The sequence below is a fragment of the Moraxella sp. CTOTU48268 genome (assembly GCF_032069585.1).
GTDB classification, from domain to species: Bacteria; Pseudomonadota; Gammaproteobacteria; order Pseudomonadales; family Moraxellaceae; genus Faucicola; species Faucicola cinerea.
This window is the reverse complement of the sequence record NZ_DAMALV010000001.1, coordinates 57,672-115,342: the sequence shown is the minus strand read 5'-3', so window position 1 is coordinate 115,342 and position 57,671 is coordinate 57,672. Positions and strand designations below refer to the sequence as shown.

The following is a 57,671-nucleotide window of genomic DNA, read 5'->3' as shown; positions in this document are numbered from 1 at the left end:
CAAAATTTACAGCAATTGTTGCAAGAATGTGATGTCAGCATCGACCAAATGCTATTTGATGCTGTATCTACCGCCGAATATGGTTTATTACCCGAAGAAAAATACCATGGTGTATGTCTGATTGATATTGGGGCATCGACGACCAGTATCTGCGTTTACCGTGAAGATAAGCTGATTTATACCCATTGTTTTGCCGAAGGCGGACATCACGCAACACTGGATATCTCTATGCTGCTAGACGTCACCATTGCTGAAGCAGAGAATATGAAAAAATCCCAAGCCAATGTTGATCGTCATGGGATTGACTCAAGCCAATTTTTTACCATTAAGCGTTCACAGCATGACGATGAAAAAACCATTAATATGCTTGAGCTCCTTGAAGTCACGGAAGCCCGCTATATCAGTATTTTAGGTCATATTAAAAAAGAGCTGGATAAAGAAGGACTAAGTGAGTTTTTACAACAAGGCTATGTGATCACTGGCGGTGGGGCTGAAATGCGTGGATTATTGCCATTAGCCAAAAAAATCTTTGCCAATAAAGTAAACAAGGTCAATCAACACTCAGCGATTTCTGCCTATACCCAATATGGTGATGATGACAAGCTTCGCACCATTGCGGCAATGATTGGTGAGCGTAAATACCAAACCGCGTTTGGCACACTGTTATATAGTCAAAGCGAGGCGTTTCATCATAGCGAGAAAAGCTCACCTGACTCTTTGCAAGTTAAGCCCATGCGAGAAAAACTCAAAACTGTGAATAAATTTTTTGGTAAATTTTTCTAAAAAAGAGATGTTTAGTATTTTAAGAGTGCTCATGTTATGATTGACTCTAAAATCCACTAATTGTGTAATGATTTAATTGATATTTAATTTAATATGTTTGCTATTTATGCTGCTTAAGCCTACTTGACAGCATACGGAGATTTTCAATTATGGAAGCGAAGTTTAGTATTGTACAAGATCACACTGATACATTTGCCGATTCAGCCCGTTTAACCGTCATCGGTGTCGGCGGTGGCGGTGGGAATGCCGTTGAAACCATGGTGCAAAATGGTGTAAAAGGCATTACCTTCGTCTGTGCCAATACCGATAGACAAGCGCTTGACCGCCTGTCAGCGCCCAATAAAATCCAGCTCGGTATCAAAAATAACAACCGCGGCTTGGGGGCAGGTGCCAACCCAGAAGTAGGGCGTGAAGCAGCTGAGAGCGATGAAGAACAAATTCGCCAATTGTTAGAAAATTCTGACATGGTATTTATTACCGCGGGTATGGGCGGTGGTACAGGTACAGGCGCTGCGCCAGTCATCGCTAGACTAGCCAAAGAGCTGGGGGTCTTGACCGTTGCCGTGGTGACCATGCCATTTACCTTTGAAGGTGGCAGACGTAATAAAGTGGCTAGAGAAGGTATTGAGCAGCTTTCTAACTTTGTCGACTCCATCATCACTATCCCCAACGATAAACTGATGACAGTGTATGGCAAAATCTCTATGAAAGATGCCTTCAAAAAAGCCGATGAAGTGTTACTTCAAGCGGTGCAAGGTATCTCCAATATGATTTCAAAAGATGGTTTTATTAACATCGACTTTAACGATATTCGCACGGCAATGACCTCACGGGGTCATGCGATGATGGGTATCGGTAAAGGCAGTGGTGAAGACCGCGCTGAGATCGCTGCTGAAAAAGCCATCAAAAGCCCATTACTTGACAATTTATTACTTAAAAATGCCAAAGGTCTACTGGTCAACGTGGTGGCAAGTTCAGATTTCAATTTTGAAGAGCAAGAACGCATCACCCAAAAAGTGCATAGCTTGGTGGATATTGACGAAGCCAACATCTTCTACGGCGTGGTATTTGATGAAGACATGGGCGACGAAATCCAAGTAACCGTGGTGGCAACGGGTCTTACGCTAGATAATACCCCAAAGCACCCAACTAGAGATTTTGTCTCAGATGCCTCTAGCACCCACAAAGTAGAAGCAGGCACGCATGAACCTGCGTATGCGGCACGCCCGCAGCCCATCCCTGCACCTCAGCCACCTGTACAGCAAGCTATCGAGCCTGCGCCAGTACAACCGCAATCCTCGCAGCCACAACGCACAGGCAACAGTATTCAAGACTATCTACGTCGCCAGCAAAATCGCTAAAATACCGTATGACTTTTAACAGCCTCACAGCTTAATCGTTGTGGGGTTTTTTTATCACTGTAGCCAATCATAAAGGTCGGTAAAATCAATCAAGCATCACTATGATGTGGAAAGGGACAATGGTAGAATAGCCAAATGTAACAAATTATATCAACCTAGCTTTCGCTAAGGATGAATGCAATCTACTAGGGGGCATTATGCAGCAGCGTACTATTCAACAACCCATCAATCTTGAAGGCATCGGCTTACATAGCGGTAACCCTGTACACCTGCGATTTTCTCCTGCACCCATTGACTATGGGATTCAATTTTTACGTAGTGATGTGGCAGATGCACAGCCCATACCCGCTATCTATCATGCGGTAACCGATACCATGATGTCCTCAAATCTCACCAATGACTTAGGTCAGCGCATTGGGACAGTCGAGCATTTGATGAGTGCAATCGCTGCGCTTCAAATTGATAATCTACAAATCGAAGTGTCCGCCCCTGAAATTCCAATCATGGATGGTAGTGCCATCGAATTTGTGCAAATATTACAACAAGCGGGTATTGCCGAGCAAACCTCTGCCAAACGCTATATTCAGGTGTTGCAACCGATTGAAGTTCGCGTGGAGGATAAAGTTGCAGGATTTCGTCCCTACGATGGATTTATGTTAGATTTCCAAATTGACTTTAATCACCCTGCTTTTAATGCCTCACATCAAAAGTTTAAATTGGATTTTAATGAAGGCAGTTTTATCGAGCATATTGCCAAAGCGCGCACATTCGGCTTTTTAAAAGATATTGAATACCTAAAAAGCAATAACTTAGGGCTGGGGGGGAGTATGCAGAATGCTATTGTTTTAGATGATAGCGGCGTACTTAATCCTGAAGGGTTACGTTTTGACGATGAATTTGTACGCCATAAAGTACTAGATGCGATTGGTGACTTATACCTTGCAGGGCACCAAATTTTGGGCGAGTTTTATGCTTATAAGTCAGGTCATGCGCTCAATAATAAATTGTTACGAGCCTTATTTAGTGATGAAAATAACTATAAATTTGTAACAAAATATAACAATGTTAACTAGATTTATTTAATCTTATTAATTTTATTGTGTATTTTTACTAATCAGGAAATTTTACATATGGCTTGATTAGTAACATTTTTTTATCACAAATCTATTATTTTATTACACTAAATAAACGTAACCAATCCCTTTTAATATTTCAAATTTGGATATCTTTTTTCAGCCATTGGCTACTATAAGCGAACTAAAAATAAAAAAAAAGATATCTTTATCTACGCGGTTGATTGTAAATTTCTTCCTATCTGTTTACTTTTACTTGCACAAGCCATTAATCTATTGATAAATATTGCTATATTAGTAACATAATTTACATAAAGTTACATTGTAAATCAGCTACTTTAGTCTTTTATCAGTTTTTGTAACGCCGTTCTAAGCGGCTCGTTATCCGTGACAAGGTCACATAGCTGTGTTATATTTCGCTTCGTAGATTCGCTTAGCTCACAATTATTTACATTGCTAACATTCTGGTTACACTGTAAATTTGCCATTTGCGAGCCATGAATAGGTTTGACAATCACCACGCGAAAACGTAACTGATTAAATTGATGAAAATTATTATCGAACGCTTGCAGGGTTGACAGTAGCTGCTGCTGGTTGTAATTGAGATGATTGGCAAGGGTATGACTATTTGTACTCACCACAAGCCTAAACGACTCACAAGCAATCACTTGTAAGCTTGCTAAGACTTCCTGAGGCAACAGGTTTTGCCAAGCGCTGCGAATATCATCCGTCAACTGCTGTAACTGCTGCAGCTTTTTTTGAAACGGTAATTGATAGTTGGCAAGACGCTCAGTGCGAGAGGCAAGATGGTTGGTTGGTTTTTTCATAGTCAATGAGCAGTGTGGTGGGTAGTTAAGCGACAAAAAATTTGATTTAGTCTTAGCATTAGTGTAGATGATTTTAAGACCAAATTATAGTGAATTAAATCTTGCCAATGCGCTGTAGTAGCGCTTATATAATATTGGCACAGGGTTTAATAGCATAAGGTTTAACAAAGGATAAAAGATGAAGTTAGCTCTAATCGCATTACCAGTTGTTGCTTTAACCACAATGAGTCTTGCACAAGCTCAAATTCTATCGATTACCAATGCCGGTAAAACCAGTCAAGTTATTGTCCGTGAAGATGATGGTGAAGATTATTATCTGCCCTCAGATGCCGTCAATGCGGCTATCAAAAATCTAAGCCAACAAACCCAGCAAAAAGAAGACCGCCTCGCAAGTTTAGCACAAAAGTTATCGACTCAGCCAACCACCATTATCAACATGCCTGCAATGGGCAGCTATGCGGGTAATGGCATGTTGGCGTTGCGCCCAATTACGTCATCTGCGCGCATGAGTTCAGGTTTTGGCTATCGTATCCACCCGGTTACTGGTAAATCACAGTTTCATAAAGGGATGGATTTTGCTGCACCCATTGGCACCCCTATTTATGCCACAGGTAATGGTGTGGTGACTTTCTCAGGTTGGGGTACCGGGTATGGTCGTTATGTCGAAGTGGATCATGGCAACGGTACAGTCACCCGTTACGCACATACCTCTGCAAACTATGTTAACGTTGGCGATACGGTATATGCCAACCAGCAAATCGCTGCGGTAGGCAACACGGGTCGTTCAACAGGCGCCCACTTACATTATGAAGTCCGCCAAAATGGTCAAGCCGTCAACCCACAAACTTATTTAGCGTTAGCACCAGCGCGTTAATCGTGACACTATCTCGGTATATAAAAAAACTGGCTGATAAGCCAGTTTTTTATTTTTCGCTGTGCTATGCTTTAAAACCATCATAATTTAGGTATTTATCCAGTGTGCCTTGTTATGAAAGTCCGCTGGGTGTGCATGCTGTATAGCCCAATAACTCATTTTATCGACGGTTGGAGCTGAGTTATCTGCTAAGCTATTGTCTGGCGGTTGCTGAATCACACGCGTTGGATTTAGCGCATAATTACCATTTGCACCAACCAACTTGTCCAATGCTGATTTGGCAAATGTCATACCGACACGAAAAGTACCAACGCTAAACGCATATTGCTGCTCTACCGCTCGTACATGGGTGAGGAGCATTGGACTTGCAGAACACCAAAAAACAAGCGGAAGCTCGCTATCTTGTGTAATAGCTTGGCTAAAAAAATTGATATCCTCACCATAAGTCAGCGCTGTGATAGGCAAGCGCCGAGGGGGTAATTCATTCGGTATCCGATAGCTGTCAAAATAATAAATATTAAACTCACCATTGGTCGCCAAATTGACCTCAAGATACGGGCTATCTGCTTGGCTGTCTTTGGCAATAAAACACTCAAAACAATCTGCTTGCCATAAATAATCTTGGCGCATTACACGTTGAAGTGCCAATGGGCTAAATGTCGGAAAATTTGCCCATAGACCAGCTTGTAGAGCGGTTTGACTATCATCAATCTTGGGATGTGTAGCATCAAATAAGATAGTTAAAAATTTACTATCAGCGACCACATGTACTGAGAGCTGGTAGTCCAGTGTTGCCGATACGGTAAGTGGTTCAACCGCGCTCGTCAGTGCGAATGTCATACCCTGTAACGTGTCCATTGTAGCTTTAGCCAAAACGTGCCAAGTTTGATAACTTAGGATTGGCTTCTGGATTGCGGCGTAATAATAACACCATACGACCGATACTGGTGACCAAAATCGCATCAGTGGCTGCAGCAATCGCATTTGCCACAGCGTCACGATCTGCTTTACTACCGGCTGGGATTTTTACTTTAATCAGCTCATGATCGGTCAGTGCGCGCCCAATTTCTTCAATAACGGTTGGGGTAACGCCTTGACCCCCAATCATTACCACCGGGTTCAGCTGGTGACCGATGCCTTTTAAATGTTTGATATCAGCATTTGATAAGCTTGAATTTGCCATAACTGTCAATTGACCTATAAAAAAATTAGCCAGCATTATACCATATTAATCATTTTGCCTAATAAATTATGGGCAATACATAGGCAAAAACACATAGGCAAAAACGCTGCCATGACTTATCAATCTGCAAAAATCACTGGATTAAAAAAATCAATAGCCAATCCATGAGTTAACACAAGCTAACTAGGTGAAATATGCTAAAATAACAGCCTTAACCCTTGAGATTGTCAAAATTTACCAATGGTCATTCTAGGATGGCTTTGGGTTTTTTAGCCAAATCCCAAGTGAAGAATTTTTAAACTATATATAAAGGGTAGTTTGTAGAAAATTATGGCAACGCGTATTACCAACAAAAAATTGTCCAAAAGTAGCCGTGCGTGGATGAAAGAGCACATTGACGACCACTATGTCAAACTTGCCCAGCGCGATGGCTATCGGGCAAGAGCGGCTTACAAATTGCTAGAAATCAACGAAAAACTGCAGCTGATTAAAAAAGGCATGACGGTGGTCGATTTGGGTTCTGCCCCAGGCAGCTGGTCGCAAGTTGCTGGCAAACTAGTCGGTGACAATGGCAAACTCATTGCCTCAGACATCTTGCCCATGGACACGCTAGAGAATGTGACCTTTATCCAAGGGGATTTTCGTGAGCAAGAAGTCTTTGACAACATTATGGCAGAAGTCGCCGATAAAAAAGTGGAAGTGGTGCTATCTGATATGGCGCCCAATACCTCTGGTTTTACCGCAGTCGATCAGCCACGCATGATTTATTTGTGTGAGCTTGCCATGGACTTTGCCGAGCAAGTGCTCCCGGAAGGTGGCACTTTAGTGATTAAGGTATTCCAGGGCGAAGGCTCTGATGCTTTACGAAAAAATATGCAGCAGCGTTTTAGTAAAGTGCGTAGTATCAAGCCTGCAGCGTCACGCGCACGCTCAAAAGAAATGTATTGGATTGCTACCAAATAAGGTAATTTGCTTTAGTCTATCCGTGAAGTTAACTGGATAAAAATTGGTAATATGTTTTTACTAGAAAATAACAGAGAATTCGCTTGATAATGTTAAGGTAAATCCATATATCATGCTATATTGAAAGATTAATGTAACGTCTATTTTTGGTGAAACATCTACCTATCTTTGGTAAACATTTTGATTTAATCCCACTTTTTAATCAACCCCCTAACGCGAAGGATGAAAAACAACGTGAGCGACATGGTAAAAAATACCTTATTGTGGTTAGTTGTGATAGGGGTATTAGTGCTAGTCTTTAGCAATTTTGATACCCGCAATGAACCTGATAAGCTCAATTACTCCCAATTTGTCACTGCGGTGGCAACTGACCAGGTCAAAAGTGTCAAAATTGATGGTGAGCAAATTTCTGGCGAAAAGAAAAACGGCTCAACTTTTGAGACAGTGCGTCCTGCGGTCACTGACACTGAGCTAATGCCAAAACTTATCAAGCATAATGTTGAAGTTCAAGGCGCCACCCCTGAACGTCAAGGCGTAATGATGCAATTACTGATTGCAAGTTTCCCTGTGCTATTAATTATTGGTTTGTTCTTGTTCATCATGCGTAATATGAGCGGTGGTGGTGCAGGCGGTGGTCGCGGCATGGGTCCGATGAGTTTTGGTAAATCTAAAGCCAAAATGTTATCAGAAGACCAAATCAAAGTGACATTTGCGGATGTGGCAGGGTGTGATGAAGCCAAGCAAGAAGTAACAGAAATTGTTGACTTCCTACGTGACCCAGAAAAATTTACCAAACTTGGCGCGACTATTCCGCGTGGTGTGTTGATGGTAGGTCCGCCCGGTACTGGTAAAACCTTGCTTGCCAAAGCGATTGCAGGCGAAGCCAAAGTACCATTTTTCTCAATTTCAGGTTCTGACTTTGTTGAGATGTTTGTAGGTGTCGGTGCAAGCCGTGTTCGTGATATGTTTGAACAAGCCAAGAAAAACGCCCCTTGTATCATCTTTATTGACGAGATTGATGCTGTTGGTCGTCATCGCGGCGCAGGTATGGGCGGCGGTCATGACGAACGTGAACAGACTTTAAACCAGTTATTGGTTGAGATGGATGGTTTTGAAGGCAATGATGGGGTAATCGTGATTGCTGCAACCAACCGTGTTGATGTACTCGATAAAGCATTGTTGCGCCCAGGTCGTTTCGATCGTCAAGTACAAGTTGGCTTGCCTGATATCAAAGGCCGTGAGCAAATTCTTCGTGTACACATGAAAAAGTTACCCTCAACAATTGGCGTTGATATTCGTTCATTGGCACGTGGCACCCCAGGCTTTAGTGGTGCGCAATTAGCGAATTTGGTGAATGAGGCGGCACTATTTGCTGCACGTAACAACAAAGCGTCAGTTGATATGAATGACTTTGAAGAAGCCAAAGACAAGCTTTATATGGGTCCAGAACGTAAATCGATGGTACTGCGTGAGGAAGAGCGTCGTGCAACGGCTTACCATGAAGCAGGGCATGCCTTAGTAGCTGAAATGCTACCGGGTACTGACCCTGTGCATAAGGTTACTATTATGCCGCGTGGCTGGGCGTTAGGTGTCACTTGGCAATTGCCAGAGCATGACCAGACCAGCGTTTATAAGTCAAAAATGCTAAATGACATTGCGATTTTGTTTGGTGGTCGTATCGCTGAAGAAGTCTTTATCAATCAGCAATCGACTGGCGCGTCAAATGACTTTGAACGTGCTACTAAAATGGCACGCGCGATGGTTACCAAATACGGTATGTCAGATGCCATGGGTGTGATGGTATATGAAGAAGATGAAAACCAAGGTTACTTTGGTGCCTCATCTCGTACTATCTCAGAAGCGACTCAGCAAAAAGTAGATGATGAAGTTCGTCGTATCCTAGAAGCGCAGTATGATATCGCACGTGCATTAATTGAAGGTAATGCGGACAAAATGCATGCGATGGTGGATGCATTAATGAAATGGGAAACTATTGACCGTGACCAATTGCAAGACATTATGGCAGGTATTCCACCACGCGAGCCTAAAGTTTATCAAGAGCCTGTTAGAGTAAATTTTGATAAACCAAGCAATCCACCGACAAGTGGGTCGGGCTTAACGCCGCCGCCGTTACCTGCAATGTAAATTATCCATGATATGAGTTATCCAAAAACCGCTACCAACTTGATAGCGGTTTTTTTGTTTTTCACTTAAAATAGTAGAAAATTTTAGCCATCATTGTGGACGTCATGCAGTTACAGCCCATTCCCAACTTTGCCATTCATTATCATAATCAGACGCTCGATTTGTCTTATCCCCATATCATGGGCATTCTAAATGTTACCCCAGACTCATTTTCTGATGGCGGTCGATATAATCATATCGACCAAGGTTTGCGTCATACCGAGCAGATGATCAAAGACGGGGCGACGATTATCGATGTGGGTGGTGAATCTACTCGCCCAAACGCCAGTCCTGTGAGTGAACAAGAAGAAATTGACCGCGTTATTAAAATCGTTGAAGCGATTAATCATCACTTTGGTGAGCAAGTGTGGGTGTCGGTTGATACCAGTAGCCCGACCGTGATAACACTCGCCAGTCAAGTCGGCGCCAAAATTTGGAATGATGTACGAGCCTTGACGCGCCCCGATGCCATTGCTACCGCTGCCAAACTAGATATCCCTGTCATGCTCATGCATATGCGCGGTGAGCCAACGACCATGAATCAGCTCGATGATTATCAAGATTTATATACCGATGTTATTACCGAGTTACAGCAGCGCATTGATGAGGTTATGGCGGGTGGGGTCAGACGTGACAATCTTATCATTGACCCAGGGTTTGGCTTTGCCAAAAACGCCCAGCAAAATCTAGCATGGCTGAATGAATTTTATCACTTGCATAGGTTTAACTTACCTGTCATGGTGGCATTGTCCCGTAAACGCTTTGTTGGGGAAGTTCTCAAGTCAGCCAATCTACCCCATGACCCTACCGATAGAGATGTTGCTAGTATGGTCGCAGCTTTATTTGCTGTGCAGCAAGGGGCGTGTATATTGCGCACCCATAATGTAGCAGCGACTAAAGCAGGGCTTGCGATGTGGCAAGCGACGCAACAGGCAAAAGCTTCATAAAAATTTAAAAACTACATGAATTTAACGCGCAACGACAAGGATTTATCATGAGTGACAACCAGCCAGAACCTACATTAGAGCAGCGCAAAGTTATCTATCGTGCTAGACGCGGTCTAAAAGAACTTGATTATTATTTTGATCCGTATGTGAGAGCGCACTATCTAAAAGCCGACTCACAAGAGCAGCAAATTTTTGCAGAATTGGTGAAAGAAGAAGATCCTGATTTGCTAGACTGGTTTTTACACAATCAGCCGACCAAGCCAGAATTTGCTGATTTGATAGCCAAGCTCAAATCATTAAAAGCTTCTTCTTAATTGACTTAGATGAACGAGCGTTACTTATCGCGTCATAATACCTCATTTATTGACATTGATGCCACGCTCAAACCCAGTGTGGATAAAAAACTGCTTTGGGGGGCTTGTTTATGGGTGGTTGTTGGCATTTTAACACTTGTACCTTTAGCGCTTATTTATAAACTATTGCTAGGTATGGTCGCTATAGCCAGTCTTTGGTTAGGGCAAATCTCTAGTTGTCACTTATTGGCTATTTCATCGTTACACGCCAAACCGCAAAGTAACAATCAAACCTTACCTTATGACAACTTTGATTTTTTAACCTGGCAAATCCAGTGGGTACGTGGGGTTATCAAAGTACCTAGACAGAGTAAACAAGCGGTGTGGCAGGCAAATTTGCTGGGCATCGCTGATATGGGGTGCTTGGTGATTTTAACGTTTGAGTTGATAGAATCAGTACCAGCTAAAATCAGTGTAACCATTTGGCAAGACCAAGTGGATCGCGATACATGGCGGCAATTTAAGGTGTTAGCGAACACAGTAGGGCGATAACAAAAATGGTATATAAGTTATATTCAATATTGCTACAATTAAATCAACCAACTGTCGAGACGACTGCGCATTTTAGTTTGAACTTAAGTCTTTAACTTAAGCGCAGTTGGCAATGGGCGTGCGTCGGGCGTGCGTCAGCGCGGTATCATTGGTGATATACAATAATCATTGAAAAAGATAAATAAAAGGGAACGACCATGGGTCTATTAACAAGTCTAGTAACACAAGTGGCGCAAAGTGCCATTCAAAGCAAAATGGGCCAAAGCAGAATGGGCGGTCAAAGCCAAGCGGATATGGGCGGCCTAGGGAATATTTTTGGTAATGTTTTAGGCGGCGGGATGCAGCAGCCACAAATGCAATCAAACGGTTTTGGGTTGGATGATATCATCGGTATGGCGATGAACCAAAATCAAGGTATGTCCCAAGGTGGCGTGCTAGGACAAGTGCTGGGTAGCGTGCTAGGGGGTGGCTTGGGCGGCGGCCTAAGCGGTGGTATGGGCAATAACGTGGGTATGAACCAATTTCCACAAAGCCAAAGTGGCTTTGGTGGTAAAGGTATGTTAATGGCGGCTTTGTTGCCAATCGCGCTGATGTTTATTCAGCGTAATGGGGGTCTATCAGGGGCTTTTAATAAAATCCAAAACATGGGATTTGGTCATCAAGCCAATTCTTGGATGAGTGCTGACCAATCCAATCAACCACTGGATGCTAATGATATCAATCAGCTATTTGATAATAATGAGTTGGCGCAAGTTGCGGCACAAACTGGTGTCGACCAAAGCGAAGTCCGTCAAAGTATGGCGGAGCTTTTACCACAGTTATTTGACAACTTGACACCAAATGGCGACACCCAAACTGAGAGCCAGGCCAACAAAGAAATCAGTGATATTTTGGCGCAATTAGGCAATGCGAATCGCTAAATTAGCCTGACTAAAAAAAAGCCAGTGACAAAACTGGCTTTTTTTATTGGGTGTTCTTGCGATGTCTTGGGCAAATTTTGGTTCTGTCTATTTTATCTAAGACGTAGGCGAGGGCTGACCGCTTTTTTATAAAACAGCTAAAAGTGAAAATTCGTCAAATCGACTTGTTTACCCGTCCAAAGCGCAAAACTTAATGCCCCTTGATTGACCAGCATTCCCAAGCCATCCGAGGTTTTGGCATGTTTCGCCTTGAAAAAGTCCAAAAACGCCGAGGGTTTACCATACATCATGTCATAGGCAAAATCGACCGTCATATCCTTGGCGAACGGCAAGGTGTCTCCGCTCAGACCTATCGATGTTGCATTGATAATCACCTCAATATCGTTGGGCAAATCCGTCAAATTTGAAAAGGTGAGCTTGTCGGTATCAAATAATCGGGTTAAATTCTCTGCTTTTTCTACTGTGCGATTGGCAATATGCAGCGATTTTACTTGCGCATCTAGCAACGGCAAAATCGCGCCACGAGTCGCCCCACCTGCTCCCAAAATAGCAACATTTGCGTCCTTTAATGTGATGCCTTGCGACAATAAATCCGCCACCAAACCGCGACCATCGGTATTGTCGCCATACAGTTTGCCCGCTTTGATAGCAAGGGTATTGACTGCACCCGCCAAGCGCGCGTATTCAGATAGCTGACCGCACTGCTGGCACAGCGCAAATGCCATCTCTTTAAAAGGTACGGTCACATTTGCCCCTGTGCCACCGCCTGCAAAAAATGCTTCGATGACAGCAGTAAAGCTGTCGACATCGTTGGGACAATATTGGCGTTGGTAAGACAAAGTGATGCCAGTTTGTTGGGCAAACGCTTGGTGCAAATCAGGCGATTTGCTATGGGCAATCGGATTGCCGATTACCATGCAATGATAACGGACGTTTGAATCAGGAATTGATGACATGGGAAAACCTATAATACGATGAGTAAAATTACCAATTGCCACCACTTTACAATAACTATGGCTGCGACATCAATGCTGGGTTTTGATTGGCTAGGTTATGATTGGGTGGGTGTAAAGCGTAGCTATTCATCGATTCGGCTAAAAATAACAACAAAAGCGTACTGTTAACCGCTATCAATGCCTTGTTACAATGCGCTATTCACACCAACCCGTTATACAATATACGTTTACACTACACAATGAAGCTAATTGCCTGCAAAACGCTTTTTTTATCGCGTCAAAACCGCTTAGAACATCGGATAGACGCTACCCAAAAAGGCACTACCAAAAAATTCGCTACCCAAAAAGGCACTACCCAAAATAAACGCACTTGGTCAAAAAATCTTGGCTGGGGGTGGGTTATCCTAGCATTCACCTTAACTGGCTGTGATAAGGTTAAACAAATCGCCTCACAACACAATGCCAGTGTGACCGCTAGCACGACCGCATCGACCACAGCCGCCAATCCGTCTATCAACCCTACCTCGCAGCCAACGCCTGTGGTCTATCCCATCAATGAATGGCAGCAACAAACGCTGGCAAACAAAGTCAGTATCCACGATACCGAAGCCATGACGTTATTATTAGGTCAACCCATCACCATTGATAAGCAAAGCTTGGACTACCGAAGCAATGTGGCAAGTAAATATAGTTTTGCCAAAACCGGTGAGCCGTATTTTGATTTGCTTGATTCGCCTATGTATATCGAGTTACAGTGGTATTATGCCAGTGCCTATGACAATGCCAGCGTTAAAAACATCAGCATCCAGCATGCCAAAACAGCGTTTCATCTGACCCAAAATTGGTTTGGACAAGATGGCTCAGACATTGTTGCCTACATGGTGCAAGGACAGCCGATTAAAAATACGAGCTACCACGGAATTTTGGTAGAATTAGCACGCTGTGACAATTATCATTGTGACTTGGTAATCAGAAAACCCACTGTCACCGCCAAAAAAAGCAGCTAATTGATGCGGCTTTCACTGTAACACAGTCAACTATCAATTTAATCAAGTAGCCAAATAACCATGTGGTATTCATTATCTGATGCTCAGTATGCCAAGCAAACGCCAATCACCGCTATCGATATTGACTCACGGGTGATAGCGTATGGCGATGGGTTTTTTACCACCATGGCGGTGGTGGCAGGACAAATCAATTGGCTGAGTTACCACTTAGATAGAATCGACGAGAGTGCCCAGGCGTTACAACTCAATTTAACCAACGCTGACTTAGACGCAGCCAGTTTAGAATCCTTCAATTTAGAATCCCCCAATCATACTATCCGCGCATACTTCAATAGACAGTTAGCCAATTTTGCTAAAACCCTCAATCACGGTATGCTTAAGCTTATAGTTTGCCGAAGAAACCAACCTATCAAAGGCTATGGATTTTGCAACTCTGAATTTGACGCTTTTATTAAGCTCATGTCCACCGATAAGCCATTATCACCGCAAGCCAATCAAGTCATCATCCAACCTCCCGCTACCGCGATTTGTCTTACGCAGCAAATTGCATGTCTACCAAAACCCTTGGCAGGACTTAAGCTACTAAACGCCCAAGATAAAGTGATGGCAAGTCACGAGCTGTGGCAGCACCAAACCCAAAATGCGCAAATGATTGATGGGCTGGTACAAGATGTGATGGGGCATTGGGTAGAAGGTACCTTTTGCAATGTGTTTTATCAGCTTAATCATGAAAACATGTGGTACACACCGCCCATCAGCCGCTCAGGGGTAAAAGGGGTGATGCGGCAGGTGTTATTGGCTAAGTTTGCCCAGTCCGATAGGGGGCATGAAGAGCGATATTTAACCAGCGAGGATTTAGCCAATATCACAAGCTTGTTCTTTTGCAATGCGGTACGCGGGATTTTGCCCATTCAAGCATTGAGGCTACCCAATGGGCAGTCGAAGGCGCTTGATTTGGCCCCAATCTATGCGCAAAAATTAACTTAAATCGTGTTGCTGGTAACCAAAAAAAATTGCTATTTTTGTCATTAATTGTTAAATTCTCGCTAATTGAGTCAATATAAGCTTTCTCTATGAACGACCAATCTAATAATAATATGTCTAATAACTCAGAAGGTTCTGAGCATCATCCTACTCAGCACAGTGACGCACCTCACGCCGCGGATATTCCAGATTCTCAATTGCAGGACAATCATAGCAAAGATAAGGATATCAAGGATAAGGATGACGAAGACCCTCATAGCAAAAACGTCAATATTAACGATGCTTGTCTGATTAATCGTTCAACGCGAGAATTCAATGACAATATCACCGGTAGAAACAAAAAAAATAAATACCGTCTACTGGGACTAGTGGGGTTTATTGTATTGGTGCTAGGCTGGTTGTTATTTGCTTGGTATAACACCTTATATGGCACTATCACCCAACCAAAGCAGATGGTGACTATCAATAAAGGTCAAACCTACTATGCGCTGGTAGACGACTGGGATAAAAAGAAAAAGCTGTTCGTCGCGCCACTTGCCAAACTATATATCAAAATGACGGTGGATAAACCGCTCCATTCAGGGGTCTATCAACTGCCTGAAAATCCAAGTTTTGCCAATTATTTAGCCATGCTGCAACAAGGTGAAAAAGTCGCTTTTATTAAAGTGCAAATCATTGAAGGCAAAACAGCCAAAGATTTATATCAACATTTGATGGACAATAAAGGGATTAAAAACGAAGTTATTCATGGTAGCAAAGTTGACGTCGATAAACTTGGGCTCAATATCCCTGCTGACTACCATCCGAATGGCAACCTTGAAGGTTGGTTTTCACCGGACACCTATTATTTTAATGAAGGTAGTAGCGATAAAAAAGTGCTAACGGATTTATTTACCCGTCAACACACAGCATTGATGGAAAACTGGAACAATCGCCAAGCCAATTTGCCGTACAAGACACCGTATGAAGCGCTGATTATGGCATCGATTATTGAAAAAGAAACCAGTGTCGAAAGTGAGCGTGGTGAAGTCGCAGGCGTGTTTGTCAATCGTCTGAAGAAAAACATGCGCCTACAAACCGACCCCACCGTGATTTATGGTATGGGCGATCGTTACGATGGCAATATTCGCAAATCTGACCTTGAAGAAAAAACCGCTTATAACACCTACCAAATTGACGGCTTACCACCGACACCGATTGCCTTGCCAAGTATTGCATCCATTAAAGCGGCACTTCACCCAAATCAAACTGATTCGCTGTATTTTGTGGCAACGGGTAATGGCGGTCATAAATTTACCAGTAATTTAGAAGACCATAACCAAGCGGTACAAGACTATCTGCGGGTGATGCGTGAAAAACGCGCCAGCCAAAACAGCCAATTAGGTCAGTAAAAAACGATACCCATGCAAACAGCTGCGAAAGCCCCTATTAGCGAACAATTTATCTCATTTGAAGGTACCGAAGGGGTGGGTAAGTCCACCTTGATTGCCAATGTCGCAGCGCATTTGACCGCGCAAGGCATCGACTTTATCCAGACCCGAGAACCGGGCGGCAGTCCGTTTGCTGAGCAGTTACGCGCCATGTTACTTGACCCAGCAACGACTATGACAGAAGACAGTGAACTCTTATTGATGTTTGCGGCGCGTGCCGATCATGTGGCGCAAGTGATTTTGCCAGCGCTCGCACAGGGTAAATGGGTGCTGTGCGACCGCTTTACCGATTCCACCATTGCCTATCAAGGGTTTGGGCGCAAACAGGGCGATAGGGCAGAACTTAGCAAAATTGAATTACTGATTAGGCAGTTTGTGGCAAAAATGCCAGATATGACCATTTGGTTAGATTTACCGGTGACAGAGGGGATGAGCCGTGCCAAAAATCGCGGCAAACTAGACCGCTTTGAACAAAATCAGCTAGCGTTTTTTGAGCGGGTACATCAAGGATTTGCTTATCAAGCAGCGCAGCAACCGCAGCGCGTCAAACGCATTGATGCGCAGGGTACAGCCGATGAAGTGTTGGCAAAAGTGCTAACGCAGCTGGGTATTTAATGTCGTTATTTAGTGTTATTACTTAGTACCATAAAGCTTTTAGAACTATTGTAAAAAAAGGGGATGATAAACATTCCCTTTTTTATTTAACCCATACTATGGCATAGATGGGGTTAAAATCACGTCTGCCGCGACTGGCAAAGTTTGCGGAAAGTCTTTGTTGTAATGCAGTCCGCGCGATTCGTGGCGACGTAGCGCCGAGCGCACAATGAGCTCAGAGACTAGCAGCAAATTACGCAATTCAATCAGATTTTTGCTGACCACAAAGTTGGCGTAGTAATCATTTACTTCTTGTTTTAACAACAAAATGCGGTTGAGTGCGCGATGTAGGCGTTTGTCTGAGCGCACAATACCAACGTAGTGCCACATGCTTTGGCGCAATTCATCCCAGTTTTGTAGTAGGATGACTTCTTCGTCAGGGTCGGTTACATGTTGGCTGTCCCAATCAGGAATAGCAGGAATGGGGGGGACGCGATTTTCTGCAAATGCGGCGGCAATATGGCGCGCTGCAGTCATCCCATACACAAAACATTCTAATAGCGAGTTGCTCGCCATGCGATTGGCGCCATGCAGACCCGTAAATGACGTTTCGCCCATGGCATATAAATTGAACACATCGGTTTGGGCGTTTTCATTAACCATCACCCCGCCACAGGTGTAGTGAGCGGCGGGTACTACGGGGATTTTATCTTGGGTCATGTCAATGCCCAGCTCTAGTAGCCGCTCATATAACATAGGGAAATGACCTTTAATAAACGCTGGGTCTCTATGAGTAATATCTAACCAAACATGACGTATTCCCAAACGCTTCATCTCAAAATCGATGGTGCGAGCCACGATATCACGCGGTGCCAGCTCACCCCGTTCATCGAAGCGAAGCATAAAGCGCTCACCTTCTGGATGTTCTTTGGTTGCTGGCAGGCGCAGGTAGGCACCTTCACCGCGCATGGCTTCGGTGATTAAAAACGAACGCGCTTCTGGATGATAGAGACAAGTAGGATGGAACTGATTAAATTCCAAATTCGCAACGCGGCAACCTGCGCGCCATGCCATCGCGATACCATCCCCCGTGGCAATATCTGGGTTGGATGTATACAAATACGCTTTTGAAGCACCACCGCATGCCAAGGCGATAAAGGGTGCGGTAAAGGTAATGACTTGATTGGTGGCCAAATCAAGGGCGTACAGCCCCACGGCACGATTGGGCTCGCTAATCGGACTGTAGTTGTGTTTGCTAAGCTTATTGGTGGTGATGACATCAATGGCAGCGACATACTCAAACAGTTTGACATTCGGACATTGTTTGACACGTTTGACTAACGTGGTAGAAATGGCCACCCCAGTGGCATCTGCCGCATGGATGATACGACGTTTGGTATGACCACCTTCACGGGTCAGGTGCAAGGTTTCGTTCTCATCCAAGGTAAACTTGACACCTTGTTTGAGCAAAAACTCCACCGCTTCTCGGCTATGCTCTACCGTAAAACGTACCGCATCTTCATGACAAAGACCTGCCCCTGCAATCAAGGTATCATCGACATGCTCATCAACCGAGTCATCATCCGATAGTACCGCTGCCACGCCGCCTTGGGCATAAAAAGTGCTGGCTTCAGTGAGCTTGTCTTTTGCCAAAACAGCAATCGATAGATGGCTTGGTAAGGATAAAGCTAACGATAAACCTGCACCGCCACTGCCAACAATCACCACATCAAATGCGTGGCGATGGTTAGCCTGTGCTTGCGGCTTTGTAGTTTCTTCGATATAGGAGTTTGACACATTAACGCTTGCTGTCATAAGGCTGACGTCCTTCAAATTAATGAGTTAAAGAGCCAAAAAAATCTAAACCAGCGCTGAGCAAATTGGGTCAGCGTGCTACATTTAAAAGGCTGTGTTTAAAAGGCTATTTTAAAAGCTATGGTTAAAAGGCTATGGTTAAAAAAGCCATGGGAAAATAAGCTATCATATCAGCTTTTATAAATGATGGCGGATTTTTTGTACGGTTTGTTTTTTAAGTAGCTAGCCCATCTAAATAGCCCATGGTTAAGGCTAAACAGGGTGCGACGTAGAAAAAGCGCTCATCTTTGTTTTACCGTCGCTACCAGACAACGCGGTCAAAACGCAAAGTTAGGCATTTTTCGATGAGTTAAATACAAAAAACTCGCCTAGCTGTTAATCCATTTTTTGCGATATGATGACAGTTTGAATTGTCATATCCATCATTGCCATTTATAATGGGCGCTTTTTTTTATACGTATTTGTCACCCAAATTATTGATTATTCTGTAAATTTAGGTAACGCTTTATATGGGTAGTAGCATGATTGGCAGTTGGCTAGGTCATCTTGGAGCGCTCATTGCCGTCTTGGTAATCCTATGGTCGTGCCGAAAAACCGTGCAATTCAAAGCGCGAACAGATAACCTGCAAATCCTGCTGCAACTGGTCAGTTTCTACGCGCGCTATTGGTTTGTTTGGTTGTTGGTGTGGGCAAACGTGCAACTGCTGTATGACAACCAAGCCATCTACTGGCTGCTTATCGCGTTATCGTTGTTGTATATCTATATGAGCTGGGTTGAGCCCAATCGGCTGCGCGTTTCGCGTTTTTCAATTAATTTGACCGTACCTACGACCTATCAAGCTGCGACCGATATTTCATTGGCTGCGCCATCGTCACAACCTATCAAACGACAACCTATAAAACTTCATCAAGCTGCAAAAATTGCGGTGCTGAGTGATATCCATATTGGTATATTTTCTAACCCCCATCAGTTAGCGCGTTTGGTGAAATGCCTTAATCGCTTAGATGTTGATGCGGTGCTGATTTTGGGTGATTGGTTATATCAAGCGACAACTTTGGATGCCCATCTAAGTCCATTTAAAACGCTGAACAAGCCTTGCTATACCGTCTTTAGCGATGCCGATACCCGGCAGGTTGTCGATGATGCGCAAAATAGCGAACCTGCTAGAAATATGCAGTTAATGAACATCTTGGCAACCTTCGGTATTCAATTATTGCCTGAGCAAGGCTTGCGCATTGCCGGGATAAAAATCATAGGTATTCATAATGGCAGTACAATGGATTTACCGCGCGTGATTGAACAGCAGCGCAGCGCGGGCCAGCCATTAGTGATTGCCACCCATGATATCAAGCAGTTAGAAGCCAATCCGCGAACGTTAAGTGACGCCAACAACGATACTTTGGTGATTGCGGGACAAACCCATGGGGGTCAGGTCAATATACCTATACTGACACCGCTGATGGTGAGAGCATTGACAGGTAATAAACTGGCAGCGGGGTTACGCACACCAGATATACCCAAACAATCCGACTATCATCCCAAAGCATTCAATGAGGATGACAAACCCAGCAAACGCTACCAAGTATGGGTGAATACTGGGATTGGCATGACAGGATTGCCGTTTCGGTTTAACTGCCCCCCTACCATTGATGTGCTAACCATCCAAGTTCAAACGGTTGATGCTTAACCCATACCATTCGCCACGGTAAGCCAGCGACTATAAACCAGCTGCTGCCTTATTATCTAGTTGAGTGAGGTCTATAACCTGATTGGCTACAGCGGTGGAGAAACTTGCGTTTGCTATCAAAGCGCTTAAACTTCGCCCTAAATGTATGCTACACTAGACAAAAATTTTCAAAAAATTGTCGCAGCTGTTACATATTCTACTTAAGGTTTTGTCCAAGGTATTGTTATGACCCCCATTTTAGATAAACTACAAGGCTCTATGGTCGCATTGATTACACCTATGCATAGCAATGGTGACGTCGATTGGCAATCATTGGCAAATCTCATTGATTGGCAAATCGAGCAAGGTACGGACGTACTGGTATCGGTTGGTACGACCGGTGAATCCGCAACCTTATCCATGCAAGAGCATGTGGATGTCATTGAATTTACCATGAAGCAAGTGGGTGGTCGTATTCCCGTCATCGCGGGTACCGGCGCTAACAATACAGTTGAAGCCATTGAGCTGACCCAGCACGCCAAACAGGCGGGCGCTGATGCCGCGCTGCTTGTAGTGCCTTACTACAACAAACCGACCCAAGAAGGGCTATACTTACACTATAAAGCCATTGCCGAAGCCGTAGACATTCCCCAAGTGCTATACAACGTACCCGGGCGCACTGTTGTTGATATGCAGCAAGCAACGGTCGAGCGCTTAGCGGACATCGAAAATATCATCGCGATTAAAGATGCGACCGGTGACGTGGCGCGTGGTGCCAAACTGATTGAAGCAGTAAAAGGTCGCATGATTGTATTGTCAGGGGATGATGAAAGCGCGCTTGCGCTGATGCGTCATGGGGCAAAAGGCAATATTTCAGTGACCGCCAATGTCGCACCAAAAATCATGAGCCAAATTTTTGGCTTGGCACTCAAAGGTGAGTTTGAACAAGCCGAAGCATTAAACCAAAAAATAGCCCATTTACACCAAGATTTATTTATCGAGTCAAGTCCCATTCCTGCAAAATATGCCTTATACAAAATGGGTCATATCGAGCAAGGTATCCGTTTACCATTAACTTGGCTTACCCCAGAACACCAACAAGTGATGGATGAAGCACTTGCCAAAGCAGGTTTACTATGAAAAAAACACGCAGCACCAACCGCAATCGATTCAACGCCCAGCTAGCCCTAGCGATTATTGCCTCTGCTAGCATTGCTATGACAGGCTGTACTACTTTTAAACGTAAAGTTGGCGACAATTCTTTGGACTATACAAAGACCAAAAAACTTGAACCCATCCAATTACCGGCAGATGCACAAACGCTACCTTTTACGCCAGTTTATGCAGTGCCGCAATCGGGTGAAAATACGTTAAAAATCACAAAAGAAGGCAGTAAGCGTTTTGAGCTACCGCGTCCAATTAGTACCGTAAAATAAAGAGTGGCTGATAGCATCGATGATAGTTGGCAGCTGGTGTTGCTAACCGCGTATCAGCCAATCAATGCAACTGTCATAAATTAGCTACACTGAGCCAACCTTAGCCAATCTTAAACAGCCATTTGGGAATTACCATGCAAAAACTCGATTTACTTTATAAAGGCAAAGCAAAATCAGTCTTCGAAACTGACAATCCAGATTATGTGATTTTAGAATTTCGTGATGATACCTCTGCGTTCAACGGCGAGCGTATCGAACAGTTAGCGCGTAAAGGCAAAGTCAATAACCGCTTTAATGCCTTTATCATGCAAAAACTCAGCGAAGCAGGCATCGAAACCCATTTTGAACAGCAATTATCAGATGAAGAAGTGCTGGTTAAACGCCTAACAATGATTCCCGTCGAGTGTGTGGTACGTAACTATGCAGCTGGCAGCCTAGTACGTCGCTTAGGATTGCAAGAAGGTCAAGCGTTGACACCACCTACCTTTGAATTATTCTATAAAGATGACGGTCTGGGCGACCCAATGGTAAATGATTCATTAGCGGTATCACTCGGCTGGGCAACGCAAGCACAACTGGATGAAATGAAAGCCTTAACCTTCAAAGTCAATGACGTGTTATCAAAAATGTTTGATGACGGTGGTTTGATGTTGGTGGATTTCAAACTAGAATTTGGGGTATTCAAAGACCGTATCGTACTGGGCGATGAGTTCTCCCCCGATGGTTGCCGCGTCTGGGACAAACAAACCAAGAAAAAACTGGATAAAGACCGTTTCCGTCAAAGCCTAGGTGATGTAGTCGAAGGTTATGAAGAAGTTGCCCAACGTATTGGCGTGTCTTTGGTTGATGAGTCAGGTCGATAAATCGGACGCATTCATCAAGCTAGCTAATCGCTACAGCGAATCTAATTAAGTCCAATTAAATTTGGATGAAATGTAAAATAGATAAACATCTAAAACTGGGGCTTGCTCCAGTTTTGTGTTTTTAGCAGGTTATTTAAGTTTAAGTTTAAGTTTAAGTTTAAGTTTAAATTTTTAGCCCTCAATATGATTAATAAAAGAGCCTCTCACTTGGACAACCCTATCACTCATCAATATATCAAGCATCCGCTTACCACCTTGACCCAATTCAATCGTAATCCTAGACCTTGGCATATGCCATTGTTTGTGGCATTTGCGATTAGTTTTCCAGTGGTGGTAGGCGCGTATCTGGGTGATTTACGCATGGGGCTACTCGCGTCACTCGGTGCGATGGTGATTTTAAACTTACCCTACACTGGGTCGTTATTGTCTCGCATGACCACGGTATTGGCGTGTAGTTTTGGGATGGTCGCGTGTTTTGCCGTTGGTTTGGTCGCCCACAACGTACCCATCTTGACAATTCCCTTGATGTTTTTTGTGACCTTTTGGTGTACGCTGTTTAGCCGTTATTATAAGTTACCACCGCCTGCTGGGCTGTTTATCATCATGGCTTCAGCGATTGCGCTGTTTATGCCTGCACCCGTGTCACAAATCCCACAGCTGATTGGCGTGGTGGCATTGGGCGCGTTGTTTGCGGGGATGGTGGCGTGTTTTTATGCGTTATTGCTGATTTATAATAAGCCTGTCTTACCGGTAAACACACCGATGCCCGTGCGAGAGATTTTGGGTGATACGCTCATTGTATCGGCGTTTATCGCTTTATCATTGCTGCTCGCGCTGTGGCTAGAGATGCCTAAGCCCTATTGGGTGCCGATGAGCTGTTATGTCATCATGCAAGGGATGAATTTTCAAAGCATATGGATCAAGCAGATACATCGTATTGTGGGTACCGCGATTGGTATGCTGCTAGCTTGGCTATTGCTATCGGTGCATTTGAGCGATATGGGTGTGGCGCTAGGCATTTTTGGCATGATGTTTTGTATTGAGACTTTTGTGGTACGCCATTATGGGGTGGCGGTTATTTTTATCACCCCACTGACCATCTTTTTGGCAGAGTACAGCGCGGTGCAGCCTACCGCAATCACTGCGATTATCGTCACGCGGTTTTGGGATACCGTGCTCGGCTGTCTCATGGGTGTGCTAGGCGGTATTGTCATTTTATCACCGATGGTGAGGCAAAAATTACAAGTCATCGTCGATAAAATCGTGGCAAAATTGCCAATTTAGCTTTTTTATCCAAAAAAACAAAAAAGCCACTCGATAATCTGGGTGGCTTTTTTATAATCTTTAAAACTCATCTTTAACACTAATGCTTAAAACTAACCGCTAACATGAATCGCTCAATCCCAAGACAGTCATCACCCCATCGAGTCCTGCGACCGTTACCGCATAATTCGCTTGGTCGCGCACAATCGGTTTGGCGCGATAGGCAATACCGATATCAGCTAGCCCTAGCATCGGCAAGTCGTTAGCGCCATCGCCGACAGCGACAGTCTCTGACAGCTTAATGCCTAGACGCTGTGCCACGGCTTGCAAAATTTCGGCTTTACGCTTGCCATCTACAATTGCTGAGGTGATTTCACCTGTCACTAGATTATCGACGATATCTAGGTCATTGGCATAACTTTCATCCATCCCTAAGCTGTTTTTCACGTATTCGGCAAAATAGTTAAAGCCGCCTGAGACCAATACCACATAGTAACCATGATTTTTCAGTGCGCTAATCAAGCGTTTTGCCCCTGGGCTAAAGGTAATGTGATTGGCAATAATGTCTTCGAGCACCTCACTTGATAACCCTTTAAGTAAAGCTACACGGCGAGTAAAGCTTTGGGCAAAATCAATTTCCCCACGCATCGCAGATTCGGTGATCGTATCGACTTGCTCACCAATCCCGGCTTTTTTTGCCAATTCTACAATCACTTCTTGCTCAATCAAGGTCGAATCCATATCAAACAACGCCAATTTATGCGGGCGCACCAATGTCGCAAGGGGCATGACATTGATATCTACGTGATAGAGGTTGTTGGCGGCGACTTGTTTGACCCGTTGCGGTAAGTCGCTGATATCGCTATCTGATTCCAGCGTCACAATCCAGCGAATCGTCGTCACAGGGCTGGTCTGCTCAGCTTGGGCGAGTGTGTCATTGGCTTGCCAATCAAGCTCATTGACTAAGGTATCTTGATGTAAGAGGCGAATGGCAGGCTGAAGGCTTGCAAGGGTTTGGCTAATTTGGCTCAATAGCCCCAATTCAAACTTGGCAGCGCTTAGGGTAATCGCGTAACTATGGGGAAAATGCTGATTAAGTTGATACAAAAAATTCGTCGTCATGGTAGTTTACCCCTTGTATGCCAAAAAAATAAACATGATAATGTAGCATTTAATCGCTCCTAAAGAAAGTTTAATCTACCCATGAATCATCTAGCCCCCCGTCAAGGCAAATTCGCTATTGTGCTACTTATTAGTTTTTGTTTACATTTTTTGATGCTGACTTTTAGTAGTGAAAAATCCCAATACGAGCAGCGTACCCAAAAGGGTGAAAAAATTGTTGAACAGTTAGCCAAAGAAGCCATGGTGGGCATCACGAGCCAAGATAGAATTAGCCTGAGCGTCTTGGCAAACCGCTACCAAGTTGATCAGGAAGTCGCCAAGCTTGTCATCAGTGACCAAAACAATCAGCCGCTGGTGCAAACGGGACAAGCGCAAAACGAAGTGGGGCAGGTGATTGACAAACCCATTATCCAAAACAACCAAGTTCTCGGTCACGCCACCATCATCATGAAAGCGGTCTCCAAAGGCGAGATTGTCAGTAGTCAGTGGTTGTTTGTATTAGGGTCAGCAATTTTGCATGGGTTTTTATGGCTGATTTATGGCTATATGGCGCGCCCAACGCAGGAACAGCTTGCGCAATTGGGCGAAAAAGTCCAGCAACATATCGCGCTTGCGCGTGGTAGCCTAGCACCCAGCAACAGGGTATTGACAGCCGATGGTGAATTGCAGTTGAACGACGACACCTTATACAGTAAAGCAGAAGATAGCAGCGCGGCCTCGCAACCTGCCGCCACTGGCAAAACCATCAATGATTTTTTAAATCGAGAAAAATCAAAATCTGCTAACGACGACCCCCAAGCCCGGCCTACAGCCACTGAGGCGATTGACAATCCGGCTCAAGAAACAACGGTAGACAGCCAAAAACAACCTGAAATTGAATTACAAATTCATTTTTACGACCAGTATCATCTGCTAAAACGGGTGGCACCTGAAGTTGCAAAACCGTATTTTCAATTGTGTAATCAGTTATTGATGCGCGCATCAAACAGCTTGTTTAATTCCTCAAACAATGTGTTAAATCGCTATATCAAAGACGTGTATATCAAAGACAACTCGCATTTTAATGCAAAAGGCGCAGTCATTCATCTCGCAGGTAAAGCCGAGCAATTGCCACTGGCAGCGGTGCTGTTGTCAAAATTGTTGATTATCCTCAATCAAGTGGTATACGAAAAACACCGTGAGCTATCACGTTTTGCCTTACCATTAACCATTGGTACCAGTATCAGTCATCAATTCGATGACGTACAAAAACTGATGGCAAACCACGCCAAAGAAGATGGTTTATTGCTCCTGTATCCGCTCGATTTGCTTAAAACTTTAGATGGTAAAGTGCAGTTTAAAAACCTGCAACATCCGACCACTATCACAGAGCGTGAGATGGTTTGGTACAACGGTTTATCAGAAACCTTGATGACTGAACTCATTGCCAAACGCGATGATATTTTGACCGCCACAGAAAAATAAACGAATCATGGCTATTTTTTCTTTCGCCACTTGACTTGACCGACAAAACCCATTATAAGGCTTTATGAAATTGCAAATTTATCGAATCGACCAGCGAAAGGAGCAATAAATGGCTGATCCAGATATTGATGATAGCTTTGAAGATGACAATTTTGATGATGATGATGACGCGCGACTCGTGGATGACGACGCATCGGGTCGAAGTCGGGCAAGTAGTCTTGAAAAACGTCGTTTGATTGACAATTTATTGGAAGAAAAGCGTCTAGAGCGCTCACTCAAAGACAGCTTTGATGACGATCTTGATGACTTAGACGATGACGACGATTTTGACGATGATGAGTTGTAAGTCAAGCAAAAGGTTAATACACTAGGTATTAACCTTTCTTTTTTCAATCCGCTTTTTTGATAGCATACTAGGATAACCACCATGGATTTTGATGATTTAATCGATTTTTTAGACAGTGATGACAACGAATTTGGGCTATCGAGCATCGCTACACACGGCTTTTTAACCGCCTCTATTGTCGGCAAACCTTTACACAATTGGCAAACCTATCTTTTTGAAGGGCATGAAAAACAAGTCAAACCAGATGTGCTAGCAGCCATTGTACAATGGCGTGATGAGCTGCAAGCCATGCTGCAAGATGAGCGTGAAATTGAGCTACCTTTTGATGTCGACGAAACTGACTATCTAGATATTGAAAACTCAGAAATTAGCGAATGGTCGGTGGGTTTTGTTGATGCCATGTATGCCAGCGATGACGAAGAAGATGATTGGTTTGATGATGACGAAAGCGAAGAAGATGTGGCAATGCTGACGTTACCGATGATTTTGTTTAGTGGCATCGATGAAGACCAACCGGATATGCAAGAGCTACTCAAAGACCCAGAAACCATGAGTCAAATGGCAGGGGCCATAGAAAAAAATATCGTTGAGTTATTTTTGTTATTTCATACCAATGACTAAATGATGGGTTGTAACAAGCTAAGGGCGTATTGAATACGCCCTTTTTATTTACCGCATTATTTCTGCTCTAGTTGTGGTACATCTGAGCCGTGGGCATTGGATAACAAACCTGATTGGCTATATAACGCCAATTTAGCCCGGGTATCTGAAATATCTAGATTGCGCATGGTAAGCTGACCGATACGGTCCATTGGCGTGAACGCTGCATCTTCCACTTTTTCCATTGATAGACGTTCTGGTTGGTAGGTCAAGTTGTCAGATTTAGTATTTAAGATGGTATAGTCATTACCGCGGCGTAGCTCGATGGTGACTTCACCCGTGATAGCTTTGGCGACCCAGCGCTGTGCGGTTTCACGAAGCATCAAGGCTTGTGAGTCAAACCAGCGACCTTGGTACAACAAGCGACCTAGACGTAAGCCATTGATACGGTACTGCTCAATGGTGTCTTCGTTATGAATACCAGTGACCAAACGCTCATAGGCAATGTGCAACAGCGCCATGGCAGGGGCTTCATAGATACCCCGTGATTTGGCTTCGATGATACGGTTCTCAATTTGGTCACTCATACCCAGACCATGACGACCCCCGATTTCGTTGGCTTTTAAAATCAAATCCACTGGGCTATCAAAGGTTTCGTCATTGATTGCCACGGGCATGCCTTGTTCAAAGCGTACTGTCACTGTTTCTTTGTCGATTTTGACATTTTCATCCCAAAATGCCACACCCATAATCGGCTCAACGATGTGCATGCTGGCATCCAAAAACTCCAAGTCTTTGGCTTCATGCGTCGCGCCGAGCATATTTGAGTCGGTTGAGTAGGCTTTTTCTTTGGACATTTTGTAGTCAAAGCCATTGTCGATTAAGAACTGTGACATCTCGCTACGACCGCCCAATTCATCAATGAAGGTTTGGTCAAGCCACGGTTTATAGATTTTAAGGGCAGGATTGGTGAGTAGCCCATAACGGTAAAAACGCTCAATATCATTGCCTTTATAAGTTGAGCCATCGCCCCAAATGTTGACATCATCTTCTTTCATGGCGGTGACTAGCATGGTGCCTGTGACCGCACGACCCAGTGGCGTGGTGTTAAAGTAGGGCATACCACCGGTGCTGACATGAAACGCACCGCATTGAATTGCAGCAATACCTTCAAGCGCCAATTGCAAACGGCAATCAATCAAACGCGCTTTGACCGCACCGTATTGGTCGGCTTTTTTGGGAATGGCGTTGTAATCGTCTTCGTCAGGTTGACCTAAGTTCGCGGTATAAGCGTATGGCAGCGCGCCTTTTTGCTTCATCCAAAGTAGCGCAGCTGAGGTATCAAGTCCGCCTGAAAACGCGATACCGACTTTTTGCCCGACGGGGACAGATTGTAAAATGGTGGCGTTATTGGTGGCATTGTTTGTGGTATCGTGGCTCATAACCTTTCCTATCAAGTCATCAAAAAATAATGTGCAAAATCAACCTATCGAATTATTGTAACATTTTTGTCAACGTGTTTTGCGCCATTTTTTGACAATTAACCATAATTTGTCACAATAAAAAAGCCAATCATTTGATTGGCTTTATCGGCTAAATCGCGGTTATTGGTACAAAACTTCGACGATTTCGTATTCGACTTCACCGCTTGGGGTTTGGATTTTGGCTTCATCGCCTTCTGATTTGCCAATCAGACCGCGCGCGATGGGCGAGTTAATCGAGATTTTGTTGGCTTTAAAATCCGCTTCGTCATCACCCACAATTTTGTAGCGTTTTTGCTCTTCCGTATCGAGATTTTCAATCACCACCGTGACGCCAAACACCACGCGACCTTCTTGCGGTAGTTTGAGCGGATCAATGACTTCAGCCCCGCCCAGTTTGGCTTCAATATCGCGAATACGGGCTTCACAAAACCCTTGCTGCTCACGGGCAGCATGGTACTCAGCATTTTCTTTTAAATCGCCATGTTCGCGCGCTTCGGCAATCGCCGCGGTAATACGTGGACGGTCAACGGTTTTGAGCTGTTTGAGCTCTTCTTCTAAAGCCGCGTGACCTTGAGGCGTCATTGGATAACGTTGCATAGGGGATTCCTTTTGTCACAAATAGGGATTCAAACGGCAAGATTGCCAAAGTAACAAGTCACAAAAAATGGTCATCAACGCTCGTGATTGACCTCTAGCTATTTTGTATAGATGAAAAAAACCATGCTAGACAGGGCTACTGCCTAACAAGGTTCTAGTAAAAAATTTGCTGTGCTGCTTCAATCACCACAATAACGGTATTTTACTTGATAATGGCTTGTGATGCAAAGCATTCACTCAATTGACTGTATGAACCCTGACATTACCAAGCTGAGCTGATGGTAACACCCACGGCTTTATTTTCATACCAAGGTAAAATAGTGGCATTGTCAAACGGTTGCGTCATCACCAAACCACTGACGATACCCAGCGCGCAGCCAGCAACCACATCACGGGTATGGTGCTTGTCGGCATCCATACGTGACCAGCCCACATAGGCGGCAGGAATCATTGCCATCGAGCCATAGCGCCAGCCATAGCGTTGACCGATGAAAGTCGCGCCCGCGCAAGAATCACTAGCATGCCCTGATGGAAATGAGTAATCTTCGCCATTGGGACGTTCGCCCCACGCGGTGTCATTGGTGGCGTATTTGAGCGCATAGGTAGCCGCCAAATTGGTTGCCATGGTTTTGCCTAGTTGATAGACGCCTTCTTGGTCATGTTTGGCAAGTGCCATACCTAAGCCTGCTACTGGGATAGCAATATGCAATATATCGCCCGCTTTTTCGCTATCGCTTTTGGCATATACCGTTGTCGTTGGCGCTAATACAGCAGCGAGCAGTATGACGTTAAAGGTCTTAGAAGGTTGTCTCATGGCATTTACACCCTGATTGTGGTTAGTGGTCAAAACATTGATAAACGTGGCTGTACTTAGGGCAAACCCAGTGTACACCCTAAAGCTTAGGATTATCTTAACCCATAAAAAAATACTGACAGCGCTGGCTATCAGTATTTTAGACTAGCGGTGGTTAACCCTGTGTCTGTGTATGTAGCGCTTGGAGCTTATACACATCAAATGGTAGCTGCACTTTATACGCTTGGGTAACTGCTGCCGCGGCATTTAAGGTAGTCACATTAAATACTTTATGCTGTAAGGCTGAGCGGCGAATCGAGAACGAGTCTTCATGCGCTTGTTTGCCTTCAGTGGTATTGACCACAATCGCAATCTCACCGTTTTTGATGGCATCGACGATATGTGGGCGACCCTCGGTAACTTTGTTGATGCGCTCACAGGCGATACCTGCTTCGGTCAAGATTTTTTGGGTGCCTGAGGTTGCCACAAGTTTAAAGCCATAGTCGGCAAATTGTTTTGCCACTGGTACCAGATTGGCTTTGTCGCTTTCACGCACTGATAAGAACACTTTTTTAACTTCATTTCCTACTGGCAAACCGGGCAATCTATCATTACTGCCGATGATGGCTTTATAGTAAGCTTCACCAAAGGTCTGACCCACACCCATGACTTCACCGGTTGATTTCATCTCAGGGCTTAAAATGGGGTCAACGCCTGGGAATTTGGCAAAAGGGAAGACCGCTTCTTTGACCGCAAAAAATGTTGGAATCACCTCAGTGGTAAAGTTTTGTTCCACAAGCGTTGTGCCAGCCATACAACGCGCAGCGACTTGCGCAAGTGAAGTGCCGATGCATTTTGATACGAAAGGCACCGTACGTGAGGCACGCGGATTGACTTCAAGAATATAAACCACACCATCTTTGACCGCGTATTGGACGTTCATCAAGCCCACCACACCGAGCTCTTTTGCCATCGCCACGGTTTGTTCGCGCATCACATCGCAAATCTCTTGGCTAAGTGAATACGGAGGGATTGAACACGCTGAATCGCCTGAATGCACGCCCGCTTGTTCGATGTGCTGCATGATACCGCCAATCACCACATTGGTGCCGTCAGAGATACAATCCACATCCACTTCAATCGCATCATCCAAGAAGCGGTCAAGTAACACAGGGGCTTCATTGGACGCTTGTACGGCTTCACGCAAATAACGACGCAGTTCGTTTTCGTTGTAGACGATTTCCATCGCGCGACCGCCCAACACGTAAGAGGGACGGACAACTAGGGGATAGCCCACTTGCGTCGCTTTGACGATACCGTCTTCGGTACTGGTCGCCAAGGCATTGGGTGGCTGAGTGAAGCCCAATTGCTGAATCATGTGTTGGAAACGTTCACGGTCTTCTGCACGGTCAATCGCATCTGGGCTGGTACCGATGATATGTACGCCAGCAGCTTCCAGTGCGCGCGCTAATTTTAATGGCGTTTGTCCACCGTACTGCACAATCACGCCTTCGGGTTTTTCGATGCGCACGATTTCAAGCACATCTTCTAACGTAATAGGCTCAAAGTACAGACGGTCAGAGGTGTCGTAGTCAGTTGAAACCGTTTCAGGGTTACAGTTGACCATGATGGTCTCATAACCATCTTCACGCATTGCCAAGGCGGCGTGCACACAGCAATAGTCAAATTCAATACCTTGACCAATGCGGTTGGGACCACCACCGATAACCATGATTTTTTTGTTGTCGGTTGGATTGGCTTCACATTCCTCATCATAGCTTGAATACATGTAAGCGGTCGAAGTCGAAAACTCCGCGGCACAGGTATCCACGCGTTTGTACACAGGGTACACGCCCAAATCCCAACGTTTTTTACGCAGTTGTTTTTGTGAAATACCCAAGAGCGTTGCCAAGCGTAAATCTGATAACCCTTTACGTTTGAATTGACGCAAGTTGTCGCTCGTTAGACCGCCAAAGCCAGTTTCTTTCACCAATTTTTCCGTTTTGACGATGTCTTCAATTTGCACTAAAAACCAAGGGTCAATGCGAGTAAACTCAAACACCTCATCTACGCTCATACCAAAACGGAAGGCATCAACAATGTAGAAAATACGGTCAGGTGTAGGAGTTTTTAACTTAACTTTTAAGGTGCTGCGAATGGTATCCTCGTCTTGATTGAAATCAAGATACTCATCAAAACCATTCACCCCAATCTCAAGACCGCGTAACGCTTTTTGCATCGATTCTTGGAAGTTACGACCAATCGCCATCACTTCACCCACCGATTTCATTTGGGTAGATAAGGTGCTGTCAGCTTGGGGGAATTTTTCAAAGTTAAAGCGCGGTACTTTGGTCACCACATAGTCAATGGCAGGCTCAAAGCTGGCTGGGGTCAAGCCGCCGGTAATATCATTGCTAAGTTCATCAAGCGTGTAACCGACCGCAAGTTTTGCTGCGATTTTGGCAATTGGGAACCCCGTGGCTTTAGATGCCAAGGCAGATGAACGGCTGACACGTGGGTTCATCTCGATGACCACCATACGACCTGTTTTTGGGTCAATACCAAATTGTACGTTTGAACCACCGGTCTCGACGCCAATCTCACGCAGCACCGCCAATGACGCATTACGCATGATTTGGTATTCTTTATCCGTCAAAGTCTGAGCAGGTGCCACAGTGATAGAGTCACCTGTATGCACACCCATAGGGTCAAAGTTTTCAATCGAACAGACGATGATACAGTTGTCTTTTTTGTCACGGACAACTTCCATCTCGTACTCTTTCCAACCGATTAGGCTTTCGTCAATCAATAGTTGGTGAGTGGGCGATAAGTCAAAACCGCGCTCACAAATCTCGACAAATTCGTCACGGTTGTAAGCGATACCGCCACCCGAACCCCCCATGGTAAACGACGGGCGAATGATGCAGGGAAAGCCGACTTTGGCTTGAATAGCGAAGGCTTGTTCCATGGTTTCAGCCACTTCGGCGCGCGGGCACTCTAAGCCGATTTTTTTCATCGCTTGGTCAAACAGGTTACGGTCTTCGGCTTTTTCGATGGCGTCTTTGGTCGCCCCAATCAGCTCGCAGCCATATTTTTCCAGTACGCCATGCTTGTCCAAGTCTAACGCACAGTTGAGCGCGGTTTGTCCGCCCATGGTGGGCAAGATGGCATCAGGGCGTTCTTTATCAATGATACGCTCTACCGTTTGCCAGGTGATGGGCTCGATGTAGGTGGCATCTGCCATGACGGGGTCGGTCATGATGGTGGCTGGATTTGAGTTAACCAGAATGACGCGGTAGCCTTCTTCACGTAAGGCTTTACAGGCTTGTGCGCCTGAATAGTCAAATTCACAGGCTTGTCCGATGACGATAGGACCTGCGCCGATGATAAGAATGGATTTGATGTCGGTACGTTTTGGCATAGCTTCTCTCTTACTAACAATTACTTAAAAGGGGGATTTGGCATTAATTTAATAACATTTTCAATTTTGTTAAAATCTTTTTGATTAACATTGACCAATTCTAAATTGCGAATTTTGGCGACAACATAATGAAATACATCAAAGTTCTGTTTATCGAGTCTGATACCTGTGTCTTTCGCTGAAAAATCCTGACTACGGCTAAAGTGAAAAATTCTAGCGGAAGGATTAGCTTCTTTATCAGTGATATTAAACTCAACAAAATCGTCTAAAATTTCTTGGGCTTCATCAATTGAAATACTTTTTACACCTCGTAATACTTCATAACGAATCAAAGGGGTAATGGCAATCGTGGCATTTTGAGCGATTAAGTCATTAAATTTTTGTTTTGCTTCAATATGATTAGGATTATCATCCTTTCCATCAATCACAGCGATTAAAATATTAGCATCCACTAAAACAGATTTTTGATTCATTTTTTCACCTATCTGTTTATCCTATTTATTTAATAGGGCTAATAATTTTTGTTTCGCTTTGGTTTGGTCAATGTGTTCCATGTTTTCACGTTTCAATTGATTTAAATCGACATCAAACGCATCTTGTAATACATTTTCTAGTAACCGAGTATTGGGTGAATTTATTTCTTGACTTCTTACCACACCATCAGCGTCACGTTTTAATAAATACGCTTCACCTTCAGCCAGTTGTGATAATACTAAGGGTGAATGAGTAGCGATATAAAAGGTGGTGTTAGGAAATAAATTTTTCAGCGTTGGCACGATTTTGGTTTGCCATTCGATGTGTAAATGGCTTTCGATTTCATCAATTAATACCACACCTTTGACATTTAACAAATCGGTGGCGTTGGTAAATGCTGAATAAGCGGAAATAATAGATTGAATGATTTTAACGACTGAGATAAAACCAGAGCTTAATTCACTTAACTCTCGTTCTTGTCCTTCAATGGTGAGAAATACATTGCCGTCACCATCGATTTTTAGGGTTTTTTCAATACGATTGTCTAAAATGTTTAAAGCGTTTAAAACAGTGTCAATTTCTATTTTTCTATTATCTTCTTCACGTTGGTAAGGATTTACAGACTGTGCTCTTAAAACAAACCATTCATTTAAGGATTCTGACATTCCTAAATCTTTCATTCCATCAACAGTGTAGAGGCTACTTTCAAATCTTTGCAAATAATCACTTTTTCTTTGGTTAAAATTACCAACTTGCTTATTGTAATAACCCGAATGATGATTAAAAACACCCCGTTGATTTGCACCTAAATAAGCGATAGCAAAAGATTTGCGATCTGGGTTTATTTGTAAAGTATCAGTACTCACGTATTGAGAATCAAATAAAAGATGTATTTTATTTAAAAAATCAATATATTCTCGAAATAATCTTTCAAAAGAGCCATATTTCGGGGTTATATCGAATTCAGAGTTAGTAGCAACTAAACCAATAAATATTGACTCTAACGTTTTAGTTTTTCCCACTCCATTCGACCCAAAAAATACAAACACTCGCTTACTGTCGTCAAGGTTTAACTCAACGTCACCCACACCCCGCAAGTCTTTAATTTTAATTTGGGTCATATAAGTCTCAAATTTTATCTTTAAAAAAGTGCAATTGATGCACTTTAAAATTAACCTTTCGCCTTTGCCATCATATCCGCGAATTTATCAAACAATGGCGCACAGTCATGGGGTCCTGGGCTAGCCTCTGGATGTCCTTGAAAACTAAACGCAGGCTTATTAGTGAGCTCAATGCCTTGATTTGAGCCATCAAATAACGAACGATGCGTCACTTTCACATTGCTAGGAAGCGTACTTTCATCCACCGCAAAACCGTGGTTTTGTGAGGTAATCATCACCGTACCTTGCTCGATATCTTGCACCGGGTGGTTGGCACCATGGTGACCAAATTTCATCTTCAAAGTTTGCGCGCCGCTAGCGAGTGCCAATAGCTGATGACCTAGACAAATACCAAACAGCGGAATATCGGTTTGGGTAATGATGTGTTTGATGGCATCAATGGCATAAGTACAAGGTTCAGGGTCGCCAGGACCATTGGATAAGAAAATACCATCTGGGTTGTGTTTGAGTACCTCGCTGATAGGCGTTTGGGCAGGAACAACGGTGACATGACAGCCGAGGTCAACGAGCATGCGCAAGATGTTGGTTTTGACGCCAAAGTCATACGCCACGATGTTAAATTTTTGCTCGATGTCAGTGCCCAATTCTTTAAAGCGACCACAAGTTGGGCTCACTTCTGGACTCACCAATTGCCATGAGCCTTGCGTCCAGGTAAAACCCGCTTGGTCACAGCAGACTTTCGCCAAATCCATGCCTTTGATACCGGCAAAGCTTTTGGCAAGTTCGATTGCTTTGGCTTCATCGAGCTGACCGTCGCTATCGGCGGTCATGATACAACCGTTTTGTGCGCCTTTTTCACGTAGTAGGCGAGTGAGTTTACGGGTGTCGATATCAGCGATGGCAACGGTGTTATGGTTAATCAGATACCCGCTTAGTGATTGGCTTGAGCGAAAGTTACTGGTCGCCATGGTCAAATCACGGATAATCAGTCCATTTGCCCACACTTTATGGATGCGACCGGACTCTGTGTCTTCATCGTTGGTACCAGTGTTACCGATATGCGGGTAGGTTAACGTGACGATTTGCTGGGCGTAGCTTGGGTCGGTCAAGATTTCTTGATAACCTGTCATCGCTGTATTAAACACGACTTCACCAACGGTATGTCCGCTAGCACCGATGCTGCGACCATAAAAAACCGTACCATCTGCCAATGCCAAAATTGCTTTTGCGTAATTCGTGTTCACCTAGTGCCTCCGCTCGTATCCTGTGTTCTACCTATGTGTGCGACGGTATACGATGCCTAGTCAATGCATATACCGTAAAAAGTATCGCCCACAAAAAAGCGAGAAGACATTGATTTTAAAGAAAATAGCTAACTGGTTTTAATGCGTTACCAGTCTGTGCCATTAACTTTATCATGCCAACTCGCTAAGGTTTGATTTTGCCTATTTTAACAGAACATCACAAAAAAAGGTAGCCAAAATTTTTGTCGAAATCAGTCTAAAAAGTACGTAAACTTGGTTGAAACAAACCGACCACAAACCAAATCGTTTCAACAATCCAAATGATCAGTACATACAAGCGGATTTGCTCGGCGGTCCAATCTAGCGAAAACCAGCCAATTAGCCACCACGATTGCCAACCTTCTAGCCATTTTGCGCCATTTCCCAGCAGCACCCAACCATAAAATATACTGCTAAGCAAAAACAGCAACAACCACTGCAGTACCGACATTTTGCTTATTCCTTTAACATTTGCTTTATGGATTTTACCCAATTGCCGCCACAAAGCGCTTAAGGATTTGTGCTAAACTGGTAAAAAATTCTGATAAGGTGCGCTTTAACCGCCCTTTAAAAAAGAGAACACGCATGAATATTCTTACCCCTCAAACTGTGGTGATTATCGGCGGCGGCAATGTGGGTTTATCCTTCGCTTTACTGCTTGCCGACAAATGCATCTCAAGTACGCTATTAGAAAAAGCCACTTATCCGACCATCAGCCCTGATGATGACTTACACCGCGAGCAATTTGACAGCCGTAACATCGCGCTGTCACGCCGTACGGTACAAATTTATCGTGGTATCACCTTTAATGGCAAAGCGCTATGGGATGATTTGCAAAGCCATGCCTGCCGCATTGATGAAGTTAGTATCAGTGAAGAAGGTAGTTTTGGTAAAGCCACCCTCAACAAAGAAGCCGAAGGGGTAGAAAGTTTTGGACAAGTGATGGAAAACGCTTGGCTTGGCAAAAAATTACTGCTCGCCGTGCAAAACAATCCGCTGATAACTTTGCTAGACGGCGCCACCTTGACCGATATACAACAGACGGCAACCGATGTCACTATTCGCTTTGACCAAGCTCACCAATCTAGCCAAACCTTAACGGCTGATTTATTGGTGGCTTGTGATGGTCAGCACTCGCCAAGCCGTCAACTACTGGGCATTGGCGCAACTGCGCACGATTATCACCAAGTAGGTGTCGTGGGCGTGGTCATGACAGACAAACCGCACCATCATCAAGCGATTGAACGCTTTAATAAAATGGGCGCAGTTGCCGTATTGCCTTTGGTTGATGCGTTTGATATCGGTCAAGCGGATGGACAACAAGCCCAGCAAGGCTACCGCCGCTCTGTGGTGTGGGTGTGCCCAAAAGGCGAAGAACAGCGCTATTTGGATGACGACCAATACTTTCTTGACACCATTCAACAAGCCTTTGGCAGCTTAGCAGGCAGGTTTGTCAAAGCGGGTAAACGCGGCGCGTATCCACTGGTCAAAATATTGGCAGATAGTCAAGTCAAAGGACGCTGCGTCATCATGGGCAATGCCGCCCACACCTTGCACCCTGTGGCAGGACAAGGCTTTAACCTATGTATGCGCGATGCTGATACGCTCGCCAAAATGCTGGCACAGCAAGTGATGCGCGGCGAAGATATCGGCGATAGTAGCATGTTACAAACTTATGCCAAACGCCGTAAAGCCGACCAAAAACGGGTAGAAATTTTCTGCGATACGGTGGTGTATGGCTTTATGCACCAAAATCCCTTGCTCAAAATCGCGCGTAATGTCGGACTCATTGCCTTTGATAAAGTGCCATTTGTGAAGCCAGCTGTGGCTACCTTTGCGATGGGGCTGAAGTCATGAAAAATAATACCCTCATCATCGGCGGCGGCATCGTTGGGACAACCTTAGCACTAAAGCTCGCCCAAGCGCGCCATCCTGTCACCTTAATCGATGCTCGCCCAAAACTTTTAGCAGCCGACTGGGACAACAAACTCACCCAGCGTGATGCTCGTGTCTATGCCCTAAGCGTTGCCAGTATCAACCTACTCAAAGAGGTCGGTGCTTGGCAGCGTATTGAGGCAAGCGGACGCAAAGCCGACTATACCCAAATGCAGGTATGGCAAACCAATGGCGTGGGCGAGCTGAATTTTGGTGATGCTCAAACACCGCAATTATTGGGCAGTATGGTTGAGCCCTTCATCATCGAAAAAGCGCTGTATGACGGTTTTGACGATGAGAGCCTTGTCCATCAGGGTCAATCTTATTTGCGCCATATGGCAGGGCATAAGGTCACTGATATTGCTTGGCAAGGTGAAGATTTGGGGTATCAAGTTAGCTTAGATAATGATACCACGTATCAAGGTAAGCTGTTAATCGGCGCTGACGGGCGCGGCTCTATGGTACGCCAAGCGGCAGGGATTGGGTTAGATACTTTGGTGTACCAGCAAACGGCAATCTGCTGCGCCATCAAAACCGAGCAGCCACACAAGGCGACAGCCAGACAAGTGTTTTTGCCGACAGGGCCTTTGGCACTTTTACCGTTGGCAGATGTGACGGCTGACGATCAGGCGAACCCGCAACATTGGCAATCAGTGGTATGGACATTGCCGACCAATGCGGCACTTGATTTACTCACAATCACGCCAAAAGAGCTTGCTAAAGAACTCGCCTTTGCCAGTGGCTATGCTTTGGGGGATATCACTGAGATTGAATCAATCGCCAGTTTCCCACTGGGTGCCCAACATGCCAAAAATTATGTCAAAGCCAACTTAGCGTTGATTGGCGATGCCGCACATGGGGTGCATCCTTTGGCGGGACAAGGTTTAAACTTGGGTATGCTTGATATCATTGCCTTGAGCGATATTTTACAAAAAGATTATCAGCGTTCAGGCAACAAGCTATGGGCAAGTTTTGCCACCTTACAGCGGTATGAGCGTCAACGCTACGCTAATAACGCGATGATGATGCACAGTTTTTCAGGGATTAATTGGATTTTTGGTACACAGTTGCGTCCGATTCAGCAGCTACGCAGTGAAGGCGTGAGCATGGTTAGCAAAATCACACCCTTGATGAAATTTTTTACCCAAAAAGCCAGTGGCATCTAAAAGTTTTTAACAGCAAAAAAAATCCTCGATAAGTTATCGAGGATTTTTAATGATGAATCAACTGCGAAAGGTGGTTTAATTCGCTGGGCTTGCAATGGTTGTAACGGTTGTGGTACCGGTTGCAGGAATTGCATTGTCATCAACAATGTATGCATCGACACGGCGGCCTTCTTGGTCTTTACCTGCAGCACCTGTCGTGTCTTGTGGTTTGATCAATTCAAGTTGTGATTGTGGCACACCATTAGCTACTAAGAATGATCTAACCGCTTGGGCACGCTCTTTTGCTAATTTTTCATTGGCAGCGGCATTGCCTGTGCTGTCAGTATAACCACTGATCCCGATTTTTTTGCCTTGTTTAGCGGCTTCAAGGATATCATTGGCTTTTTCTTTGGCATTACCAGCAACTTGTGCTTTACCCGTAGCAAAGTAGAAGCTTAGGCGACCATTTTCAAATACTACTGAAGGCTCAGTACTAGAGATAGTAGTTGCCGTTGTTTCAGTGGTGGTCATCGTGGTGCCAGATGCCATTGGCATACTTGCTACCGCCATGTCAGTGGTTGATGCTACAGGCATTGCCATGCTATTTGTTGCACTTGCCGCAGAGACTTCAGTTGTGGTAGTGGTTGTCGTTGTTGAAGCAGTCGTAGAAGCCACAACTGGCGTCGCGACTGGCTCAGTTTTATTACATGATTTTAACAATGCCCAAGCGAGTGCGCCTAAAATCAATAAACCAATGATTGGCAGTAACATTTTCATCAGGCCGCCTTCTTCAGCTTTAGGCGTAGCAACCAGATGCTCCTCTGTACGAGTGGTCGTTTGGACAGTAGGCGTGGTGGCTGCATGCACAGGCGACAAATTCAACATGGTTAAAATGCCCGCTGGGAGAAATGCATATGCCCAAGCAGGAATCACAGAAGCCACAGACGCAATATTGTTTGATAAGAAGGTATTAAGTGGTGTCGTACCTGCTAGTGAGCGTAGTTCACGTAGTACCAACGGCGCGGCACGGCTTACTAACGAAGCAGTCTCTTGCTCTGGTACACTGTAATGACGTGAAAGCTGTTGGACTAGTTCTGTACGATGGGCGGTATCTGGTAGTACGCGGTCAAAAAAGCCATGGTCATCATCAGCGATAGTTGCATTAGCAAAGCTGTTAGAGACGTTACCGTCAGCCAGACGTGCAACTAAAATAGCGTATAATTTTTCTAATAAAGATGAGCGGTTGGCATCCGTTGCATTATTTAAAAGAACGGGCGTTACTGTACGGGTTAAATGTTCAATGATATTCATAATTCGATCCTCAAGAAAATGAAGGGTTATCAACCACCATAAAACCAATGTATTATTGTTATATCCAGCACACTAGCCAATAATTCTATTATATGTTTTCAAAAATTATTATTTATGGTTGTTGGGTTTATTATTGTATTGCTATTTAATTTACGCTTAACAATACTGAGAAAAACTGCCGTAACTCAACAGATTTTGTTAAGTCTTTTGCAGTATTACTCAAATATAGCTAATAAATTAAAGCAAAATCGGCTCGCCTTCAGTTATGTTAAGGTAACTATTGCGTAAATATTGTGTTAAAAACTCAAATCGTCCCCATTTTGGGTAAAGTTGGGTAAAAGTGTGTTGCTAAAATTTGAAGAGTTGGTTATTAGTTTCATGCTACAAGGTGAAAGTAATACTACAAGGCAGATTTATGTATTACCTATCATCAATAAATTCACATTTGGCTTATTGAGATAATCCGCTATCTTTATCATAATTCTACTTATCATTATTTATTGCTATTTTGAGGTGCTATGTCACTTTTTTCTAACCACACTTTATTTATCATTATCATTATCATTACGGTGGTTGTCAGTTTATTAGCTTGGCAATCACCCCAACTGATGCAAAGGTTAATTTTTTATCCGCCTGCGGTGCAGCGTGGACAAGTCGATCGGTTTGTTACCCATGGTTTTATCCATGCCGATGGCATGCACTTATTTTTTAATATGTTTACTTTGTATTCGTTTGGACAAGCGGTACAGGGTTTGTTCATGTCCAAACTCGGCAGTCTAGGGTTTGTGTTGTTTTATTTTGCCGCTTTGGTGGTGGCGATTATGCCAACCTATCTAAAACAAAAGAACAATCCTCGCTATAGCAGCCTAGGCGCATCGGGTGCTGTTTCAGCAGTAATTTTTAGCTATATCTTGATGAATCCTTGGTCGACACTATTGCTGTTTGTGATTCCTGTACCTGCGATTGTGTTCGCGGTGGCGTATGTGGCGTATAGTGTGTGGGCGGATGGGCAAGGTCGCGGCAGTATCAATCATTCGGCACATTTGGTGGGTGGTATTTTTGGTATGTTAGCCACGATTGCCATTGAGCCCGGTATTGTGGCGCATTTTTTTAACCAATTAATGCACCCTAGATTTTTAGGCTTTGGGGGCTAACATTTGGGGGCAAAAAATTGCGTGGCACTTCTCGCTAGTTACAGGTTGTCTAGTTACAAGTTGCCTAGTTAGGTAAAGTCTTAAAAAGCAGTAGAAGGTGAAAAACATGATTTATGATGTGATTGGTGATGTGCATGGTCAGGCAGATAAACTCATTGGGTTACTGACGCAGTTGGGCTATCAACATGATGGTCAGTGTTTTCAAGCACCTCCCAATCACCAAGCGATTTTTATCGGCGACTTGATTGATCGGGGCAGTCAACAGCTGCAAACCTTATCTATCGTATTTGCGATGATTGACCACGGGCAAGCGCTCGCAGTCATGGGCAATCACGAGTATAATGCATTAGCTTACGCCACACCCGATGCCCGCGATGCTAGCCAATATTTACGACAACATGATGATAGACATACCTCGCAGCATCAAGCGTTCCTTGATGAAGTAGGGTTTGGCAGTGAGTTGCATCAGTTTTGGCTCAAGCGATTTTATGAATTGCCACTGTGGCTAGCGTTGGATACTGCGTGTTTTGTGCATGCTTGTTGGGACAGTGATGCGATGGCGATTTTAAAACCGCTGTTAACGACCGACAATCGCTTGACGCCCATTGCGCTACAAAAAACCAGTGAGGAAGGCACGCCGCCTTTTGAGGCACTGGAAAGAGTGCTTAAAGGTGTAGAAGCACCGCTACCCGAGGGCATTCATTTGGTCGATAAAGAAGGTCATCAACGTAAAAATGTACGGGTACAGTGGTGGCAACCGAGTTTGTCGTTTCAGCCGATTCACCAAATCGCGCGCGCCAGTCAAGAGGATTTGATTCATATCCCTAAAGACACGTTGACCGCTGAGATTGCGTTTGGGCTTGACCATGACAAACCTATTTTTGTCGGGCATTATTGGCTCAATGGCACGCCTGAACTGCTTAGCCATCAAGTGGTTTGTGTGGATTATTCTGCTGCCAAAGATGGGTTTTTGACGGCTTATCAATTTGACACCGATCATCCGGCTTTGACCTCAGCGAATTTTATTCAATATCAGCATTAACCCCAGACTAAACGGTCAACTGGGTGTAATATAAATTAAAATATTTGTTTAAAGCTTACGGCTAAAAATGATAGCCAGTGAGCAAAAAATTAAGATGAGTTAGGTATGATTCGACGTCCGATTGAGCCGCTAAAGATGCTATTTGTGCTGCAAGGCTCGTACTTTAAACGGCTAATTGTGCCACAAGTTTTGTTGTTTATTTTCTCCTTTCTTATTTATTTTTATCAAACCCATATCGCCACTGAGCCTGTACCGCTCAATCCTTCGGTGTTTGCGATACTCGGTATCTCACTTGCGATTTTCCACGGGTTTTGTAATAACGCAGCGTATGACAGGTTTTGGGAAGGGCGTAAACTATGGGGCACGCTGGTTTGGCTAAGCCGCAATATCGCCCGCCAAGTGCTGACACTGCCCAATGTCAGTATGGCGGAAAAACAAGCCTTTATCCGTCATCAAATCGCTTTTGTGCACAGTCTTCGCCAACAGCTGCGGGGTGAGGATAATACAGCAAACCTGCAGCGGCTATTAACGGTTGAAGAACAGCAAGCCGTGGTTGGGCAAAACTTTATTGCGTTACGCTTGACCCAAATCATGGGGCAGATGCTCGCCAACTGGCAAGCCGAGCAAAAAATCGATGTTTGGCAGTGGCAAAGCTTGGATAACTCCTTGGGTGAAATTGCCCATATCCAAGCGGGCTGTGAACGCATTAATAACACACCGATTCCCTATGCCTATTTTGTGCTGCTGCATCGCACTGTGTATCTGTATTGCTTTATGCTGCCGTTTGGACTGGGCAATGCGATTGGCTGGGTAACGCCATTTGTAGTCAGTTTTGTTGGCTACACCTTTATGGCGCTCAATGAAATCGTCGATGAAATCAGCGAGCCGTTTGGTACGGGGGAAAACGAATTGCCGCTAGGGATGATGTGCGATACGATTGAGACGCAGCTAGCCATGCTTAGTCATCAACAATTTGCCCCTGAGCAAAAGCCGCGAGTACCCGCCAATGTGGTGATATAGTTGCCTCATAGATTTTGATTTTCAAGGGTAAAAAATCATGCTATATTAAGTTTTAACCGTGCATTTCATGCACGTTTTTTTATTTTAAGTCCGTCAATTTTTTGGCAAAAGGAATTTTCCATGTCAGCAAGCCAGCCAAACACCCAGACACACCAGCTACCACCACCCATCCCATCGCCACAAGGTCAAGCCAAAGTCGGTATCATTATGGGTAGTCAATCTGACTGGGAAACCATGCAAAACGCCGCACAAGTGCTAGCGGATTTTGGGGTGCCATTTGAGTGTGAAGTGGTATCGGCACATCGCACCCCTGATAGATTGTTTTACTATGCCAAAACTGCCAAAGCTCGCGGACTGTCTGTGATTATCGCAGGGGCGGGCGGCGCGGCGCATCTGCCAGGGATGTGTGCGTCTCAGACGGATTTGCCTGTGCTTGGTGTACCTGTCAAATCCTCCATCCTAAGTGGTTGGGATAGTTTGCTATCCATCGTGCAAATGCCCAAAGGGGTGGCGGTGGGTACGCTTGCCATCGGGGCAGCGGGTGCGGCAAATGCAGGGCTGCTGGCAGCGCAAATTTTGGCGATTGGTGATAGCACGCTTGCGCAAAAAATCAGTGATTTTCGCGCCAAACAAACCCAAACAATTTTGGATAATCCGACACCAGGCGTGATGTGATAATGAGCGATGAAAACCGCATTTGCTAAGCTATTACAAGTCTATGAAATTGATCATCAAACTATTGCTGACTGCTGGCAAAACATAGTCACTCACTACCAGCAGCCTCACCGCCATTATCACACGCTTCACCATATTCAGGCGTTATTAGAACAGTTTGACGGGATAAAAGATCAGCTAAAGCAACCTGAGAGCGTGCTATTGGCGATTTTTTACCATGATGTCATCTATCAAACCCAAGGCAAACCAGCCATGAGCAACGAACGCCAAAGCGCGGCGTATTTTATCGCCGAATTGGGCGGTTTTTTGCCAATAGACTTGCAAAATCGGGTTGTTAAATTGATTATCGCCACCGAAAAACACGAACTTGCCGACACGAACGACAGCGATATGGCGTATTTTTTGGATATGGATTTGCGTATTTTGGGGCAGGCTGGCTTGGTTTATCAAGCCTATTGCCAACAAATTTGCCTTGAATATCAACACGTTGCCAAGTTCTTGTACAATTTTTCTCGTAAAAAAGTCTTAGAAAGGTTTTTGGATAGAAAGCGGCTGTATTTTACCGAACGATTTTCTACACAGTATGAGCAGCAAGCAAGGCAGAATATTAAGAGCGAAATCAAGACATTAACGTTATTTTAATTTTTACCATTTTGAAGCAAGGCTTAATCAGTTGGGTTAAGCCTTTTTTTATCACCAAACATTTATAAAACTGCCTAGTTACGGTAAAATCCGTTAATTACCTTTTTGACATTCCTTTCTTTTTTATTGTAAAAGTTGACCATCTATGAGCACGCAACATCAAATCGCCCAAGCCTTAACATCTTTAGAAAACGCTTACAACCCAAGTGACGTCGAAAACGGCATGTACCAAGTGTGGGAAGACAAAGGCTACTTTCAGCCAAGCTATGACAAACAACAATCGTTTTCTATTGCGTTGCCACCGCCGAATGTCACAGGCTCACTGCACATGGGGCACGGCTTTAACAATGCCATCATGGACACGCTTACCCGCTATCACCGAATGCTGGGCGAAAACACCCTCTGGCAACCAGGCACCGACCACGCAGGGATTGCCACGCAAATGGTCGTTGAGCGTCAATTGAACGCCCAAGGCATCAAGCGCCATGATTTAGGTCGTGAAAAATTCCTTGAAAAGATTTGGGAGTGGAAAGCCGAGAGCGGTGGTAATATCACCCGCCAAATCCGCCGTCTAGGTAGCTCGGTGGACTGGAGCCGTGAGCGTTTTACCATGGATGATGGCTTGTCCAATGCCGTCAAAGAAGTGTTCGTGCGTCTGTACGAAGATGGACTGATTTATCGCGGTAAACGTCTAGTCAACTGGGATACTAAGCTACAAACCGCGTTATCTGATCTTGAAGTAGAAAATCATGACGAGAAAGGCTCACTGTGGCATTTTCGCTATTATTTGACCGATAAAAATGCCAAAACCCAAGACGGTAAAAATTACCTTGTCGTTGCCACTACCCGCCCAGAGACCTTGCTCGGTGATACCGCCGTTGCCGTGAACCCCGAAGACGCACGCTACCAGCACCTTATCGGGCAAACCGTCACGCTACCGATTACCGGTCGCATTGTGCCGATTGTGGGCGATGACAAAGCGGTGGACATGGAATTTGGCACAGGCTGTGTCAAAATCACCCCTGCCCATGACTTTAATGACTACGAAACAGGCAAGCGCCACAATTTGCCGATGATTAATATCTTTGATAATTCAGCGAATATCTTGCCAGAGATGCAGATTTTTACTGATTTGCAAACCAAAGAGCCACAGCTTGAGACCACGCCTAGCGAGTATGCAGGACTTGAGCGGTTTGCCGCGCGTAAAAAAATGGTTGAGCAAAGCGAGGCTGAAGGCTGGCTTGAAGAAATCAAACCGCATGATTTAAAAGTGCCCAAAGGCGACCGCAGTAACACCATCGTTGAGCCGTGGCTCACTGACCAATGGTATGTATCCATCGAAAAACTGGCAAAACCTGCCATCGAGGCGGTGGAAGACGGGCGCACCGAGTTTGTCCCTGCCCAGTACAAAAATATGTATATGGCGTGGATGCGCGATATCCAAGACTGGTGTATCAGTCGTCAGCTTTGGTGGGGACACCGTATCCCTGCGTGGTACGATGACGAAGGCAATATCTATGTCGGGCGTGATGAAGCGGAAGTCCGCCAAAAATATCACCTTGCTGATAGCCTAGCGCTGCACCAAGATAGTGACGTACTAGACACTTGGTTTAGCTCGGCATTGTGGACGTTTAGCACCCTTGATTGGACAGGTGAGCTAAACTTTGACGACTATAGCCAAGCACTCAAAACCTTCCACCCAACCAGCGTATTGGTCACAGGTTTTGACATCATTTTCTTCTGGGTCGCCCGTATGATGATGATGACCATGTACTTCATCAAAGACAAAGATGGCAACCCGCAAGTGCCGTTTAAGACGGTGTATGTGCATGGCTTGGTGCGTGATGGACAAGGGCAAAAAATGTCCAAATCCAAAGGCAACGTACTTGACCCGATTGACCTGATTGACGGCATTGATTTAGAAACCCTAGTCGCCAAACGCACCACAGGTCTCATGAACCCCAAAGACGCGCAAAAAATCGAAAAAGCCACGCGCAAAGAATTTGCCGACGGTATCCCTGCGTTTGGCACGGACGCGCTGCGCTTTACTTTTACCTCTCTAGCAAGTACGGGACGTGACATCAACTTTGACCTCAAGCGCATTGAAGGCAATCGCAATTTTTGTAACAAGATTTGGAACGCCACCCGTTTTGTGCTGATGAACTGTGTCGATAAGGAAGGCAATGCGCTAAACATCGACAAAACCGCCAATACCGCACTGTGGGAATTGCCAGAGCAGTGGATTATGAGCCGTCTAAACTCCACGGTGAAAGCCATCCATGAGCACATGAGCCAGTACCGTTTTGACTTGGTGAGCCAAGATATCTATGAGTTTATCTGGAATCAATACTGCGACTGGTATGTCGAGCTTGCCAAATCAAGCCTAAACGATGAGTCGGTGAGTGCCGAGCGTAAAGCCCAAATCCGTTATGTGCTGCTCAACTGCCTAGAAGTCGCCATGCGCTTTACCCATCCGATTATGCCGTATATCACCGAGAGCATTTGGCAGACCATTGCCCCTATCATCGATAAAAAAGCGACTGACAGTATCATGACTGCTGCCTTCCCAACAGCGGATGACAGTCTAATCAGCCTACAGACCGAGCATGACATGACGTGGCTACAAGCGCTGATTGGGGCGATTCGCAACATCCGCGGTGAGATGAAGCTTGGCAATGCGGTGCGTCTGCCTGTGCTACTTGACAACATCAGCGATGAGGAAACCGCGCGCCTAAGCCGTATTGAAAATCAGTTTAAATCGCTTGCCAAAGTCGATACGCTGACTATTGTGAATGCGGGTGACGGCTCTGATAAAGAGTTACCGTTGTCGTCATCGAGTATGGTCGGGCAGTTAAAAGTGCTAGTGCCGATGAAAGGCTTGATTGACCCAACGGCGGAGCTTAATCGCCTTGCCAAAGCGCAAGAAAAACTTATCAAACAAGCTGAAAGCCTGCGTAGTAAATTGTCGAATGAAAGTTTTGTGAGCAAAGCCCCTGCTAATGTGGTAGAAAGCGAGAAAGCGAAATTGGCGGAGATGGATAGCCAACTTGCCGAAATGAATAAGCAAATTGAGCAGTTACAGGCGATTTAAAGTCGATAATTATGAATTTTAATCCTGGAGCAATAATGACAACTCATAAAGCTAAGAAAATTAAAGAAAAAGCATGGAATATAGGTAATGCGGAAACTCCATGCTATATAACGGTCTTGAACGCAAAAGAAGTTTTCGATATGTCAACAGTTTCAAGAGTTGAGGACAATCCTAAACTTGGTTATCAAAGGAATCTTGATGAAAAGAGAGTTAACAATATTGCTCAATACTTAGAGCAAGGAAATATTATTCCAGGTTCAATTATCCTTAGTGCTCAGTCTAACAGTGAAATTCTATTTGATGAAAACACTCAAGAAATAAGTATGAGTGGTGTACAAAATTCTTTATTTGTAATCGATGGCCAACATAGACTTTGGGGAGCTAGCAAAGCTGAATTAGAAGTGAAACTTCCTGTATGTATTTTTGTTGGACTAAGTATGCAACAGGAGGTGCAGTACTTTCTCGATATTAACTCTAATCAAAAAGGCGTTCCTAAAACCTTAAGAATAGAGTTATTAAAATTCTTATCGGAGCCAGATAGTAATGATGCGATATTAAATAAAATGTTTGAGGAATTAGGAGAAAATCCTAGCTCGGCATTGTTTAATAAGACTTCACCGACTACTTCTAAACCTGGCAAAATAACTCATGTGCCTTTTAGAAATGCTCTAGAGTCATTATTAGATGGAAAAGTTCTAAAAAAATTTGACTATAACGGCAAAAGAAATCTGATAGAAAACTACATAAATGCTTTTTCAAGAGTTTTAATTTCACTTGAAGGAAATGATAAAAGATTAACGCAATCTGCTTTTTTTCAGGCCATGTTTAAAATATTTGATGAAGTCTGTGAGTATTCATTATCTTATTACAAAAACTATAAGCAGGAATCTTTTGAAAATTCAATTGAAGGTATTAAAAATGTTGACTTCGAAAAACATTCTGGCTCAAATCAGCAAACAATTAGTGCCCTGGAAAATGATATGAAAAATGCAATTGAGTTATATATGAAAAGGAATTCAATGCCGAGCGATTTACTGTAAATGCTTGGTAATAAGTTAGCAAGCTCAATTTTTAAAAAAATGTCATCAATGGGAATTAACTTGAAAGTTCCTAATCAGGATTCTTACTTTCAAACTATTAAAGATTTCCTGTTAGATCAGAGTAATATGAATGATTTCGCTATTCAAAATCTAACGAATTTCTATATTGATGTTGCAATAGATGATTATAACGGTTGTCTATTAGTTGATTATCATTCAGCAAGAGAAAGAATAATCCAACAAAAAAATAACCTTGAAGTTTTATATAAAAACAGTATGCAACCTGCATGGATAATAATAACAGCTTACTACTGCAATTTTTTTATAGCAAATGAATTATCAAAATTATATGGCAGATACATAGTTAATTTTTCAAAAAAAGAAATGTCTATAATCATTAAACAGAGTGATTATAGCGCCCAATTTATATTAAAAGATTTGGATGAAAATAACTCATATGAAGTTGAAGTTTCTAACTCAGAATACGATAATTTTGTCAGGTTAAAATTCAATAAGAAATCACCCAAACCACATAAAATTGTTTGGGAAAATTTATCGAAACTTATCAAAGATATTCAAGCAGATGTAACACATGAAAAGCTACTATTCGAAAATATCATAAAGGGTGATAAAAATTGGCAAAATCCTAGTCAAATTAGGAACAATTGGAATTATAGATATTCTGAATATTACTCGACCGAAGGTAATAATTTAGGTAGCAATTTCTTAAAAATTATAAGTAATAAAAGTTCTACTCTCAATCATTTCAATAATAGAAGAATCCAACCAACTGATAGCAATTTGGCGTCTAGTATTGCGTTTATTTACTACTTACTATTAGAGGCATTTGAGGATATTGATAGAAAATTTGAAAATTTATAATATTATTTACAACGTATCGTTATGAAATATTTTTGCTGTTAAAAAACTCACAAAATCTGTGGGTTTTATTTTTATCACCAAAAGTTTATTGGTATAAATTTCTTTTTATAAGAATATTTATTTAAGTCAGCTATAATCCTTTAAATTATAAATGCTTAAACTACTAGTTAAAGGACTAGCAATGAAAAAAACAGCCTATACATTCTTATCGACCTTATCAATGGTATCGCTATCACTTAGCACTACAAGTTATGCTGATACATCCCTAAATTCAGTAGCACCCGTCGGCGTCAAAGACACACTATCCCAAGTCATGACAACCAAAAAACTACGCGTCTGCTCACCAGGCGATTACAAGCCATTTAGCTATGATAATAACGGTAAATTCGAAGGGATTGATAATGACTTGGTGAATGGCTTGGCGAAAAGTCTTGGCGCAGATGTGGTGATGGTAAAGACCAGTTGGTCGAATTTATTAAGTGATTTTAACGCGGATAAATGCGATATTGCCGTTGGTGGTATTTCTATCTCACTACCACGCCAACAGCAGGCATTATTTACTGAGCCTTATTTCGTCAATGGTAAAACGCCCCTAGTACGCTGTCCTGATGTTAAAAAATACCAAACTATCGACCAAATCAACCGTCCTAACGTGCGTATCGTTGCCAATCCAGGCGGTAGTAATGAAAACTTTGCAAAAACAGCGTTGAGCAATGCCAATCTAACAATGCAAAAAGACAATCTCGTTATCTTTGATGAAGTCGCGCAAAAACGTGCTGACGTATTCGTGACAGAAGCGGCAGAAGCGAGAGTCAAACAACATGAATACAAAGGCGTACTCTGCGCCGTTAATCCCGATAAACCATTAAAATCAGCATTAAACGGTTGGCTTATCCCAAATAATGATTTTCGCTTCAAAGCCTATGTTGACCAGTATCTCAATCTAGAAAAATTATCGGGCAATCTCGATACAACCATCAATAAATGGATACCAAAAGATTAATTAAATTTTTAACATGCAAAAAAACCCACAAAATCTGTGGGTTTTAAAACCAATCTTCCAATTTTAAGTCATTCACCCTACCAAACTCGCCAGTATTATGCGTCACCAAAATGAAATCATTCGCAACTGCCATACCTGCAATTTGCACATCATATGACCCAATAGGTTTGCCAATACGCTCTAAATCCACTCGAATTTGGGCAGTTGCTTGAGCAGATTTTTCATCAAAATCAACCCAACTGACTTGGTTTTTAAGAATAGCAAGTTGGGCAATACGTTTTTGCGGACTGGTAGATTTTAAAATACCAACTTGCAACTCATAATAAACCACACTCGATAAAACAATCTCACTTGGCTGACAAACCAATAAGCGCGCTTTGACGTTGCCAAAACCTTTGAAGTAATAAATAAAGGTATTAGTATCCAGTAAATACTTCATAACGGCTCTCTAGGCGTATCTTGGCTAGTAGAATGACGGATGTCTTCCAAAGCTGGAAAATCCTGCCACGCTCCTGCCAATTCTTGCACGTCAGATGACCATTGATTATTAACTTTGTTAGATTTGTTGAGCATACCGACACGTTGTTTGATTAACTTATCAAGCCAACTAGTAGACGACAAGTTTTCCGCTTTGGCTTGGTGCAGCACTTTCTCAAGCACCTCATCATCAAGGGTTAAAACAATTTGCGCCATGTCTCTCTCCTTATTCGCTTTTCTCAAAGTATAACTGACAAATTCGGATTGAGCCAATCGGTTTACTCAACTACTAATAAAGCTTAATGCGCCTCATCCCAGTTATCACCAATGCCCACTTCTACAACGAGCGGCACGGCAAAATCCACATCCCAGCCTTTTTCCTTAGCGGTTTTTGACAACACATCTTGCATCGCGTTCTTTATAAGTTTAGCGATTTCATCGACTTTGTCTTCATCCGCTTCAAACACCAACTCATCATGCACCTGTAGTAGCATTTTAGCGTGCTCTGTGGGCAATACATCATTCACCGCAATCATAGCAAGTTTGATGATGTCGGCAGCACTGCCTTGTAGTGGTGCATTAATCGCTGCGCGTTCTGCCGCTTGACGCACGCCGCGGTTGGGGTGCTGCATATCGGGGGTAAATAGCTTACGCCCCAAAATCGTGGTGATATAGCCTTGGCTTTGCGCAGCCGTGCGGGTGGCTTGCATATAGGTACGTACTGTCGGGTAGCGGGCGAAGTACAGCTTGATATAGTCTTGCGCTTGCTGGCGAGTAAAGCCCAACTGCTTGGCAAGCCCAAATTCACTCATGCCGTAGAGTAGCCCAAAGTTGACCGCTTTGGCTTGGCGGCGTTCTTCGCTCGTCACATCATCGAACGCCTTGCCCAAAATCTCAGCAGCGGTGGCGCGGTGAATGTCATGCCCTTCTTGAAACGCGCGGATTAGCACCGGGTCATTGGCAAAGTGTGCCATCAGCCGAAGCTCGATTTGCGAATAGTCCGCCGATAGCACTTTGCGACCTTTGGGGGCAATAAACGCGCCACGAATGAGCCGCCCAGTATCGGTGCGAATCGGGATGTTTTGCAAATTTGGCTCAGTCGATGACAACCGTCCTGTGGTCGTCAACGCTTGATGATAACTGGTATGCACACGGTCGTTGCTGTCTGCCACGTTTGCCAGCGCGTCTGTGTAGGTGCTTTTAAGCTTGGACAGACTGCGATGTTCAAGCACGGTTTCAATCAGCGGATGGTCGATGGTGGCAAGCACCGCTTCACTGGTGGAGTATTGCCCGGTTTTGGTTTTTTTACCGCCTGTAATGCCTAAGCGTTCAAACAGCACTTCACCCAACTGCTTTGGACTGGCAAGGTTAAAGGTTTCGCCCGCTTGCGCAAAGGCGACTGTTTCAAGTGCTTGGATTTTTTCATCAAAGCGCGCGGATAGTTCCCCCAAAAACGCTTTATTGAGCAAAATCCCGTCATGCTCCATTTGGCAAAGGATTTGGGCAACAGGGATTTCTAGTTCATGCAGCAGCTTGGCATTGTTCGGTTCGGCTTTGAGTTTTTCGCTAAACAGTTCAAATAGCTGATAGGTGATATCGGCGTCTTCGCATGCGTAGTCACTTGCCACGTTTAAAGGGACGTTGTCAAAGGTGATTTGCTTGGCGCCTTTGCCTGCCACATCTTCAAAGGTGATGGTTTGGGTATGTAGATAGTGGCGTGCCAAATCGTCCATACCGTGACGGGTGGCAACGGCGTTAATCACATAACTGGCAAGCATGGTGTCCATTGCCCAGTTGCTCGGCTCATTGATTAAGTCGATATCATAATTTGCCAAAATATGCGCGTCGTATTTTATGTGCTGACCGATTTTGCCGATTTGTGGATTTTGCAAAATCGGTTTTAACTGGGCTAAAACATCCTCACGACCAAGTTGTTCAATCCGATTGCCCATCTCATCAACGTGGGCAACAGGCACATAATAGGCTTCATGCGATTGCAGCGCAAACGACAAGCCGACAAGCTCGGCATGTTGCCAATTCACATCGGTGGTTTCGGTATCAATGACAAAATGCTTTGATGCGCCAAGGCGTTGGATTAATTTATCAAAATCGGCTTGGTTGGTGACAGTGTGCCACTGCTTGTTGGCAGTATTTTTGCTATCTTGGCTAGTTTTAATCGCTTCCACCACAGCATTTTGAGCAGACTCAGCAGCTTTAAAATTGCCGTTATTGGATGGGTGAAACGGATGATTGAGCGACGCTATTTCACTTTTAAATTCTAATTCGGTAAAAATTGCGCGTTTTTCTTCTATGTTAAAACTTGGGTCAGTGGGTAGCCGCAACGTCTCCCAGTCAGGCACGATATCAAGGTCGGTGATGATGGTCGCCAAGCGTTTATCCAGCGCAATGCTGTCGGTGCTTTGCAAAAAGGTTTGTTGTTGCTTGCCTTTTAACTGGTCGACATTGGCAAGGATATTGTCAATGCTGTCGTATTGCTCAAGCAGTTTTTGCGCGGTTTTTGCGCCGATGCCTGCGACACCCTTGATACCATCTGATGCGTCGCCCATGAGGGTGAGATAGTCGATGATTTGACGGGGCTCGACGCCAAATTTTTCTTTGACCCCTGCGATGTCATAGCGTTTGTCATCAAAGCTGTTTTCCACGATGACGCAGGGATTGACCAGTTGGCACATATCTTTGTCGCCTGTGGAGATGATGACATGATGACCTTCTAGGCAAGCACGGTGGGCGAGTGTGCCGATGATGTCGTCAGCTTCTACGCCTTCAATGGCGAGGAGCGGTATGCCCATGGCTTGTATCATCTTGTGAATATAAGGGATTTGCTCGGCAAGTTCGGCGGGCATTTCTGGGCGGTCGCCTTTATAAATAGGGGAAAGCTTGTGGCGAAAGGTGGGCGCTTTGGTATCAAACGCCACCGCCATGTGGGTTGGGCGGTATTTTTCCATCAGTTTTTTGAGGGCGTTGAGCGTGCCGCGGATGGAGTTGGTGTGCAAGCCTTGGGTGGTTTGCATGGTGACAGGCAAGGCGTGAAAATTGCGGAACATATAATACGAGCCGTCCACCAAGATAAACGGCGGCTTATCGGTGTTGATGTGATCGGTATCAAGTAGGGCAGTTGCAGTCATAGGATTACTTATCTTTATGTTGTTAAAATATGGTGTCAAAATATGGGCTAGTATTAAAATATAAGACAGTGTCAAAATGTAGGGAAAAATTTTATATTATCTGCGTATTATACTGGCTTTTTGCGGCAAATCGTTAAGCATTTCAAACTCATTCATTGGCAGAAGGTGGATAGATTTTGGCGGATGCCAATCGGGTGTATGCTAAGCGCATGCGAAGTTTGGCGGGTTGTCATGGCGGCAACTTTGCAAAAATTCCAACAATAGCCGATAGCCAATGTGCTACAATTTTTTAGCAATTTTAGGCGTTTTACCAATTTTTAGGCACAACCAATTTTTAGTCAAAAAAGGGAACTTTATGGGCAATACCTATTACACACTGCTTGACCGCACCACGACCGATGATATCACCACATCAAACTACCGCTGCAATATCCATTGTCAAGGCGCATGGAATGACAACGAACAACACATGGCGGCAGCGACAGGACTGTTGGCTTACGAGCTTGAACAATTCAAACCGCGCAGTGACATGCGTATCGGGCGCATCAGTCTAGATATTTTTGGGCTGATTCATTTTGGCGATTTTAGCGTGACTACCCACATTATCCGCCCGGGTCGCACTATCGAACTGGTCGAAACCACCATGGCAGCCAATGGCAAAACCTGTATCGTTGCCCGTGCGTGGCGTATGCAAACCAGTGACACATCAGAGATTGCTGGGCTGGAAGATGAGCGAATCGGTCATCCAGAAAGCTACCCGAACTGGGACGGCATGAAGCATTGGGGCGGCGGCTATATCGACAGTATTTATCTCAAAGCCGACCCCGACAACCGCCAAGGCGACGGCATCGTGTGGATCAATACCGATATCGACATGGTCGAAGAAAACGGCGAAACAAAGCCCACATCCGACTTTGTGCATTTGATGGGCATGGTCGATACCGCCAATGGCGTGGTACCGCGTATTCACCAACCCAATACCATTGAATGGTTTTTCCCCAACCTAGATTTGCAAATCCATCTGCATCGTATGCCTGTTGGGCGTTGGCTGGGACTTGAGACCGTGCAACAATTTGGGGGCGATGGCGTGGGTCTGACCAGTAGCGTGCTGCATGACGCACACGGCGCATTTGGTCGAAGCGAGCAAATTTTAACCATTCGAAAAGCCTAAAAAACTATCAGGAGCAGCAATCATGGAAGATAACAACACACTAACTGAACACTCGGTCAACGATGCCGAGTTTTGGCAAAAACGCTATGATGATGGCTATACTGGGTGGGACATCGGTAAAATTTCGCCACCCCTGCAAGCCTATATCGAGCATTTACTCGACAACGGCGTCAGTAAATCGGTACAGATTTTAATCCCTGGGGCGGGCAACGCCTACGAAGCAGGCTATCTTCATGAACAAGGTTTTAGCCATGTTTATGTGGTGGATTTTGCCAAGCTCCCTTTGGATAGTTTTGCCAAGCGCTATCCCAGTTTTCCCAAAGCGCACCTGCTACAAGCGGATTTTTTTGGCTTAGACCCTGCGCAGTATCAGTTTGATTATATTATTGAGCAGACGTTTTTTTGCGCGATTGACCCCAGTAGACGCAGCGATTATGCCAAGCAAATGCAAAAGCTCCTTAAACCCACGGGTAAATTGGTGGGCTTGTTGCTAGATAAGCATTTTGAAAGCAGTCCACCGTTTGGTGGCGACAAGCAAGAATATGAAACATTGTTTCAGCAGTTTTTCACTATTGATAAACTGGCGCCTTGCTATAATTCAATTAAGCCCAGACAAGGTAGCGAATTATTTTTTATCCTGAGCCAAAAGAAGGTACAGGACGCAGGTATCTCCTAAGCGTTAAACTACTAATTGTTAAACTACTACTCATAACCTTACCATTTCTTTGACGATGAAGCAGGTGGGAAAGAAACCGTGTTTTGAATCGCGGGAAATTAATGGCTTTGAGCGCCTCTTGACCTGAGCGCACGTCACTGCCCAAGAAAATCCGCAGCTAGGGGCATGGCGCTGATGATAAAAAAATTTGCCAAGACATAATGAATTAAAGTTTTAATATTATGCCAATAATCTATATTGGCTTGTCAGCTTAACGCCATAATATCCATGATGGAAAAAGGATAATATAACGTCTTGGTAGCGGTAACTAGCACAGGTATTTTATCAGCAAATTCCAGCATCTCTTGTTCTGGTAACTCGGCAATATCAATCGACTGCCAGCGTATATCGGCAACGGCTTGTGCTTGTAGCAATAAGCTTTCAGCGATTTCACACAGATGACAGCCCACTGTGCCATATAATCGCCAAGTAGTCTGGTCAGCCATAATGTGATCGTGCGGATTTGTCATGTTTTGCGCGTCGAAGTCGGACATATTCTGCCTTAGCATATAGCCAAAAATGCCATAATACGTTATATTTTT

The 57,671-nt window shown here is 44.2% G+C and carries 54 protein-coding genes (1 of these 54 only partly in view); 35 read left to right on the top strand and 19 right to left on the bottom strand.

Annotation, left to right across the window (positions count from 1 at the left end):
• From ftsA to lpxC, 3 genes are all read left to right on the top strand, one after another.
• Nucleotides 1-783 carry the 3' portion of a cell division protein FtsA gene (gene ftsA, locus RT143_RS00545; RefSeq protein WP_007116179.1) on the top strand. 498 nt of this gene lie to the left of the window's left edge, so only the last 783 of its 1,281 coding nucleotides appear in the window; its start codon lies off the left edge, out of view; it ends in the stop codon at nucleotides 781-783.
• Between the two features lie 149 nt (nucleotides 784-932).
• Nucleotides 933-2,144, top strand: a complete 1,212-nt coding sequence (gene ftsZ / locus RT143_RS00540; RefSeq protein WP_313090375.1) for a cell division protein FtsZ — start codon at nucleotides 933-935, stop codon at nucleotides 2,142-2,144.
• 197 nt (nucleotides 2,145-2,341) lie between these two features.
• Nucleotides 2,342-3,217, top strand: a complete 876-nt coding sequence (lpxC, locus tag RT143_RS00535) for a UDP-3-O-acyl-N-acetylglucosamine deacetylase (protein WP_313090373.1) — start codon at nucleotides 2,342-2,344, stop codon at nucleotides 3,215-3,217.
• Nucleotides 3,218-3,555: 338 nt separating this feature from the next.
• On the opposite strand, the gene RT143_RS00530 is transcribed toward lpxC, so the two are convergent.
• Nucleotides 3,556-4,044 (bottom strand): DciA family protein, encoded by a 489-nt coding sequence (locus RT143_RS00530; RefSeq protein WP_313090371.1) that lies wholly within the window; start codon nucleotides 4,042-4,044, stop codon nucleotides 3,556-3,558.
• Between the two features lie 178 nt (nucleotides 4,045-4,222).
• Here RT143_RS00530 and RT143_RS00525 point away from each other — a divergent pair, with 178 nt between their 5' ends.
• Complete coding sequence (locus RT143_RS00525) at nucleotides 4,223-4,918, top strand: M23 family metallopeptidase (RefSeq protein WP_313090370.1); 696 nt, start codon at nucleotides 4,223-4,225, stop codon at nucleotides 4,916-4,918.
• An 87-nt stretch (nucleotides 4,919-5,005) separates the two neighbouring features.
• On the opposite strand, the gene RT143_RS00520 is transcribed toward RT143_RS00525, so the two are convergent.
• A complete protein-coding gene (locus RT143_RS00520; RefSeq protein WP_313090369.1) occupies nucleotides 5,006-5,776 on the bottom strand; it encodes a DOMON domain-containing protein in 771 nt (256 codons plus the stop codon).
• A gap of 7 nt (nucleotides 5,777-5,783) precedes the next feature.
• Nucleotides 5,784-6,101: a YhbY family RNA-binding protein gene (locus RT143_RS00515; protein ID WP_313090367.1), complete on the bottom strand. Its 318-nt coding sequence runs from the start codon at nucleotides 6,099-6,101 to the stop codon at nucleotides 5,784-5,786.
• A 330-nt stretch (nucleotides 6,102-6,431) separates the two neighbouring features.
• On the opposite strand from RT143_RS00515, the gene rlmE reads away from it, so the two are divergent.
• The 6 genes from rlmE to RT143_RS00485 all read left to right on the top strand — a co-directional run bounded on the left by rlmE (nucleotide 6,432) and on the right by RT143_RS00485 (nucleotide 11,960).
• A complete protein-coding gene (gene rlmE / locus RT143_RS00510; RefSeq protein WP_313090366.1) occupies nucleotides 6,432-7,064 on the top strand; it encodes a 23S rRNA (uridine(2552)-2'-O)-methyltransferase RlmE in 633 nt (210 codons plus the stop codon).
• Between the two features lie 243 nt (nucleotides 7,065-7,307).
• Nucleotides 7,308-9,209: an ATP-dependent zinc metalloprotease FtsH gene (ftsH, locus tag RT143_RS00505; protein ID WP_313090365.1), complete on the top strand. Its 1,902-nt coding sequence runs from the start codon at nucleotides 7,308-7,310 to the stop codon at nucleotides 9,207-9,209.
• A gap of 104 nt (nucleotides 9,210-9,313) precedes the next feature.
• Complete coding sequence (gene folP, locus RT143_RS00500) at nucleotides 9,314-10,195, top strand: dihydropteroate synthase (RefSeq protein ID WP_313090363.1); 882 nt, start codon at nucleotides 9,314-9,316, stop codon at nucleotides 10,193-10,195.
• A 47-nt stretch (nucleotides 10,196-10,242) separates the two neighbouring features.
• Complete coding sequence (locus RT143_RS00495) at nucleotides 10,243-10,509, top strand: FAD assembly factor SdhE (protein WP_313090362.1); 267 nt, start codon at nucleotides 10,243-10,245, stop codon at nucleotides 10,507-10,509.
• A gap of 9 nt (nucleotides 10,510-10,518) precedes the next feature.
• Complete coding sequence (locus RT143_RS00490) at nucleotides 10,519-11,040, top strand: hypothetical protein (protein WP_313090360.1); 522 nt, start codon at nucleotides 10,519-10,521, stop codon at nucleotides 11,038-11,040.
• 197 nt (nucleotides 11,041-11,237) lie between these two features.
• Nucleotides 11,238-11,960 carry a YidB family protein gene (locus RT143_RS00485; RefSeq protein WP_313090358.1) on the top strand — a complete coding sequence of 241 codons (723 nt, stop codon included), beginning with the start codon at nucleotides 11,238-11,240 and terminating at the stop codon, nucleotides 11,958-11,960.
• 137 nt (nucleotides 11,961-12,097) lie between these two features.
• Here the strand turns inward: RT143_RS00485 and aroE are convergent, their stop codons facing one another.
• Entirely contained in the window at nucleotides 12,098-12,916 is an 819-nt protein-coding gene (aroE, locus tag RT143_RS00480; protein ID WP_313090356.1) for a shikimate dehydrogenase, read from the bottom strand.
• 239 nt (nucleotides 12,917-13,155) lie between these two features.
• On the opposite strand from aroE, the gene RT143_RS00475 reads away from it, so the two are divergent.
• From RT143_RS00475 to tmk, 4 genes are all read left to right on the top strand, one after another.
• Nucleotides 13,156-13,923, top strand: coding sequence for a hypothetical protein (locus tag RT143_RS00475; RefSeq protein WP_313090355.1), 768 nt, complete (start codon nucleotides 13,156-13,158; stop codon nucleotides 13,921-13,923).
• Between the two features lie 60 nt (nucleotides 13,924-13,983).
• Complete coding sequence (locus RT143_RS00470) at nucleotides 13,984-14,910, top strand: aminotransferase class IV (RefSeq protein WP_313090353.1); 927 nt, start codon at nucleotides 13,984-13,986, stop codon at nucleotides 14,908-14,910.
• An 86-nt stretch (nucleotides 14,911-14,996) separates the two neighbouring features.
• On the top strand, nucleotides 14,997-16,298 hold the full coding sequence (gene mltG / locus RT143_RS00465; protein ID WP_313090351.1) for an endolytic transglycosylase MltG: 1,302 nt from the start codon (nucleotides 14,997-14,999) through the stop codon (nucleotides 16,296-16,298).
• Between the two features lie 12 nt (nucleotides 16,299-16,310).
• Nucleotides 16,311-16,952: a dTMP kinase gene (gene tmk, locus RT143_RS00460; protein WP_313090350.1), complete on the top strand. Its 642-nt coding sequence runs from the start codon at nucleotides 16,311-16,313 to the stop codon at nucleotides 16,950-16,952.
• 96 nt (nucleotides 16,953-17,048) lie between these two features.
• On the opposite strand, the gene nadB is transcribed toward tmk, so the two are convergent.
• The gene (gene nadB / locus RT143_RS00455; RefSeq protein ID WP_282850348.1) at nucleotides 17,049-18,746 is read right to left on the bottom strand and encodes an L-aspartate oxidase; all 1,698 of its coding nucleotides are present in this window, start codon (nucleotides 18,744-18,746) and stop codon (nucleotides 17,049-17,051) included.
• Nucleotides 18,747-19,255: 509 nt separating this feature from the next.
• On the opposite strand from nadB, the gene RT143_RS00450 reads away from it, so the two are divergent.
• From RT143_RS00450 to RT143_RS00430, 5 genes are all read left to right on the top strand, one after another.
• Nucleotides 19,256-20,434, top strand: a complete 1,179-nt coding sequence (locus RT143_RS00450; protein WP_313090346.1) for a metallophosphoesterase — start codon at nucleotides 19,256-19,258, stop codon at nucleotides 20,432-20,434.
• A gap of 225 nt (nucleotides 20,435-20,659) precedes the next feature.
• Entirely contained in the window at nucleotides 20,660-21,553 is an 894-nt protein-coding gene (gene dapA / locus RT143_RS00445) for a 4-hydroxy-tetrahydrodipicolinate synthase (RefSeq protein ID WP_309577882.1), read from the top strand.
• Complete coding sequence (locus RT143_RS00440) at nucleotides 21,550-21,849, top strand: hypothetical protein (protein ID WP_007116155.1); 300 nt, start codon at nucleotides 21,550-21,552, stop codon at nucleotides 21,847-21,849. Before dapA ends, RT143_RS00440 begins: the two co-directional genes overlap by 4 nt.
• A gap of 134 nt (nucleotides 21,850-21,983) precedes the next feature.
• Complete coding sequence (purC, locus tag RT143_RS00435; RefSeq protein ID WP_313090343.1) at nucleotides 21,984-22,712, top strand: phosphoribosylaminoimidazolesuccinocarboxamide synthase; 729 nt, start codon at nucleotides 21,984-21,986, stop codon at nucleotides 22,710-22,712.
• Between the two features lie 183 nt (nucleotides 22,713-22,895).
• Nucleotides 22,896-23,996 (top strand): FUSC family protein, encoded by a 1,101-nt coding sequence (locus RT143_RS00430; protein WP_313090340.1) that lies wholly within the window; start codon nucleotides 22,896-22,898, stop codon nucleotides 23,994-23,996.
• Between the two features lie 99 nt (nucleotides 23,997-24,095).
• Here RT143_RS00430 and serB read toward each other — a convergent pair whose 3' ends face one another.
• Nucleotides 24,096-25,097 (bottom strand): phosphoserine phosphatase SerB, encoded by a 1,002-nt coding sequence (gene serB / locus RT143_RS00425; protein WP_313090338.1) that lies wholly within the window; start codon nucleotides 25,095-25,097, stop codon nucleotides 24,096-24,098.
• Between the two features lie 81 nt (nucleotides 25,098-25,178).
• On the opposite strand from serB, the gene RT143_RS00420 reads away from it, so the two are divergent.
• From RT143_RS00420 to RT143_RS00410, 3 genes are all read left to right on the top strand, one after another.
• On the top strand, nucleotides 25,179-26,561 hold the full coding sequence (locus tag RT143_RS00420; protein WP_313090336.1) for a hypothetical protein: 1,383 nt from the start codon (nucleotides 25,179-25,181) through the stop codon (nucleotides 26,559-26,561).
• Nucleotides 26,562-26,670: 109 nt separating this feature from the next.
• On the top strand, nucleotides 26,671-26,907 hold the full coding sequence (locus RT143_RS00415) for a PA3496 family putative envelope integrity protein (RefSeq protein WP_007116151.1): 237 nt from the start codon (nucleotides 26,671-26,673) through the stop codon (nucleotides 26,905-26,907).
• An 81-nt stretch (nucleotides 26,908-26,988) separates the two neighbouring features.
• The gene (locus tag RT143_RS00410) at nucleotides 26,989-27,528 is read left to right on the top strand and encodes a UPF0149 family protein (RefSeq protein WP_313090333.1); all 540 of its coding nucleotides are present in this window, start codon (nucleotides 26,989-26,991) and stop codon (nucleotides 27,526-27,528) included.
• Nucleotides 27,529-27,584: 56 nt separating this feature from the next.
• Here RT143_RS00410 and argG read toward each other — a convergent pair whose 3' ends face one another.
• The 8 genes from argG to RT143_RS00370 all read right to left on the bottom strand — a co-directional run bounded on the left by argG (nucleotide 27,585) and on the right by RT143_RS00370 (nucleotide 37,131).
• Nucleotides 27,585-28,949, bottom strand: coding sequence for an argininosuccinate synthase (gene argG, locus RT143_RS00405; RefSeq protein ID WP_036594535.1), 1,365 nt, complete (start codon nucleotides 28,947-28,949; stop codon nucleotides 27,585-27,587).
• Nucleotides 28,950-29,111: 162 nt separating this feature from the next.
• Entirely contained in the window at nucleotides 29,112-29,588 is a 477-nt protein-coding gene (gene greA, locus RT143_RS00400) for a transcription elongation factor GreA (protein WP_007116148.1), read from the bottom strand.
• 262 nt (nucleotides 29,589-29,850) lie between these two features.
• Complete coding sequence (locus RT143_RS00395; RefSeq protein ID WP_313090329.1) at nucleotides 29,851-30,402, bottom strand: phosphatase PAP2 family protein; 552 nt, start codon at nucleotides 30,400-30,402, stop codon at nucleotides 29,851-29,853.
• A 154-nt stretch (nucleotides 30,403-30,556) separates the two neighbouring features.
• Entirely contained in the window at nucleotides 30,557-33,802 is a 3,246-nt protein-coding gene (carB, locus tag RT143_RS00390) for a carbamoyl-phosphate synthase large subunit (protein ID WP_313090326.1), read from the bottom strand.
• Between the two features lie 20 nt (nucleotides 33,803-33,822).
• On the bottom strand, nucleotides 33,823-34,275 hold the full coding sequence (locus tag RT143_RS00385; RefSeq protein WP_051499975.1) for a PIN domain-containing protein: 453 nt from the start codon (nucleotides 34,273-34,275) through the stop codon (nucleotides 33,823-33,825).
• 21 nt (nucleotides 34,276-34,296) lie between these two features.
• Nucleotides 34,297-35,397, bottom strand: coding sequence for an AAA family ATPase (locus RT143_RS00380; protein ID WP_313090324.1), 1,101 nt, complete (start codon nucleotides 35,395-35,397; stop codon nucleotides 34,297-34,299).
• A 50-nt stretch (nucleotides 35,398-35,447) separates the two neighbouring features.
• Nucleotides 35,448-36,641 (bottom strand): glutamine-hydrolyzing carbamoyl-phosphate synthase small subunit, encoded by a 1,194-nt coding sequence (carA, locus tag RT143_RS00375; protein WP_313090321.1) that lies wholly within the window; start codon nucleotides 36,639-36,641, stop codon nucleotides 35,448-35,450.
• 256 nt (nucleotides 36,642-36,897) lie between these two features.
• Nucleotides 36,898-37,131, bottom strand: coding sequence for a hypothetical protein (locus tag RT143_RS00370; RefSeq protein WP_128680964.1), 234 nt, complete (start codon nucleotides 37,129-37,131; stop codon nucleotides 36,898-36,900).
• A gap of 134 nt (nucleotides 37,132-37,265) precedes the next feature.
• Here RT143_RS00370 and RT143_RS00365 point away from each other — a divergent pair, with 134 nt between their 5' ends.
• The gene (locus tag RT143_RS00365) at nucleotides 37,266-38,537 is read left to right on the top strand and encodes an FAD-dependent monooxygenase (RefSeq protein ID WP_313090319.1); all 1,272 of its coding nucleotides are present in this window, start codon (nucleotides 37,266-37,268) and stop codon (nucleotides 38,535-38,537) included.
• Nucleotides 38,534-39,781: an FAD-dependent monooxygenase gene (locus RT143_RS00360; RefSeq protein WP_313090316.1), complete on the top strand. Its 1,248-nt coding sequence runs from the start codon at nucleotides 38,534-38,536 to the stop codon at nucleotides 39,779-39,781. The genes RT143_RS00365 and RT143_RS00360 overlap by 4 nt, the downstream gene beginning before the upstream one ends.
• Before the next feature lie 75 nt (nucleotides 39,782-39,856).
• On the opposite strand, the gene RT143_RS00355 is transcribed toward RT143_RS00360, so the two are convergent.
• Nucleotides 39,857-41,071: an OmpA family protein gene (locus RT143_RS00355; RefSeq protein WP_313090314.1), complete on the bottom strand. Its 1,215-nt coding sequence runs from the start codon at nucleotides 41,069-41,071 to the stop codon at nucleotides 39,857-39,859.
• Between the two features lie 518 nt (nucleotides 41,072-41,589).
• Between RT143_RS00355 and RT143_RS00350 the strand changes: the two genes are divergently transcribed.
• The 9 genes from RT143_RS00350 to RT143_RS00310 all read left to right on the top strand — a co-directional run bounded on the left by RT143_RS00350 (nucleotide 41,590) and on the right by RT143_RS00310 (nucleotide 51,620).
• The gene (locus RT143_RS00350; RefSeq protein WP_313090311.1) at nucleotides 41,590-42,225 is read left to right on the top strand and encodes a rhomboid family intramembrane serine protease; all 636 of its coding nucleotides are present in this window, start codon (nucleotides 41,590-41,592) and stop codon (nucleotides 42,223-42,225) included.
• A 106-nt stretch (nucleotides 42,226-42,331) separates the two neighbouring features.
• Entirely contained in the window at nucleotides 42,332-43,267 is a 936-nt protein-coding gene (locus tag RT143_RS00345) for a metallophosphoesterase (protein ID WP_313090310.1), read from the top strand.
• Nucleotides 43,268-43,372: 105 nt separating this feature from the next.
• Entirely contained in the window at nucleotides 43,373-44,287 is a 915-nt protein-coding gene (locus RT143_RS00340) for a bestrophin family protein (RefSeq protein ID WP_313090308.1), read from the top strand.
• 120 nt (nucleotides 44,288-44,407) lie between these two features.
• Nucleotides 44,408-44,962: a 5-(carboxyamino)imidazole ribonucleotide mutase gene (gene purE, locus RT143_RS00335; protein WP_313090306.1), complete on the top strand. Its 555-nt coding sequence runs from the start codon at nucleotides 44,408-44,410 to the stop codon at nucleotides 44,960-44,962.
• Nucleotides 44,963-44,971: 9 nt separating this feature from the next.
• Nucleotides 44,972-45,604: an HD domain-containing protein gene (locus RT143_RS00330; RefSeq protein WP_313090304.1), complete on the top strand. Its 633-nt coding sequence runs from the start codon at nucleotides 44,972-44,974 to the stop codon at nucleotides 45,602-45,604.
• Between the two features lie 145 nt (nucleotides 45,605-45,749).
• Nucleotides 45,750-48,695 (top strand): valine--tRNA ligase, encoded by a 2,946-nt coding sequence (locus tag RT143_RS00325; RefSeq protein ID WP_313090302.1) that lies wholly within the window; start codon nucleotides 45,750-45,752, stop codon nucleotides 48,693-48,695.
• Between the two features lie 11 nt (nucleotides 48,696-48,706).
• Nucleotides 48,707-49,735: a DGQHR domain-containing protein gene (locus RT143_RS00320; protein ID WP_313090300.1), complete on the top strand. Its 1,029-nt coding sequence runs from the start codon at nucleotides 48,707-48,709 to the stop codon at nucleotides 49,733-49,735.
• A 60-nt stretch (nucleotides 49,736-49,795) separates the two neighbouring features.
• Complete coding sequence (locus tag RT143_RS00315; RefSeq protein WP_313090299.1) at nucleotides 49,796-50,617, top strand: hypothetical protein; 822 nt, start codon at nucleotides 49,796-49,798, stop codon at nucleotides 50,615-50,617.
• Nucleotides 50,618-50,798: 181 nt separating this feature from the next.
• Entirely contained in the window at nucleotides 50,799-51,620 is an 822-nt protein-coding gene (locus tag RT143_RS00310; protein WP_313090296.1) for a transporter substrate-binding domain-containing protein, read from the top strand.
• A gap of 43 nt (nucleotides 51,621-51,663) precedes the next feature.
• On the opposite strand, the gene RT143_RS00305 is transcribed toward RT143_RS00310, so the two are convergent.
• The 3 genes from RT143_RS00305 to polA all read right to left on the bottom strand — a co-directional run bounded on the left by RT143_RS00305 (nucleotide 51,664) and on the right by polA (nucleotide 55,243).
• Complete coding sequence (locus RT143_RS00305; protein WP_050325502.1) at nucleotides 51,664-52,059, bottom strand: type II toxin-antitoxin system VapC family toxin; 396 nt, start codon at nucleotides 52,057-52,059, stop codon at nucleotides 51,664-51,666.
• The gene (locus tag RT143_RS00300; RefSeq protein WP_313090295.1) at nucleotides 52,056-52,313 is read right to left on the bottom strand and encodes a hypothetical protein; all 258 of its coding nucleotides are present in this window, start codon (nucleotides 52,311-52,313) and stop codon (nucleotides 52,056-52,058) included. The genes RT143_RS00305 and RT143_RS00300 overlap by 4 nt, the downstream gene beginning before the upstream one ends.
• An 83-nt stretch (nucleotides 52,314-52,396) precedes the next feature.
• On the bottom strand, nucleotides 52,397-55,243 hold the full coding sequence (polA, locus tag RT143_RS00295; protein WP_313090294.1) for a DNA polymerase I: 2,847 nt from the start codon (nucleotides 55,241-55,243) through the stop codon (nucleotides 52,397-52,399).
• A 355-nt stretch (nucleotides 55,244-55,598) separates the two neighbouring features.
• On the opposite strand from polA, the gene RT143_RS00290 reads away from it, so the two are divergent.
• Complete coding sequence (locus RT143_RS00290; protein WP_282842313.1) at nucleotides 55,599-56,414, top strand: thioesterase family protein; 816 nt, start codon at nucleotides 55,599-55,601, stop codon at nucleotides 56,412-56,414.
• A gap of 22 nt (nucleotides 56,415-56,436) precedes the next feature.
• Complete coding sequence (locus RT143_RS00285; RefSeq protein WP_313090291.1) at nucleotides 56,437-57,090, top strand: methyltransferase domain-containing protein; 654 nt, start codon at nucleotides 56,437-56,439, stop codon at nucleotides 57,088-57,090.
• A gap of 245 nt (nucleotides 57,091-57,335) precedes the next feature.
• On the opposite strand, the gene RT143_RS00280 is transcribed toward RT143_RS00285, so the two are convergent.
• Nucleotides 57,336-57,623 (bottom strand): glutaredoxin family protein, encoded by a 288-nt coding sequence (locus RT143_RS00280; protein ID WP_313090289.1) that lies wholly within the window; start codon nucleotides 57,621-57,623, stop codon nucleotides 57,336-57,338.
• Between the last annotated feature and the right edge of the window lie 48 nt (nucleotides 57,624-57,671).

Bases quoted from the DNA above. Each gene is read 5' to 3' on its own strand.
- ftsZ (WP_313090375.1), top strand. From the start codon at position 933: ATGGAAGCGAAGTTTAGTATTGTACAAGATCACACTGATACATTTGCC.
- lpxC (WP_313090373.1), top strand. From the start codon at position 2,342: ATGCAGCAGCGTACTATTCAACAACCCATCAATCTTGAAGGCATCGGC.
- RT143_RS00530 (WP_313090371.1), bottom strand. From the start codon at position 4,044: ATGAAAAAACCAACCAACCATCTTGCCTCTCGCACTGAGCGTCTTGCC.
- RT143_RS00525 (WP_313090370.1), top strand. From the start codon at position 4,223: ATGAAGTTAGCTCTAATCGCATTACCAGTTGTTGCTTTAACCACAATG.
- RT143_RS00520 (WP_313090369.1), bottom strand. From the start codon at position 5,776: ATGGACACGTTACAGGGTATGACATTCGCACTGACGAGCGCGGTTGAA.
- RT143_RS00515 (WP_313090367.1), bottom strand. From the start codon at position 6,101: ATGGCAAATTCAAGCTTATCAAATGCTGATATCAAACATTTAAAAGGC.
- rlmE (WP_313090366.1), top strand. From the start codon at position 6,432: ATGGCAACGCGTATTACCAACAAAAAATTGTCCAAAAGTAGCCGTGCG.
- ftsH (WP_313090365.1), top strand. From the start codon at position 7,308: ATGGTAAAAAATACCTTATTGTGGTTAGTTGTGATAGGGGTATTAGTG.
- folP (WP_313090363.1), top strand. From the start codon at position 9,314: ATGCAGTTACAGCCCATTCCCAACTTTGCCATTCATTATCATAATCAG.
- RT143_RS00495 (WP_313090362.1), top strand. From the start codon at position 10,243: ATGAGTGACAACCAGCCAGAACCTACATTAGAGCAGCGCAAAGTTATC.
- RT143_RS00490 (WP_313090360.1), top strand. From the start codon at position 10,519: ATGAACGAGCGTTACTTATCGCGTCATAATACCTCATTTATTGACATT.
- RT143_RS00485 (WP_313090358.1), top strand. From the start codon at position 11,238: ATGGGTCTATTAACAAGTCTAGTAACACAAGTGGCGCAAAGTGCCATT.
- aroE (WP_313090356.1), bottom strand. From the start codon at position 12,916: ATGTCATCAATTCCTGATTCAAACGTCCGTTATCATTGCATGGTAATC.
- RT143_RS00475 (WP_313090355.1), top strand. From the start codon at position 13,156: ATGAAGCTAATTGCCTGCAAAACGCTTTTTTTATCGCGTCAAAACCGC.
- RT143_RS00470 (WP_313090353.1), top strand. From the start codon at position 13,984: ATGTGGTATTCATTATCTGATGCTCAGTATGCCAAGCAAACGCCAATC.
- mltG (WP_313090351.1), top strand. From the start codon at position 14,997: ATGAACGACCAATCTAATAATAATATGTCTAATAACTCAGAAGGTTCT.
- tmk (WP_313090350.1), top strand. From the start codon at position 16,311: ATGCAAACAGCTGCGAAAGCCCCTATTAGCGAACAATTTATCTCATTT.
- nadB (WP_282850348.1), bottom strand. From the start codon at position 18,746: ATGACAGCAAGCGTTAATGTGTCAAACTCCTATATCGAAGAAACTACA.
- RT143_RS00450 (WP_313090346.1), top strand. From the start codon at position 19,256: ATGGGTAGTAGCATGATTGGCAGTTGGCTAGGTCATCTTGGAGCGCTC.
- dapA (WP_309577882.1), top strand. From the start codon at position 20,660: ATGACCCCCATTTTAGATAAACTACAAGGCTCTATGGTCGCATTGATT.
- RT143_RS00440 (WP_007116155.1), top strand. From the start codon at position 21,550: ATGAAAAAAACACGCAGCACCAACCGCAATCGATTCAACGCCCAGCTA.
- purC (WP_313090343.1), top strand. From the start codon at position 21,984: ATGCAAAAACTCGATTTACTTTATAAAGGCAAAGCAAAATCAGTCTTC.
- RT143_RS00430 (WP_313090340.1), top strand. From the start codon at position 22,896: ATGATTAATAAAAGAGCCTCTCACTTGGACAACCCTATCACTCATCAA.
- serB (WP_313090338.1), bottom strand. From the start codon at position 25,097: ATGACGACGAATTTTTTGTATCAACTTAATCAGCATTTTCCCCATAGT.
- RT143_RS00420 (WP_313090336.1), top strand. From the start codon at position 25,179: ATGAATCATCTAGCCCCCCGTCAAGGCAAATTCGCTATTGTGCTACTT.
- RT143_RS00415 (WP_007116151.1), top strand. From the start codon at position 26,671: ATGGCTGATCCAGATATTGATGATAGCTTTGAAGATGACAATTTTGAT.
- RT143_RS00410 (WP_313090333.1), top strand. From the start codon at position 26,989: ATGGATTTTGATGATTTAATCGATTTTTTAGACAGTGATGACAACGAA.
- argG (WP_036594535.1), bottom strand. From the start codon at position 28,949: ATGAGCCACGATACCACAAACAATGCCACCAATAACGCCACCATTTTA.
- greA (WP_007116148.1), bottom strand. From the start codon at position 29,588: ATGCAACGTTATCCAATGACGCCTCAAGGTCACGCGGCTTTAGAAGAA.
- RT143_RS00395 (WP_313090329.1), bottom strand. From the start codon at position 30,402: ATGAGACAACCTTCTAAGACCTTTAACGTCATACTGCTCGCTGCTGTA.
- carB (WP_313090326.1), bottom strand. From the start codon at position 33,802: ATGCCAAAACGTACCGACATCAAATCCATTCTTATCATCGGCGCAGGT.
- RT143_RS00385 (WP_051499975.1), bottom strand. From the start codon at position 34,275: ATGAATCAAAAATCTGTTTTAGTGGATGCTAATATTTTAATCGCTGTG.
- RT143_RS00380 (WP_313090324.1), bottom strand. From the start codon at position 35,397: ATGACCCAAATTAAAATTAAAGACTTGCGGGGTGTGGGTGACGTTGAG.
- RT143_RS00370 (WP_128680964.1), bottom strand. From the start codon at position 37,131: ATGTCGGTACTGCAGTGGTTGTTGCTGTTTTTGCTTAGCAGTATATTT.
- RT143_RS00365 (WP_313090319.1), top strand. From the start codon at position 37,266: ATGAATATTCTTACCCCTCAAACTGTGGTGATTATCGGCGGCGGCAAT.
- RT143_RS00360 (WP_313090316.1), top strand. From the start codon at position 38,534: ATGAAAAATAATACCCTCATCATCGGCGGCGGCATCGTTGGGACAACC.
- RT143_RS00355 (WP_313090314.1), bottom strand. From the start codon at position 41,071: ATGAATATCATTGAACATTTAACCCGTACAGTAACGCCCGTTCTTTTA.
- RT143_RS00350 (WP_313090311.1), top strand. From the start codon at position 41,590: ATGTCACTTTTTTCTAACCACACTTTATTTATCATTATCATTATCATT.
- RT143_RS00345 (WP_313090310.1), top strand. From the start codon at position 42,332: ATGATTTATGATGTGATTGGTGATGTGCATGGTCAGGCAGATAAACTC.
- RT143_RS00340 (WP_313090308.1), top strand. From the start codon at position 43,373: ATGATTCGACGTCCGATTGAGCCGCTAAAGATGCTATTTGTGCTGCAA.
- purE (WP_313090306.1), top strand. From the start codon at position 44,408: ATGTCAGCAAGCCAGCCAAACACCCAGACACACCAGCTACCACCACCC.
- RT143_RS00330 (WP_313090304.1), top strand. From the start codon at position 44,972: ATGAAAACCGCATTTGCTAAGCTATTACAAGTCTATGAAATTGATCAT.
- RT143_RS00325 (WP_313090302.1), top strand. From the start codon at position 45,750: ATGAGCACGCAACATCAAATCGCCCAAGCCTTAACATCTTTAGAAAAC.
- RT143_RS00320 (WP_313090300.1), top strand. From the start codon at position 48,707: ATGAATTTTAATCCTGGAGCAATAATGACAACTCATAAAGCTAAGAAA.
- RT143_RS00310 (WP_313090296.1), top strand. From the start codon at position 50,799: ATGAAAAAAACAGCCTATACATTCTTATCGACCTTATCAATGGTATCG.
- RT143_RS00305 (WP_050325502.1), bottom strand. From the start codon at position 52,059: ATGAAGTATTTACTGGATACTAATACCTTTATTTATTACTTCAAAGGT.
- RT143_RS00300 (WP_313090295.1), bottom strand. From the start codon at position 52,313: ATGGCGCAAATTGTTTTAACCCTTGATGATGAGGTGCTTGAGAAAGTG.
- polA (WP_313090294.1), bottom strand. From the start codon at position 55,243: ATGACTGCAACTGCCCTACTTGATACCGATCACATCAACACCGATAAG.
- RT143_RS00290 (WP_282842313.1), top strand. From the start codon at position 55,599: ATGGGCAATACCTATTACACACTGCTTGACCGCACCACGACCGATGAT.
- RT143_RS00285 (WP_313090291.1), top strand. From the start codon at position 56,437: ATGGAAGATAACAACACACTAACTGAACACTCGGTCAACGATGCCGAG.
- RT143_RS00280 (WP_313090289.1), bottom strand. From the start codon at position 57,623: ATGTCCGACTTCGACGCGCAAAACATGACAAATCCGCACGATCACATT.